The 57671-nt window shown below is 36.1% G+C and carries 56 protein-coding genes and 1 riboswitch (1 of these 57 running past the window's edge); of the genes, 13 read left to right on the forward strand and 43 right to left on the reverse strand.

The window, feature by feature from the left end:
* Window positions 1-31: 31 nt before the first annotated feature.
* Both FGK96_RS10450 and FGK96_RS04660 read right to left on the reverse strand, forming a co-directional pair.
* A complete protein-coding gene (locus FGK96_RS10450; protein ID WP_172601594.1) occupies window positions 32-190 on the reverse strand; it encodes a hypothetical protein in 159 nt (52 codons plus the stop codon).
* A gap of 44 nt (window positions 191-234) precedes the next feature.
* Window positions 235-501, reverse strand: coding sequence for a hypothetical protein (locus FGK96_RS04660; protein WP_138081819.1), 267 nt, complete (start codon window positions 499-501; stop codon window positions 235-237).
* Between the two features lie 376 nt (window positions 502-877).
* On the opposite strand from FGK96_RS04660, the gene FGK96_RS04665 reads away from it, so the two are divergent.
* Entirely contained in the window at window positions 878-1600 is a 723-nt protein-coding gene (locus FGK96_RS04665) for a DUF554 domain-containing protein (RefSeq protein ID WP_138081821.1), read from the forward strand.
* A gap of 275 nt (window positions 1601-1875) precedes the next feature.
* Here FGK96_RS04665 and FGK96_RS04670 read toward each other — a convergent pair whose 3' ends face one another.
* The 4 genes from FGK96_RS04670 to gyrA form a co-directional block, all read right to left on the reverse strand.
* Window positions 1876-2832, reverse strand: a complete 957-nt coding sequence (locus FGK96_RS04670) for a DUF1002 domain-containing protein (RefSeq protein WP_138083498.1) — start codon at window positions 2830-2832, stop codon at window positions 1876-1878.
* 225 nt (window positions 2833-3057) lie between these two features.
* Window positions 3058-3471 (reverse strand): VOC family protein, encoded by a 414-nt coding sequence (locus FGK96_RS04675; protein ID WP_138083499.1) that lies wholly within the window; start codon window positions 3469-3471, stop codon window positions 3058-3060.
* Window positions 3472-3526: 55 nt separating this feature from the next.
* Window positions 3527-4285, reverse strand: a complete 759-nt coding sequence (locus FGK96_RS04680; RefSeq protein WP_138081823.1) for a class A sortase — start codon at window positions 4283-4285, stop codon at window positions 3527-3529.
* A gap of 2 nt (window positions 4286-4287) precedes the next feature.
* Window positions 4288-6798: a DNA gyrase subunit A gene (gyrA, locus tag FGK96_RS04685; RefSeq protein WP_138081825.1), complete on the reverse strand. Its 2511-nt coding sequence runs from the start codon at window positions 6796-6798 to the stop codon at window positions 4288-4290.
* Between the two features lie 195 nt (window positions 6799-6993).
* Between gyrA and FGK96_RS04690 the strand changes: the two genes are divergently transcribed.
* Window positions 6994-7977, forward strand: coding sequence for an L-lactate dehydrogenase (locus FGK96_RS04690; protein ID WP_003084658.1), 984 nt, complete (start codon window positions 6994-6996; stop codon window positions 7975-7977).
* A 38-nt stretch (window positions 7978-8015) separates the two neighbouring features.
* Here the strand turns inward: FGK96_RS04690 and FGK96_RS04695 are convergent, their stop codons facing one another.
* The 9 genes from FGK96_RS04695 to FGK96_RS04735 all read right to left on the reverse strand — a co-directional run bounded on the left by FGK96_RS04695 (window position 8016) and on the right by FGK96_RS04735 (window position 16245).
* Window positions 8016-8549: a dihydrofolate reductase family protein gene (locus FGK96_RS04695; protein ID WP_138081827.1), complete on the reverse strand. Its 534-nt coding sequence runs from the start codon at window positions 8547-8549 to the stop codon at window positions 8016-8018.
* 62 nt (window positions 8550-8611) lie between these two features.
* On the reverse strand, window positions 8612-9979 hold the full coding sequence (gene nox, locus FGK96_RS04700) for a H2O-forming NADH oxidase (RefSeq protein WP_138081829.1): 1368 nt from the start codon (window positions 9977-9979) through the stop codon (window positions 8612-8614).
* Between the two features lie 305 nt (window positions 9980-10284).
* Complete coding sequence (locus FGK96_RS04705; RefSeq protein ID WP_172601595.1) at window positions 10285-10887, reverse strand: lysozyme family protein; 603 nt, start codon at window positions 10885-10887, stop codon at window positions 10285-10287.
* Window positions 10888-11865, reverse strand: a complete 978-nt coding sequence (locus tag FGK96_RS04710; protein ID WP_138081833.1) for a nucleoid-associated protein — start codon at window positions 11863-11865, stop codon at window positions 10888-10890.
* Window positions 11866-11869: 4 nt separating this feature from the next.
* Window positions 11870-13126, reverse strand: a complete 1257-nt coding sequence (gene glyA / locus FGK96_RS04715) for a serine hydroxymethyltransferase (protein WP_138081835.1) — start codon at window positions 13124-13126, stop codon at window positions 11870-11872.
* A 29-nt stretch (window positions 13127-13155) separates the two neighbouring features.
* The gene (locus FGK96_RS04720) at window positions 13156-13749 is read right to left on the reverse strand and encodes an L-threonylcarbamoyladenylate synthase (RefSeq protein WP_138081837.1); all 594 of its coding nucleotides are present in this window, start codon (window positions 13747-13749) and stop codon (window positions 13156-13158) included.
* Entirely contained in the window at window positions 13742-14572 is an 831-nt protein-coding gene (prmC, locus tag FGK96_RS04725; protein ID WP_138081839.1) for a peptide chain release factor N(5)-glutamine methyltransferase, read from the reverse strand. The genes FGK96_RS04720 and prmC overlap by 8 nt, the downstream gene beginning before the upstream one ends.
* A complete protein-coding gene (prfA, locus tag FGK96_RS04730) occupies window positions 14572-15651 on the reverse strand; it encodes a peptide chain release factor 1 (protein WP_138081841.1) in 1080 nt (359 codons plus the stop codon). Before prfA ends, prmC begins: the two co-directional genes overlap by 1 nt.
* A gap of 15 nt (window positions 15652-15666) precedes the next feature.
* Window positions 15667-16245, reverse strand: a complete 579-nt coding sequence (locus tag FGK96_RS04735) for a thymidine kinase (protein WP_003084689.1) — start codon at window positions 16243-16245, stop codon at window positions 15667-15669.
* Window positions 16246-16440: 195 nt separating this feature from the next.
* On the opposite strand from FGK96_RS04735, the gene FGK96_RS04740 reads away from it, so the two are divergent.
* Window positions 16441-16626 carry a 4-oxalocrotonate tautomerase gene (locus FGK96_RS04740; protein ID WP_003083140.1) on the forward strand — a complete coding sequence of 62 codons (186 nt, stop codon included), beginning with the start codon at window positions 16441-16443 and terminating at the stop codon, window positions 16624-16626.
* Between the two features lie 60 nt (window positions 16627-16686).
* Window positions 16687-17622, forward strand: coding sequence for an FAD:protein FMN transferase (locus FGK96_RS04745; RefSeq protein WP_138081843.1), 936 nt, complete (start codon window positions 16687-16689; stop codon window positions 17620-17622).
* A 215-nt stretch (window positions 17623-17837) separates the two neighbouring features.
* Here FGK96_RS04745 and FGK96_RS04750 read toward each other — a convergent pair whose 3' ends face one another.
* The 6 genes from FGK96_RS04750 to FGK96_RS04775 form a co-directional block, all read right to left on the reverse strand.
* Window positions 17838-19112 (reverse strand): nucleobase:cation symporter-2 family protein, encoded by a 1275-nt coding sequence (locus FGK96_RS04750; protein WP_138081845.1) that lies wholly within the window; start codon window positions 19110-19112, stop codon window positions 17838-17840.
* The gene (locus FGK96_RS04755; protein WP_138081847.1) at window positions 19112-19693 is read right to left on the reverse strand and encodes a xanthine phosphoribosyltransferase; all 582 of its coding nucleotides are present in this window, start codon (window positions 19691-19693) and stop codon (window positions 19112-19114) included. Before FGK96_RS04755 ends, FGK96_RS04750 begins: the two co-directional genes overlap by 1 nt.
* A gap of 83 nt (window positions 19694-19776) precedes the next feature.
* Window positions 19777-19872, reverse strand: a riboswitch (purine riboswitch).
* 43 nt (window positions 19873-19915) lie between these two features.
* A complete protein-coding gene (gene guaC / locus FGK96_RS04760; protein ID WP_138081849.1) occupies window positions 19916-20899 on the reverse strand; it encodes a GMP reductase in 984 nt (327 codons plus the stop codon).
* Window positions 20900-21228: 329 nt separating this feature from the next.
* Complete coding sequence (locus FGK96_RS04765; protein WP_138081851.1) at window positions 21229-22755, reverse strand: ABC transporter permease/substrate-binding protein; 1527 nt, start codon at window positions 22753-22755, stop codon at window positions 21229-21231.
* A complete protein-coding gene (locus FGK96_RS04770) occupies window positions 22748-23476 on the reverse strand; it encodes an ABC transporter ATP-binding protein (RefSeq protein WP_138081853.1) in 729 nt (242 codons plus the stop codon). The genes FGK96_RS04765 and FGK96_RS04770 overlap by 8 nt, the downstream gene beginning before the upstream one ends.
* A gap of 368 nt (window positions 23477-23844) precedes the next feature.
* Window positions 23845-24687 carry an HAD family hydrolase gene (locus FGK96_RS04775; protein WP_138081855.1) on the reverse strand — a complete coding sequence of 281 codons (843 nt, stop codon included), beginning with the start codon at window positions 24685-24687 and terminating at the stop codon, window positions 23845-23847.
* A 150-nt stretch (window positions 24688-24837) separates the two neighbouring features.
* Here FGK96_RS04775 and FGK96_RS04780 point away from each other — a divergent pair, with 150 nt between their 5' ends.
* A complete protein-coding gene (locus FGK96_RS04780; protein ID WP_138081857.1) occupies window positions 24838-25524 on the forward strand; it encodes a hypothetical protein in 687 nt (228 codons plus the stop codon).
* A 64-nt stretch (window positions 25525-25588) separates the two neighbouring features.
* Here FGK96_RS04780 and FGK96_RS04785 read toward each other — a convergent pair whose 3' ends face one another.
* From FGK96_RS04785 to FGK96_RS04805, 5 genes are all read right to left on the reverse strand, one after another.
* A complete protein-coding gene (locus tag FGK96_RS04785) occupies window positions 25589-26347 on the reverse strand; it encodes an SDR family NAD(P)-dependent oxidoreductase (protein ID WP_138081859.1) in 759 nt (252 codons plus the stop codon).
* A 73-nt stretch (window positions 26348-26420) separates the two neighbouring features.
* Window positions 26421-27422 carry a phosphate acetyltransferase gene (gene pta, locus FGK96_RS04790; protein WP_138081861.1) on the reverse strand — a complete coding sequence of 334 codons (1002 nt, stop codon included), beginning with the start codon at window positions 27420-27422 and terminating at the stop codon, window positions 26421-26423.
* Between the two features lie 19 nt (window positions 27423-27441).
* On the reverse strand, window positions 27442-28332 hold the full coding sequence (locus tag FGK96_RS04795; RefSeq protein ID WP_138081863.1) for an RluA family pseudouridine synthase: 891 nt from the start codon (window positions 28330-28332) through the stop codon (window positions 27442-27444).
* Window positions 28329-29165: an NAD kinase gene (locus tag FGK96_RS04800; RefSeq protein WP_138081865.1), complete on the reverse strand. Its 837-nt coding sequence runs from the start codon at window positions 29163-29165 to the stop codon at window positions 28329-28331. Before FGK96_RS04800 ends, FGK96_RS04795 begins: the two co-directional genes overlap by 4 nt.
* Complete coding sequence (locus tag FGK96_RS04805; protein ID WP_138081867.1) at window positions 29140-29811, reverse strand: GTP pyrophosphokinase; 672 nt, start codon at window positions 29809-29811, stop codon at window positions 29140-29142. Before FGK96_RS04805 ends, FGK96_RS04800 begins: the two co-directional genes overlap by 26 nt.
* Window positions 29812-29902: 91 nt before the next feature.
* Between FGK96_RS04805 and FGK96_RS04810 the strand changes: the two genes are divergently transcribed.
* From FGK96_RS04810 to FGK96_RS04830, 5 genes are all read left to right on the forward strand, one after another.
* Window positions 29903-30469 carry a CYTH domain-containing protein gene (locus FGK96_RS04810; RefSeq protein ID WP_138081869.1) on the forward strand — a complete coding sequence of 189 codons (567 nt, stop codon included), beginning with the start codon at window positions 29903-29905 and terminating at the stop codon, window positions 30467-30469.
* 126 nt (window positions 30470-30595) lie between these two features.
* The gene (locus FGK96_RS04815; RefSeq protein WP_138081871.1) at window positions 30596-31570 is read left to right on the forward strand and encodes a ribose-phosphate diphosphokinase; all 975 of its coding nucleotides are present in this window, start codon (window positions 30596-30598) and stop codon (window positions 31568-31570) included.
* Window positions 31557-32699 (forward strand): cysteine desulfurase family protein, encoded by a 1143-nt coding sequence (locus tag FGK96_RS04820; RefSeq protein WP_138083500.1) that lies wholly within the window; start codon window positions 31557-31559, stop codon window positions 32697-32699. The genes FGK96_RS04815 and FGK96_RS04820 overlap by 14 nt, the downstream gene beginning before the upstream one ends.
* Window positions 32689-33036 (forward strand): DUF1831 domain-containing protein, encoded by a 348-nt coding sequence (locus tag FGK96_RS04825; protein WP_138081873.1) that lies wholly within the window; start codon window positions 32689-32691, stop codon window positions 33034-33036. The genes FGK96_RS04820 and FGK96_RS04825 overlap by 11 nt, the downstream gene beginning before the upstream one ends.
* 209 nt (window positions 33037-33245) lie before the next feature.
* The gene (locus tag FGK96_RS04830; protein WP_003082838.1) at window positions 33246-33887 is read left to right on the forward strand and encodes a redox-sensing transcriptional repressor Rex; all 642 of its coding nucleotides are present in this window, start codon (window positions 33246-33248) and stop codon (window positions 33885-33887) included.
* 80 nt (window positions 33888-33967) lie between these two features.
* On the opposite strand, the gene radC is transcribed toward FGK96_RS04830, so the two are convergent.
* The 7 genes from radC to FGK96_RS04860 form a co-directional block, all read right to left on the reverse strand.
* Entirely contained in the window at window positions 33968-34654 is a 687-nt protein-coding gene (gene radC, locus FGK96_RS04835) for a RadC family protein (RefSeq protein ID WP_138081875.1), read from the reverse strand.
* An 89-nt stretch (window positions 34655-34743) separates the two neighbouring features.
* The gene (locus FGK96_RS04840) at window positions 34744-35868 is read right to left on the reverse strand and encodes an AI-2E family transporter (protein WP_138081877.1); all 1125 of its coding nucleotides are present in this window, start codon (window positions 35866-35868) and stop codon (window positions 34744-34746) included.
* 213 nt (window positions 35869-36081) lie between these two features.
* A complete protein-coding gene (locus tag FGK96_RS04845; RefSeq protein ID WP_138083501.1) occupies window positions 36082-37512 on the reverse strand; it encodes a 6-phospho-beta-glucosidase in 1431 nt (476 codons plus the stop codon).
* Between the two features lie 25 nt (window positions 37513-37537).
* The gene (locus FGK96_RS04850; RefSeq protein ID WP_232045794.1) at window positions 37538-38245 is read right to left on the reverse strand and encodes a transporter; all 708 of its coding nucleotides are present in this window, start codon (window positions 38243-38245) and stop codon (window positions 37538-37540) included.
* 5 nt (window positions 38246-38250) lie between these two features.
* A complete protein-coding gene (locus tag FGK96_RS10565; protein WP_232045795.1) occupies window positions 38251-38460 on the reverse strand; it encodes an AEC family transporter in 210 nt (69 codons plus the stop codon).
* Window positions 38461-38471: 11 nt separating this feature from the next.
* Window positions 38472-39095, reverse strand: a complete 624-nt coding sequence (locus FGK96_RS04855; protein WP_138081879.1) for a histidine phosphatase family protein — start codon at window positions 39093-39095, stop codon at window positions 38472-38474.
* 228 nt (window positions 39096-39323) lie between these two features.
* Window positions 39324-39938: an SGNH/GDSL hydrolase family protein gene (locus FGK96_RS04860; RefSeq protein WP_138081882.1), complete on the reverse strand. Its 615-nt coding sequence runs from the start codon at window positions 39936-39938 to the stop codon at window positions 39324-39326.
* Between the two features lie 315 nt (window positions 39939-40253).
* On the opposite strand from FGK96_RS04860, the gene FGK96_RS04865 reads away from it, so the two are divergent.
* Window positions 40254-41168, forward strand: a complete 915-nt coding sequence (locus FGK96_RS04865) for an AraC family transcriptional regulator (RefSeq protein WP_138081884.1) — start codon at window positions 40254-40256, stop codon at window positions 41166-41168.
* Window positions 41169-41308: 140 nt separating this feature from the next.
* Here the strand turns inward: FGK96_RS04865 and FGK96_RS04870 are convergent, their stop codons facing one another.
* From FGK96_RS04870 to FGK96_RS04885, 4 genes are all read right to left on the reverse strand, one after another.
* Complete coding sequence (locus FGK96_RS04870) at window positions 41309-42847, reverse strand: ClC family H(+)/Cl(-) exchange transporter (protein ID WP_138081886.1); 1539 nt, start codon at window positions 42845-42847, stop codon at window positions 41309-41311.
* A gap of 139 nt (window positions 42848-42986) precedes the next feature.
* Entirely contained in the window at window positions 42987-47498 is a 4512-nt protein-coding gene (locus tag FGK96_RS04875; RefSeq protein ID WP_172601596.1) for a S8 family serine peptidase, read from the reverse strand.
* 266 nt (window positions 47499-47764) lie between these two features.
* Entirely contained in the window at window positions 47765-48925 is a 1161-nt protein-coding gene (locus FGK96_RS04880) for an NAD(P)-dependent malic enzyme (protein WP_138081888.1), read from the reverse strand.
* A 13-nt stretch (window positions 48926-48938) separates the two neighbouring features.
* The gene (locus tag FGK96_RS04885; RefSeq protein WP_138081890.1) at window positions 48939-50273 is read right to left on the reverse strand and encodes a 2-hydroxycarboxylate transporter family protein; all 1335 of its coding nucleotides are present in this window, start codon (window positions 50271-50273) and stop codon (window positions 48939-48941) included.
* Window positions 50274-50435: 162 nt separating this feature from the next.
* Here FGK96_RS04885 and FGK96_RS04890 point away from each other — a divergent pair, with 162 nt between their 5' ends.
* Together FGK96_RS04890 and FGK96_RS04895 are read left to right on the forward strand one after the other, a co-directional pair.
* Window positions 50436-51959, forward strand: coding sequence for a sensor histidine kinase (locus FGK96_RS04890; RefSeq protein WP_138081892.1), 1524 nt, complete (start codon window positions 50436-50438; stop codon window positions 51957-51959).
* Between the two features lies 1 nt (window position 51960).
* Complete coding sequence (locus FGK96_RS04895; RefSeq protein ID WP_138081894.1) at window positions 51961-52668, forward strand: response regulator; 708 nt, start codon at window positions 51961-51963, stop codon at window positions 52666-52668.
* 85 nt (window positions 52669-52753) lie between these two features.
* On the opposite strand, the gene FGK96_RS04900 is transcribed toward FGK96_RS04895, so the two are convergent.
* The 6 genes from FGK96_RS04900 to folK form a co-directional block, all read right to left on the reverse strand.
* Window positions 52754-53827 (reverse strand): ABC transporter substrate-binding protein, encoded by a 1074-nt coding sequence (locus FGK96_RS04900; RefSeq protein ID WP_138081896.1) that lies wholly within the window; start codon window positions 53825-53827, stop codon window positions 52754-52756.
* Window positions 53820-54596, reverse strand: coding sequence for an ABC transporter permease (locus FGK96_RS04905; protein ID WP_138081898.1), 777 nt, complete (start codon window positions 54594-54596; stop codon window positions 53820-53822). The genes FGK96_RS04900 and FGK96_RS04905 overlap by 8 nt, the downstream gene beginning before the upstream one ends.
* Entirely contained in the window at window positions 54593-55387 is a 795-nt protein-coding gene (locus FGK96_RS04910) for an ABC transporter permease (RefSeq protein ID WP_138081900.1), read from the reverse strand. The genes FGK96_RS04905 and FGK96_RS04910 overlap by 4 nt, the downstream gene beginning before the upstream one ends.
* Complete coding sequence (locus FGK96_RS04915; protein WP_138081902.1) at window positions 55371-56525, reverse strand: ABC transporter ATP-binding protein; 1155 nt, start codon at window positions 56523-56525, stop codon at window positions 55371-55373. Before FGK96_RS04915 ends, FGK96_RS04910 begins: the two co-directional genes overlap by 17 nt.
* A 33-nt stretch (window positions 56526-56558) precedes the next feature.
* On the reverse strand, window positions 56559-57449 hold the full coding sequence (gene murB, locus FGK96_RS04920) for a UDP-N-acetylmuramate dehydrogenase (protein ID WP_138081904.1): 891 nt from the start codon (window positions 57447-57449) through the stop codon (window positions 56559-56561).
* A gap of 105 nt (window positions 57450-57554) precedes the next feature.
* Window positions 57555-57671 carry the 3' end of a 2-amino-4-hydroxy-6-hydroxymethyldihydropteridine diphosphokinase gene (gene folK, locus FGK96_RS04925; RefSeq protein ID WP_138081906.1) on the reverse strand. 375 nt of this gene lie beyond the right edge of the window, so only the last 117 of its 492 coding nucleotides appear in the window; its start codon lies off the right edge, out of view — the gene reads right to left on this strand; the stop codon is at window positions 57555-57557.

A 57671-nucleotide genomic window follows, 5' to 3' on the forward strand; every position in this document is an offset into this window, starting at 1 on the left:
AGGTCACTCGCTTATGAGAGTGGCCTTTGTTTTATTTTACTAAAAGTTTTTCTTTTATTTTCTCAAGAAGAAACATTGCTGGATTAGTCTTGAAGTCTTGATACTTATGTAGCAGCGGCTGAAAGGCAAGTTGTTGTAATAATAGCACTTCTTTAGCCTCTTGAGGTTTAGCAGGAAGTAATTCAATCATATATAAATATCCTTCTTTTAATATGCTTCAGGATCTAACTTTTTTTAAATCGTTATTCCCATATCACTAGCAATCTCAGGTGGGGTTAGGGACTGGTTTTCGGGTTTGTTAGCATTGTCAATCAGTGCTTCGTCATGATCTTTATATGTTCTTTCTGTTTTTACTTCAGTAGTCTTTATCCGTTCTTCTCTGGCAAGTGCATCATGAATCAACTCTTCTGTGATCTCTTCGATAGATTTTTGACTAAGTTCTGCTCTTACTTTAAGCATATCGTAGTCATGGTCGTTTAGTTGTGTCCTAATTGTTTTCATAATTATTCCTCCGTTTGTTCTTTTCTTTAGTATACCCTAAAATGGTTAAAAAGACTCAAAAAAGTATTTCTTATAATATGAACTACTACTTACATTATGGGGTTCAAAACAGTCTATTCCAATACAGCAAAGTTTCCTCTTATAAGTTTCTCAATTTTAATACTAACCATTTCTGATTTTATCAAATTACTTAAAATGAGAATATTATTAATATGTGTCTATTGTTTGAAAGATGGCAATATATGGATTTTTCTCTCTTTTACTATTATTGGCAAAAATCTTTATTTTTAATATTATTATAATTATTAGATTTTATGTTGACAAGTATTCCTTCTATTGTATAATAGCCATAGATGCTTTAGGAGGATTACAGCAAATGACCTATTTCACTGGTTTTGGAACCATAATCGATACCATTTCTATTCTTTTAGCAGGGATTTTTGGAGTACTTTTTGGTAAATATTTGAATGAAAGACATCAAAGCGGTTTAACGATGGCTTCAGGTGTTAGTGTATTATTTATTGGTATTTCTGGAGCTATGCCTGGCATGCTAAAGTTTGCTAATAATAGTATGACTAATGAACATGCAATGCTTGTTGTTAGTTGCTTATGTTTAGGAAGTCTACTTGGTGAATTTCTAAATATTGAAGCCTTTTTTGATAAGTTTGGCAACTGGTTGAAAACTAAGACAGGTAGTAATAAAGATCCTGACTTTGTTAATGGTTTCGTGACTGCTACGTTAACAGTGAGTATTGGTGCTATGGCTATTATTGGTCCTATTCAAGATGGCATTTCCAATAATCCAAGTATCTTATTGACTAAAAGTGTTTTAGATTTCGTTATTATCATCGTCTTAACGACAACTTTAGGAAAGGGTGCAGTTTTTTCAGCTATTCCGGTATTTTTCTTACAAGGTTTAATCACCATTTTAGCAAAGATAGTACAACCTTTCATGACTTCTGCAGCCTTAACAAATATTTCTTTAGTTGGTTCTATCCTTATCTTTTGCGTCGGACTGAATATTATTTGGGGTAAAACAATGCGTGTAGCTAACATGTTGCCTGCACTGCTTTTGGCAGCTATAATAGCCTATCTTTAAATGATTAATTAGTAAAAAGTGATAAAAATCGATCTCTTTTCAAAGAGGTCGATTTTTATCACTTATGTAGTAGTATAGTTTAGCTTAGCAAAGCCACAATAAAGGAATATCTTCAAAATCAACAAAAAGATGAAACTAAAATACAGCAACTTTAGGCATTAGGGGAAGTCAAATTCTTTCTCTTCAATTGGGTCGGGTCTTTTTTATAGTCCAAATGAAAAGCTAAATAGGAGAGAAAAAGAGAAAAAAGAGCGACGTAGTCACTCTTTTTAAGCCTATCCGATTAAGGATTTAAAGAATTCAATGATTTGCTGCCAGATTCCCTTACCAGTTTCAACTGCTTTTGCAGAGTCAAAATTAAGGTTTATATTTTTAAAAGTTGATCCAGATTTAGAAACAATGGAATCCTTCAATGAATTTAAAGTAGCAGTAAAGTGAGAGTTACTAATGATGCCACTGTTAGAAAGATTAACTGCAAAGTTAACAATCAAGTTAATTTGTTCAGAGGTCATGGCATTTTTAAGACCATAATTCTTTAATGTTTCATCAACAATTTTTTGAATCTCTTCCTTAGATAAACTACTTCCACCTTTAGCTACTGCTGCTTTAATATCCGTTAAAGCAACATTTAACTTATCAGAATCATAGCCATTTTTACCAGAATTTTCAGCATTGATACCAGATAAAGTCGAAAGTTCTTGCTGGGCTAAATTTTTATTTTCTTGCGGGACCTTTGCTCCATTTTCCTCAAGAGAATAATAGATGCCTGCTAATGCAGACTCGCCCGTTACTCTGATTGGTGAGGCGATAGTGATATTTGCATGTTCAATTCCTAAGGTAACAGCTGCATTACGATACATATCTTGAGTTACCTTGGTAATGTTTTCAGGGGTAACAATGGCTACCTTTAGAATATCGTTGGAACCTAACTTTTCAATTTTAACTGATGAATACAGTTGAATACTCGAATCATCTGCAGTATTCATAATTTTAGCATATGAAGTTGTCGTCAGTGTTTTCAGTTTCGTGTCTTTACCACTATTATAGTTTAACAATGATAAGGTTTGATCTTTTTGTGCTTGATCTAGTGAGTAACCAAGGACGTAATCAGGCTGAACATAGGCTTCATCAATAACGCCTTGAACATCATTACTAGCAGCAAAGGCCGTCGAAACCATAAAGCTACTCGCCAATGCGAAGCCAGCCAATAAAATTTTTTTCTTAATAGTCATTATAGTCATTTTTTCCTCTTATCCTATAGATTTAACCTTCTTCAATATGAGAACAGATTTGAAAAAATCTGTCCTCATATTATAACATCTTCTTTTTAAAAGTTGTATTAAAAACATACTACAGACTGAAGTCAATTAAAACAATTTGGTAACCATTTGTCAGGATACTATCTAGAAATTCTCTTAAAAAATCACTTATTTCTAGGAAGTAGAAATTAGCTTAACTTACTCATGAAGCTCTAAGGGGAGGCCGTCTGGATCAAAGAAAAAAGTCATTTTCTCACCAGTATAATCATCATACCTTAGTGGCTCAACTCTAATATTTTTTGCTTTTAATTCCTTAATATAATTTTCAATGTTTTTAACTCGAAAAGCTAAATGGCGTAAGCCACAGGCTTCGCGATTATATTCTGGTTGACCAATCCGCTTTGGAGGAGCTTGATAAGCGGGATCGGAGATTGAGTTACCAAAGATTTCTAATTCAATATCTCCACACTTAAGATCAAGTTTATAATCATGCCGCTCTGATCGATGATTTTCACGAATGATTTCAAAGCCTAATTGATTAACATAAAAATCTTTTGATTTGTCATAATCAGAGACAATAATCGCGACATGATGAATTGCAGAAAGTTTCATCTTCATTCTCCCTTCTTAATAAGAGAACAGGGATTTTATGCCCTGTTCTTTCACTCTATTCAATTGCAACTTGGTTATAGGAATGATTAAAGGCCTTCATAACAGAGTCGGGAGCTCCTTTATAAGACATTTCTTTTTTTAATATCCCCTTAACACAGATTCTTTGTGTAGCCTCTGCATCGGTACAAGTAATAAGAGTAATTTCCTTTGTACCAGGAGTATTATTTAAAACATCAATACGATTTGGGGCAACGGTTTGTACAGATACGATATCATACTGATAAATATTTTCCTTATCTGTTACGTAAATGGGCATCCCCACCTTCGCTCGTTCTAGAGGTGAGAATAACATGTGAGAGGAACCAGCCATACCAAAAATATGGTGACTAGCTAATGAGTAGTTGTTTTCTCCCCCCATAACTTGTTCTTCTTTCATGGTTCCTGCACCATAAATTAGTTCTGTATTGCCTAATCCTTTGAATATAGGTAAATTGATATTCACATCAGGTATTGCAATACCTCCAATTACAGGAAGCTTTTGTGCTGCCATTTGAGCCTGTAAAACAGTATCTGTTGAAACTGCTTTGACAGAGTCGAAGTCAAATGTGCTCTCAGCCTGCTGATTTTTTTTAATGGTCTGTTTAGAGACATGTTGAACTTGGTATTTATTTGAATTCCAAGCAATAATAGTATTGCGGATAGTCTTGTTAAAAAGTAACCCCAAACCAAGGATTAAAAGAAAAGTGGCAACTAAAGTACGGAACTTTGACGATACACTTTTCTTCCTCTCTCTTCTTGTTCTTCTTCTTGTCATTCTTAATCCTCACTTTTATCTATTGAAGTAGGGGTTATCTCTTGACTAGGTGCTACGTCTGAGGTTGATAATTCAGATAAATCTTTTTCGACTTCAGGATCTACCAAGGCAAAGGTAACAATTTTTGAGTCTTGATCTAATCGCATGACCTTAACCCCCATTGTAGATCTACCAGTTTGAGAAACATCAGCTATGCTAGTTCTTATAATGACACCTTTGTTCGTTATAATCATAATATCCTCATGACCTGTAACAGTCACTAAACCTGCTAATTGACCATTCTTGGCGGTAATATTAGCAGTTTTGATGCCCTTACCTCCGCGGCCTTTTGTTGGGTATTCTGTGGCTAGCGTACGCTTACCATAGCCTTTTTCAGTAATGATAAGCACTTCTTGGTTGTCGCTAATCCTTGAAGCACCAACAACTAAATCATCCTCACGAAGCTTAACGCCACGAACACCCGTCGCTGAGCGCCCCATATTGCGAATACTTCCTTCTTCAAATCTAACTGAATAGCCTGATTTTGTTCCGATAATGATATCTTCTGTACCATCAGTTAGCAAGACGTTAATTAACTCGTCACCGTCCTTAAGATTTAAAGCACGCAAACCATTTTGTCTAATATTGCCAAATTCTGAAGCATTTGTTCTTTTAACCAATCCCTGACGAGTAGTAAAGAAGAAAAATTTATTATCAATGTCTTCTTTACGCGCGTTAATGATAGTTTGTATCGTTTCTTCTTCATCTAATTTTAAAAGATTAACAATTGGTAGACCTTTAGCTGTCCTTCCGTATTCTGGAATCTCATAAGCTTTTAGTCTATAGACACGCCCTTTATTGGTAAAAAAGAGGAGTGTATCATGTGTACTTGTTGAAACTAACTCTTTAACGAAATCATCATCATTGACACCAGTGCCTTGAACTCCCCGGCCTCCACGTTTTTGAGAACGAAACTCATCTTGAGCCAAACGTTTGATATATCCTTTATTTGATAAGGTAATCAAAACATCTTCTACTTCAATAAGGTCTTCATCTTCAAGTGACAATACTTCACCAACCATTAACTCTGTACGACGAGGGTCAGCGTATTTGCGTTTAATCTCATCCATTTCTTGAATGATGATAGCACTAATTCGGTCTGGTTTAGCCAAAATATCAGCTAAATCAGCTATTAAAGCAATTAAATCATCATATTCTGATTGAATTTTATCTCTTTCCAATCCTGTCAAGCGACGCAAACGCATATCCAAAATCGCCTGGCTTTGCCGTTCAGATAGTTGGAAGCGGCTCATCAACTCAGCTTGTGCAATAACATCTGTTTGGCTATTTCGAATAATTGCAATAACTTCATCAAGATGATCCAAGGCGATCAATAAACCTTCTAAAATATGCGCCCGTGCTTCTGCTTTTTCTTTATCAAAACGAGTTCGGCGAGTAATAACTTCTTTTTGGTGACTAATATAATTATCAATAATTTGTCTAAGAGTTAAGATTTTTGGTACACCGTTCTCAATAGCTAGCATATTAAAACTAAAATTAGTTTGTAGGCTTGTTAGTTTAAACAAATTGTTTAGGATAACATTAGCTGATGCATCGCGTTTAACTTCAATAACGAAGCGAACCCCTTCACGGCTGGATTCGTCACGGACTGCAGTAATTCCCTCAATCCGTTTTTCTTGAGCTAGGCGGACAATATGCTCATGAACTTTAGTTTTGTTAACACCATAAGGAAATTCAGTGACAACGATTCGCTCACGACCTGTCTTGGTTATCTCAATTTCTGTCCGTGAGCGTAAGACAATGGAGCCTTTACCGGTATCATAAGCACGATGAATACCTGAACGTCCCATAACCATGGCCCCGGTTGGAAAATCTGGTCCCGGAATCACTTCCATTAAGTCTCTAGTTGTACATTCAGGATGCTCCATTACCATTTTGACAGCATCAATTGATTCTCCTAAATTATGAGGGGGAATATTAGTAGCCATCCCGACTGCAATACCAGTAGCACCATTTACCAACAAATTGGGAAATCGGGCTGGTAAAACGAGTGGTTCACGTTCACTTCCATCGTAGTTGTCTTGAAAATCAACAGTATTTTTATTAATATCCTTTAGAAGTTCTAGTGCTATTTTGCTCATTCGAGCTTCGGTATAACGCTGGGCTGCAGCACCATCTCCATCCATAGAACCAAAGTTTCCGTGACCATCTACTAGCATGTGACGATATGACCACCACTGTGCCATCCGAACCATAGCCTCGTAAATTGAAGAATCTCCGTGGGGATGATATTTACCCATAACGTCACCTGTGATACGGGCAGATTTTTTATGCGGTTTATCTGGGGTAACTCCTAGTTCATTCATGCCATAAAGAATGCGACGATGGACAGGTTTTAAACCATCACGAACATCTGGCAAGGCTCTAGCCACGATAACACTCATAGCATAGTCAATGAAACTTGTTTTCATTTCACTTGTCAGGTTGACGTCAATTAGATTTTTATCTTGCATTTAAGGAATGCTCCTTTTCTAGTCAAACTCTATAACATTATATCATAAAATCCTTATTTTTTCACTTTGGAACCGCTATCAGAAAACTATTTTCATTTTTTTCTCTGATTTGAGTGACAAAGTATTCACAAAGTGCTAAAATGAGATTGTATGGGTATTACCCTACCCTCAAAAAAATTAAGGAGAAGTTTAGACATGACTGTAACTAAACAACACAAAAAAGTTATCTTAGTCGGTGATGGAGCCGTCGGGTCATCATATGCTTTTGCATTAGTAACACAAAATATTGCACAAGAGCTCGGTATTATCGATATTTTTAAAGAAAAAACTCAAGGAGATGCGGAAGATTTAAGTCACGCCCTTGCCTTCACTTCCCCTAAAAAAATATATGCAGCTGACTATTCAGACTGTCATGATGCCGATTTAGTTGTCCTTACAGCTGGTGCTCCTCAAAAACCTGGTGAAACTCGCCTTGATTTAGTGGAAAAAAACCTTCGTATCAATAAAGAAGTTGTTTCACAAATCGTTGCTTCTGGATTTAATGGTATTTTCCTTGTTGCTGCAAACCCAGTTGATGTCCTTACTTATTCAACTTGGAAATTTTCTGGTTTCCCTAAAGAACGTGTTATCGGATCAGGTACTTCTTTAGATTCTGCACGATTCCGTCAAGCTCTTGCAGATAAAATTGGAGTTGATGCTCGCTCAGTTCATGCTTATATTATGGGTGAACATGGTGATTCTGAATTTGCTGTTTGGTCACATGCTAACGTGGCAGGGGTAAAATTAGAGCAATGGCTCCAAGATAATCGTGATATTGATGAAACTGGACTGTTAGATATTTTTGTTTCTGTCCGTGATGCAGCATACTCAATTATTAACAAAAAAGGAGCTACCTTCTATGGTATTGCCGTAGCACTTGCTCGTATCACTAAAGCGATTCTTGACGATGAAAATGCAGTTCTTCCTCTATCTGTCTTCCAAGAAGGTCAATATGAGGGTGTTAAAGATTGTTACATTGGTCAACCTGCCATTGTAGGTGCTTACGGGGTTGTTCGTCCGGTTAATATTCCATTAAATGATGCAGAATTGCAAAAAATGCAAGCTTCTGCTAAGCAATTAAAAGAAATTATAGATGAAGCATTTGCAAAAGAAGAATTTGCTTCTGTAGCTAAAAACTAGATTCTAAAAGCCAAAAGAGACCTTGATAGGTCTCTTTTTTAGGGTCTTTTCTGATAGCGAAGCATGGCAATCCCATCTGTAACAGTTGATTCAATCAGTTGCAATTTATGCTCTATACTATACCCTTTAAACAAAGGTCTCCCTTGACCTAAAATGGTTGGGATAATTCCAATGATATACTGATCAATCAGCTCAGTAGCAAGCACAGAATGCACCAAATCTGCTCCTCCAAATAACCAAATCGGCCCACCCTCTTCTTGCTTGAGTTCTTTAAGGGTAGCTACTATATCCTTAGAAAAGTAAAGGTTGGGGTAATCTGAGTGTAAGTCCTGATGGCTAGCAACATAAAACCTTTTCTTATGATAGCCTTGTATCTGCTCGATAGGACAATCATCTAATGATTTTCGCCCCATAACGACAATATCGCACGAAGCGAAAAAGGCATCATTATCAAATTGTAAAGCAGAATCATAAGCTGTTGTTCCATGTCCTTCGATCCAATCATAAGAACCATCTGTTCGGGCAATAAAGCCATCTAAACTCATAGCGATATTTAGAATTAAGGGTCTCATCTTTCCTCCTAAAAAAGTGTCCCTTCAGTGGGGACACTTTATCATGTCATATTTGACCTATTTTATTCTGCTCCTAAAGCAGACATTGTGATGTAATTATATGGTTTATTGAAGTGAGGTAAGAAGAAAATATCCATTAGAGATAATTTTTCAATAGTTACCTTTTCTTGGATAGCTAATGAGAACATGTGAATTCCCATTGAGATGTCTTCTTTTGAAACCATTTGACAGCCTAAGACAACACGACTGTCTCTATCGTAAACGATTTTGATTGCCACTTCATGATTTCCATGTTTGATAAATTCTGGTTTTTGTAAATCATTGTAGCTAGCTTCCAAGGCATTATAACCAGCTTCTTTTGCCTTTTCTAGGGTTAAACCAGTTGAAACCATGTTTAGGCCGTAAATTGAAATACCGTTTGATCCTTGAACACCTGCTCCTTCCAGTTCATGTCCACAAGCATTATGAGCAGCAACTATTCCTGTCCGTACAGCATTTGATGCTAAGGCAATGTAGTTAATATCATCTCGTGCGTTATCATAAATAGTTGCACAATCTCCAATAGCATAGACATCTTTCATGCTTGTTTCTTGTTTTTTATCAACAATCCACGCTCCATTACGGAAGGTATCTAATTGACCACGTCCTAGATCAGTATTTGGACGGAAACCAACTGCCATGATAACCATGTCAACGTCAAAGCTGTCTTTATCAGTGACAAGTCGTTCTACTTTTCCATCTCCTTCAACTGCCTGAACAGCTTGTCCGAAAGCTAATTGAATGCCATGCTCTTCAAGGTTTTTACTCATTAAATCAGTGAAATCACGATCGTAGTAACCACCCATACATGTTTCAGCAATATCAACAAGAATTACTTCTTTTCCTTTTCGTTGGAAAGCCTCTGCCAGTTCAACACCAATGTAACCTGCCCCAACAACTGCTACTCGATTAATTCCTGGTTTCTCTAACTTTTCAATAACATCAGATGAATTTTGGTAAAGTTTAACAAATTGTAAGTTTTCTAAAGTTGCTTTAAACTCTCTTGACCCTTCAACGATTTCGACACCTTTAATAGGCGGTATAATTGGTTGTGATCCGGTTGCAAGAATTAATTTGTCATAGCTTTCAACATGTTCTTGACCTTCCACTAGTGCTGTTACTTCTTTTTTGTCATAGTCAATGTTTAAAACAGGCGATTCCATATAAACTTTAGCACCCATGGATTCTAACTGTTCTTTATTAGAATAAAAGAGACCTTCTGGGCCATCAATTTGCTCACCAATCCATAAAGCCATTCCACATCCAAGGAATGAAATGTTTGAATTCTGATCAAAAGTGACAATCTCATTTTCTAATCCATAGTTGGAGAGCATGGTTTTAATTGCAGCTGTGCCCGCATGATTTGTTCCAACAACAACGATTTTACTCATATATATTTGTTCCTCATTTCACAATATTTTCTGTTAGGTCTACATTATAGCACAGCAAAAAATTGCTTACAAAGAATTTGCTTACAGATTGTTAGCTTATTCACAAAAATAAAATTATCTAAAAATACTAATATACGGCCTTTTCTAGAGGTATAAAAATTTTATCTGTAAAAAAACTGGCTATGTTTGTGAAATAACAAACATTTGCATCGATTATTGTATTTTTTTGTGAAAAACCGAACAGATTACATTTATATAAAAAACACTTCTGATCTTTTTCAGAAGTGTTACGTCTTTTAACCTAATTAAAACTTTGAAAAGAATTTAATGAGGTATAAATTAAAGTGTACCTCACGGGAATAGTAGAAATTTCCCCCATTTTTATATAACTGACCACCTGAAATAATAGCTAAGGGATGATAATAGATGTATGTTTCCCCGGTGGTGTTACCAAGGCTAGGTGCAACGACCTCTCTTGAATATTTTTTAGCCAAAGCCAAAGAGTTTTCACCACCATTTTGAGCAACATAATGGATATAATTTGACCCAAAGTTATATGCTTGAATAGCAGTCCATGAGTCTACTCCTGCTTCTTCAGCTAGTTGCAAATTCTCTGATAAGAGTTTAATACCATGTTTAATTGACACTTGACTATCTGTTATAGAATTAGTCATTCCACTACTACTTTCACTTGATTGCATAACATCGGCTGATCCACCTTTAGTTTCAGTATAAATCATGGCAAGAATTAAATTAAGATTCGTGTCGGTATCATGTTCAGCTAACGTTTTTTCGACCATGGGTTTATAGCGCATGACATTTTTTACATTCTGATGAGTAACATAAAGCTGAAAAATACAAAAAATCAGAAAGACTAAGAAAATGACGCGCTTTAAAAATTTCAACATTTATTTATTTTTGATATCCTCTATATTTTTAATAAGTATTGAATAGGTTCCATCATCATTCATGATAAATTCAACCGAATCAGCATCTTGATAAATTGCATTCGGAACTGTTAATTCAATACCATTAGACAATGATAATTTTTGACTCTCCAACTTTTTAAGTTGTCGTGTATGGTCAATATCGCTGATTTTAATTGGTTCTGGTATAGTCTCTTTCACCTGGTCCACAAATGTTAAACGTGCTGTCAGATTATTATCAAATAATTGGTCAGCTAACTTTTCAGGGGACAGGTGATCACCATTTTCAAGATTTTTTGAAATAGCCGACTTCATCTTTGATTGAAAAGCAAAGTCATCTTGATTGAAGTTTTCAGCTATTTTTTGTGCGGTTTGTTCAATAGTCTTAATTGATTTTTTAACAGACTGCTCTGGTTGAACTTTTAATAAGGTTTCCGAAAAATAATTTGAAAAACTACCATTGTGCTTGATTCTTTTCTCAATTAGATAATAATCATTGCTTTCAAGGTTGATAACTAGGGCTTCATCGGGTGTTTGTGTTGCGCTGGGTAAATTATTTTGGGTAATACTTAAGGGATTTTCTTCCGAAATATTAGTATGAGCAAAAGATTCTCTAAGAGTAATTCTTAGAAAGGCAAAATAGACCTGTCCGTCTTTCTCAAACCTGATAAAAACTAAATCATTGGTTTTTTGGTTTTCCGAGATAACAAATGCTTCTTTCCAAGCTTGAGCAACGGCTTTACTGCTACTTACAAAATCATCACTTATTAATTGACGAAAAGTGTTCTCATGATTCATACGACCTCTTTTAGCTTCATCGGAGAAAACTTTTTCCAACTTTTTGCGGAAATAATCATCAATACGTGGCGTAATACTCAACTCGTTATCATTAAAGAATAAGTTTGTATCATTTGGTGAAAATTGATGAATAACTAATTTACGTATATAAATATCTAACATCTTATCAATTACTATATAATGGGAAGCGATTAGTGATAGAACGAACTTCTTGTCGAACCTCGTCTAAAACGGTTTGATCCTGATGATTAACAAGTGCTTTTATGATTAAGTGAGCAATAGCTTTGCTTTCTTCAACCCCCATTCCTCGACTTGTAATGGCAGCGCAGCCAATACGGATACCAGAGGTTTTAAAGGGTGACAAAGTTTCAAAAGGAATGGAATTTTTATTTAGAGTGATATGGACATCATCTAAAAGATTTTGCGCCACTTTACCACTTTCGATGACTTTTGTTACATCTACTAAGAAAACATGATTATCTGTACCGCCTGAAATAAGGCGGAAGCGTTCATCTTCAGCAAAAACTTGTGCCATTGCCGACGTGTTTGCAATAACATTTTTAGCATAGTCCGTAAAAGCTGGATCTAAAGCTTCTTTAAAAGATACAGCTTTTGCAGCTATAACATGCTCAAGCGGACCGCCTTGTAAGCCAGGAAAGACAGCAGAATTAATTTTCTTAGCAAGGTTTTCATTATTAGTTAAAATCAAACCACCACGTGGCCCCCGCAAGGTTTTATGAGTAGTGGATGTTGTCACATCAGCAAAAGGTACTGGATTTGGATGAAGACCGGTTGCCACTAAGCCTGCAATATGAGCCATGTCGACCATCAAATAGGCACCAACTTCGTCAGCGATTTGACGGAATTTTTCAAAATCAATGATTCTAGAATATGCTGATGCTCCTGCTACAATTAGCTTGGGTTGCACTTCTTTGGCTTGTTCTAAAATAGCGTCATAATCAAGCATTTCTGTTTTAGGATCAACGGAATAACCGACAAAGTGATACGTTTTCCCCGAAAAGTTGACTGGTGAGCCATGCGTTAAATGACCACCGGCAGCCAAATCCATACCTAGCACCGTATCTCCTGCCTCAATTAAAGCCATGTAAGCTGCTGCGTTAGCTTGACTACCTGAATGGGCTTGAACGTTTGCAAATTTAGCACCAAAGAGTTTTTTTGCACGTTCAATGGCTAAATTTTCAACGATATCAACGCATTCTGTACCTCCATAATAACGTTTATCAGGATAGCCTTCAGCATATTTATTTGTTAAGAGGGAACCTTGTGCTTTCATTACGGCCTTAGAGACAATATTCTCCGAAGCAATTAATTCAATATTGTGCTCTTGCCTTTCTTCCTCAGCATGAATGGCTTCCCATAATTCTGGATCAAACGCTTCATAATTATCCTTATCAAAAATCATTTTTTCTCCTTATTTTAAATCTGAATTTATTATTCAAAAACAATCCCACTAATTTTAGTTTGAATATCGACAGCACTTATACTTCCTTGCCTTAAAATTTTGGCCTTAGAACCAGATAAGTCAATAATCGTTGAATCTTGTCCTGTTAGAGACTGATCATCTTCATAGCCTTCTACTTGATTATGAAAGGCTTTTATAATCTCAGCATATTGACAGCCACTTTGGCTACCTGATAAATTGGCGGAAGGACCAATTAAGGGCCCTGCTATTCTTATTAACTGCGCTGTTACAGGATGCTTAGGTAGGCGAAAGCCGACAGTGTCTTTACCAGAATTAATCCAAAAAGGAACTCGATCATTGGCTTTCAAAATAATGGTTAATGGACCAGGTAAAAAAGCGTCATATAGTTCTTTTAAATAAGTTGGCTGGTCCTTCGAATAATCTAAAATGGTTTGATAATCCGCCACATTCAAGTTCATAGCTTTTTCTCTCGGCCGTTGCTTGAGAGCATAAACCATATTTACAGCTTGCTCATCCATAGCTTTGGCAAATAGACCGTAAACTGTTTCAGTTGGTAAAACTAAGGCTCCTCCATTTTCAATAATTGATTTTAGTTTATCCATTATCAATAATTACCATACGATCCTTTCCATAATAATCTTGTTTTAGGCGAAACCTTTTTTCTGGGAAAGTGGATTTGACTAATTCACGAAGCGCTTGCCCCTGCTTATAACCAATTTCAAAGTAGATTTTCCCTTGCGGTGATAAGTAATGTTCTGCTTGTTCTAAAATAGAGCGATAAATAGCAAGTCCTTCCTCCTCTGCAAAAAGGGCTAAGTGGGGCTCGGAAACTAAAACATTACGTCCTACTTCTTTCTTGTCAGAAAAAGCAATGTAAGGGGGATTAGATACGATGATATCAAACTTTCCTGAAAGGGAATTAAAAAGATCCGACTGTCTAAAAGTAATTTCTGTTTCCAGATCCCAAGCATTCGATTGAGCAACCTGAATGGCTTCTTGAGAGATATCAGAAGCTACAACTTCCCAGGTTGGTCTCTCTTTTTTGAGGCTGATAGCAATAGCGCCACTACCAGTCCCTATATCTAAGAGTTGAAGGTTTTCTCCCTCATTCTCCGCGAGAATCAATGAGATAAGCTCCTCTGTCTCAGGACGTGGAATTAAAACTGACTCATTAACAGTCAGAATTAAATCTCGAAAGTAGGCTTTGCCAGTAATATATTGAGGAGAACGGCCTCTATATAATTGCTCAAAAATAGATTTTAGAAGAACATGGTCTTCTGCGCTTACTTGCTGATTTTGATGTAGTAAAAAGTCCAAAAGAGACCATTCTTTCACTTCTCTGAAAACATAAGATAAGTTTTCAGGATCATCGCCAATTTGGATTAGTGCTTGCTCATATTCTGCTATTTGACTGGCATAATTCATTATTTGTTTAAAGATTCCAATTTCTGAGTTTGATCATACATAATCAAAGCATCAATAACTTCATCCATTTTACCAGAAAGAATAGTATCTAATTTTTGGAGTGTTAATCCGATGCGATGGTCTGTCACTCGATTTTGTGGGAAGTTATAAGTTCTGATACGTTCAGATCGATCTCCTGTCCCGATTGTCGATTTGCGTTCGGCATCTTGTTCATCTTGGGCGATTTGCGCAAAATGGTCGGCTACTCGAGCTCGGATAATCTTCATAGCTTTATCCCGATTTTTTTGTTGGGTTCGCTCTTCTTGCATCTCAACTTTAATATTAGTCGGAAGATGAACAATGCGGACAGCTGTAGCTACTTTGTTGACATTCTGTCCACCGGCACCTGATGCATGGTAGATGTCAACCCGTAAATCCTTAGGATCAATTTCGTATTCTACGTCTTCAATCTCAGGCATAACAAGGACAGTGGCTGTTGATGTATGAACACGCCCCTGACTCTCTGTAACTGGGACACGTTGGACACGGTGAGCCCCTGATTCATATTTTAATTTAGAATAAACCGATTGACCTGAAACCATGGCCACAACCTCTTTGATACCCCCTACACCATTGTAGGAAGCTTCCATAACTTCAAATCGCCAACCTTGGCTCTCAGCAAACTTTTGGTACATAACCAATAAGTCTCCTGCAAAAAGGGCCGCTTCGTCACCACCTGCTGCTCCTCGGATTTCTAAGATAATATTTTTATCATCATTTGGATCTTTGGGCAAGAGGAGAATCTTCAACTTTTCCTCGTAGTCCTCTTTAGCCGATTTTGATTCTTTTAGCTCTTCTTTAGCCATTTCTTCAATCTCAGCATCCCCGCCAGACTCTTTAATCATCTCTTCTGCGTCAGCAATTGACTGAATAATTTCCTTATATTGGCGATAAGTAGTTACGGTATCTCGAGTGCTGGCCTCTTCTTTAGATAATTGCATAAAGCGTTTAGTGTCTGAGACAACTTCTGGGTCACTTAGGAGTTCACCTAATTCCTCGTAACGATCTTCTAGAGATTGCAACTGATCATAAATATTCATTTTAGTTTTTCTCCTTTAGTTGTTATCTAGTGGCGGGTGAAAGTAATGCTTGCGACAAACGGGAATATAACTTTCATTGCCTCCAATTTGAATCTGTTCACCTTCATAGACAGGTTTTCCATCTTTCATTCGTAATTGCATGATAGCCTTTTTACTACAATATTGACAAATTGTCTTAATTTCATCAATTTTATCGGCTAGGAGTAAAAGATGTTTTGACCCTTCAAAGAGTTGATTCTGAAAATCATTTTTTAATCCAAATGCCATAACAGGAACATGGAGCTCATCGACAACCCTGGCTAAATCATAAACGTTAGCCTTGCTTAAAAACTGACATTCATCAATCAAGACACAATAAGGTTTTGTATCCAAATTATCTATATAAGCAAAAATATCCATATCATCAGAAATGGGTACTGCTTCTCTTTTCATGCCAATGCGACTTGAAACTAAACCAAAACCATCACGAGTATCCAAAGCACTCGTCATGATGACAACGGGCTTATTCTGTTCTTCATAGTTGTGTGCTACTTTTAAAATTTCAATGGATTTTCCAGAATTCATCGTCCCATATTTATAGTATAATTGAGCCAAACTGGGGGTCCCTACCTTCTTTATTTATCTAAACCATTCTACCACAAATGAAGCTATTTGGCGATTGCAATTAACCCTAAATGTCATTTCACTTAGTACTCTTCTTTAGGTTAAAGACTACTGTACTTGTCTAACTTTCCTATGCAATTTTGATAGAAAATGTTAAAATAAAGGAAAATGTTAGGAGAACAGATAATGCCATTTGTTAAAATCGATTTATTTGAAGGTCGTAGTCAAGAACAAAAAAATGAGCTAGCTCGTGAAGTCACTGAAGTCGTCGCACGCATCGCTCAAGCACCTAAAGAAAATATCCACGTTTTTATAAATGACTTACCAGAAGGAACTTATTTTCCCCAAGGTGAAATGAAACGAAAATCATAAGTTATTTAGGATCAAATCTGATTTGATCCTCTTTTTATAGTACTACAAAAGGAGATGAATATGCTAGTTACTAAGCGAGTTCACATGATGGGAACTGTTATTGATATCCAAATTGAATCGCAAAAAGGGCCAGAACAGCTGAAAACAGTGTGTAATTTACTTGAAATCTATAAAAATCGCTTTAGTGCAAACGATAGTGACTCTGAACTAATGGCTATTAATCAGGCTTCAGGCCAACGAGCTGTGAAGGTCCATCCAGATTTATTAGAATTGATTAGCATCGGCAAGTCACAAAGTCTAGCTACTCCTAGCAATTTGAATATTGCCATCGGCCCTCTTGTTCAAAGTTGGCGAATTGGTTTCTCAGATGCAAAAGTACCTTCTGAAAGTGTTATTAAAAAAGAATTGGCTCTAACTAATCCACATAACATTTGTATTGATTCGGATAATAAGACAGTTTACTTAGCTGATAAGGGCATGAAAATTGACTTAGGAGCCCTAGCCAAAGGCTATATTGCTGATAAAATAATGACCTATCTCATCAATGATGGTATAAAGTCGGCTCTTCTTAATTTAGGAGGAAATGTCCTTGTACACGGCGCTAATCCTAAAAGAGCTGACGGCCTATTTTATATTGGTATCCAGCACCCTCAAAAGTCACGAGGAGATAATCTTGGAATTGTAAAAATCCATAATCAGTCAGTTGTTACCTCGGGCATTTATGAAAGAAGACTACATGTGGATGGAAAAGACTATCACCACATTTTTGATAAGCATACCGGTTTCCCTATTGCAACTGATATGGCAAGTTTAACAATTATTGCTGACTCTTCATTAGATTGCGAGATTTGGACGACACGCTTATTTGGCCTTAATAGTTTAAAAGTTCTCAATATCATTAATAATCAACCAAATATTGAAGGGATTATTGTCACAAAAGATCAAAGACTGGCTATCTCAACCGGGCTAAAAAAATCATTCACTATTTCATATTAGTAAAAAATTAAGCTATAGCTTAGTTTTAGATTGAAGAAAAAGTCTATTTTGGACAATTTTCTTCAATCTTTTTTTCTTTATCACGAAAAACAAAAACTCTCATAAACATTGGAATGCCAACATTTCTAAGAGTTTAATATTTTGTCATTTTACGCAAGTCTATTCAAACTTTTTATTTTTAGGAGTTTGTCTACGTTCTCAAACCAAGCTATAGCTTAGTTTTTCTTTGCATGTCCGTTAAAAATCAAGTTTAACGTAACTGACGTTACAGTTGCAACGACAATTCCATTGGTCAAAAACATGTTAGCTGTTGTTGGTAGACTTGCAAATAAGTTAGCCCCGTTAAAGCCTACTCCTGCCGATATAGAGAGGGCAGCAATCATAAAATTAGCTTCATTATTTGTAAAATCAACACGGTTTAACATCTGCATTCCTTGTAAGGCTACCATTCCAAAAAGGACTAACATCGCACCACCCAGAACAGGGTTTGGTATCATTTGTGCCATTGCTCCAAGTTTAGGTAATAAACCAATGAAAATAAGGAAAGCTGCAGTGTAATAAATTGGCCGACGTGTTTTGATACCGGATAATCTAACGAGACCGACATTTTGAGAAAAACCAGTATATGGGAAAGTATTAAATAAACCACCTAAAAGAACAGCTAGACCTTCTGAACGGTAACCATTACGAAGACGTTTGCTATCTAATTTCTCGTTAGTAATATCAGATAAGGCCAAGTAAACACCTGTTGATTCCACCATTGATACAATAGCTATAATACACATCATCACTATTGAGGTCAGTTCAAAAGTTGGTGCTCCAAAATAAAATGGTGTGGGTATATGAACCCATGGCGCATTGGCAACTGCTTCTGTATCAACAACTCCCATCATAGCAGCAATAACTGTTCCTGAAATAAGGCCAATTAATATGGCAATAGACTTAATAAAACCACTTGCAAATTTTTGAGTAAGGAGAATAATAACGATTGTGAGAGTTGCTAAAATTAAGCTTTGGAGACTTGGTTTGTCAGCATTATTTCCCATATTGCCTATAGCGACAGGGATTAGTGACAATCCAATAGTCGTAATAACAGAACCTGTTACAATAGCAGGGAAAAAACGGGCTATCCTTGAGAAGGCTCCGGCAATAACAATGACAAAAATTCCAGAAACAATCAAGGCTCCAAACATCGCTCCGGATCCTTGTTTAGCACCAATAATAGATAAAGGGGCGACGGATTGAAAGGCGCATCCCAAAACAACTGGTAAGCCAACGCCAAAGTATTTATTAAGTTGTAATTGTAAGAAAGTGGCCACGCCACACATAAAAATATCAGTTGAAATTAAGTATGTTAACTCTTTTGAGGAATAGCCGATAGCTCCGGCAATCATTATCGGTACTAAAATGGAACCTGCATACATGGACAAAAGGTGTTGTAGTCCAAGAAGAGCTGATTGTGAGTGGGAATGTTGTTTACTTGTCGTCATTAAGCATCAGCCTCCATAAAAATCGGTTGACCATTTTCAAACTTTTGGATTCTTGCCAATGAAGTAACCTCAAGACCGAATTCTTCCAATAATTGCCGTCCAGGTTGAAATGATTTTTCAATGACAATACCGACACCGACTACATCAGCGCCAGCTTGCTTAATGATTTCAATTAGACCTTTAGCAGCCTGTCCATTTGCCAAAAAATCATCAATAATCAAAACCTTGTCCTTTGAGGATAGAAACTTACTTGCAATTGAAACAGTACTAGATACTTGTTTGGTGAAAGAATAAACTTCTGCTGTCAAGATCCCCTCAGTCATGGTAATATTTTTATGTTTCTTAGCAAAAATCATTGGTACTTTTAAAACCTGTGCTGTGTAAAGAGCAGGAGCTATACCAGATGCTTCAATAGTCACCACTTTTGTTATACCAAGTTTTTGATAAGCTTTTGCAAACACTTGCCCTATTTCTTGCATCAGCTCAAAATCAACTTGATGCGTGAGAAACTTATCTACCTTTAAGATGTTTTCTCCTAAAATATTACCATCCTTAAGAATGCGCTCTTCCAATAATTTCATGATTACCCCTTTCAAAAATAAAAAAACTTGCCGCAAAATAAAAGGACACTACCCCTCTTATTTTGCACGGTAAAGATACCAAGCAAGCTTTTTCGCTTACTTATTGTTAGACATTACGGTGTCTTGTAGAAACGCTGTGCCAATTCACAACATAAATAAGTAGATTATTCAATTTTTTATTACATCTAGTTTAACACGATTTTCTAAGATTTCAAGTTCTAATTAAATAGAATCGCCATTCCAGATTGAATTTTTAACAATAACGTAATCCACACGACGAAGACCATCCAAGTCTTTACCTCCGGCATATGAAATTGATGATTGCAAATCCTGTTTCATTTCTCGTAAAGTATCTGCTAAGTGACCTTTAGTTGGTAAAAGAATTTTTTTACCCTCAACGTTTTTATGCTCACCTTTTTGGTATTCAGAAGCAGAGCCATAATATTCTTTAAAACTCTCACCATCAACTTCAACAAGTTTACCAGGACTCTCCAAATGACCTGCAAATAGTGACCCAATCATCACCATACTTGCACCAAAACGAATTGACTTAGCAATGTCCCCGTGAGTTCTAATTCCCCCATCAGCAATAATAGGCTTACGGGCTGCTTTTGCACACCAGCGTAGGGCAGCTAATTGCCAACCACCAGTTCCAAAGCCAGTCTTTACTTTTGTGATGCATACTTTTCCTGGTCCAATACCAACTTTAGTTGCATCTGCACCGGCATTTTCAAGTTCACGAACAGCCTCTGGTGTCCCAACATTACCTGCAATTACAAAAGTTTCTGGTAGTTGAGCTTTGATATGTTTAATCATATTGATAACATTGTCAGCATGTCCGTGTGCAATATCAATGGTAATAAATTCTGGCGCATCTTCTTTTAAGGAAGTAACAAAATCATATTCATAGGCTTTAACCCCAACCGAGATTGAAGCTAGTAGCCCTTGATTATGCATTCGTTTGATAAAGGGTTTACGAGCTTCTTCGTCAAAACGGTGCATAATGTAGAAATAACCAGCTTTAGCTAATTGCTCGGCAATATTTTCATCGATAATGGTTTGCATATTTGCAGGGATAACTGGTAATTTAAAATTATATTTACCGAGTGTGATACTGGTATCTGCTTCCGAGCGACTATTGATAATACATTTATTAGGAATCAGTTGAATATCTTCGTAATCAAAAACAGGCATGTCATTAAACATAAGGCTTCTCCTTTTAAAAGACGGTAATGGGGTTACCCCATATTCTTTATTAAAAATGACCTTCCTATAATCTCTAAATAGAGACATCGCTAGGTAAAAACTTACCTTTCCTTCTAACATTCTAAATCAACGTCTTCTTTTTGTCAAATATTTTAAAAATATAAAAAATAACGTTCGGTTTTTGTCTTGTTTTCTATATCCTCTGACCACTTAATCAATTTTAATACCTTCACAAGTTGAAATGACAGCAATTTAACCTTCATTTGGAAAGTCTAAAAAAATTGATGGCAAAATACTTTTACCATCAATGTCAAAATAAGGTATAACTTTTACTTTTTAATCAATCCTTCTTTAACTAGAAAATCATGAGCGACACGACTTGCTTCTTTTCCTTTAACAGAGACTTGATAGTTCATGTCTTGCATTTGATCTTCACTAATTTTACCTGCCAATTGATTGAGAATCTTTTTCAACTCAGGATGTTTTTGAATTAGGGTCTTTTTCATTAGTGGGGCACCTTGATATGGAGGGAAAAAGTGTTTATCATCTTCTAAAACTTTAAGATGATATTTTTTCAACTCAGCATCTGTTGAATAAGCATCTGTTATTTGGATATCGTTAGCCTTGATTGCTTGATAACGAAGAGCTGGTTCCATTGTGGAAACTGGTAAGGATAGGCCATATTTACTTTGCAGTCCTTTATATCCATCTGCTCTGTCTTTAAATTCCAAGGTAAATCCAGCTTTTAATTGACCCTGATAAGCTTGTAAGTCTGAAATTTTTGTAAGGCCCTTTTCCTTAGCTAATTCTTCTGGCACAGCTACGGCATAAGTGTTCTGATAAGCAAAAGGCTTCAATAAAACCAAATTATCCTGCTTAGCAATGCCATTCTTAGCGTCAAGGTAAACCTTTTTGGGATCGTTAGATAATTCTGTTTTACTTCTTAAAAGACTTGAGGTTATCGTTCCTGTGAATTCGGGATAGATGTCAATATCTCCCGACTTGAGAGCTTGATAAAGAAAGCTTGTCTTACCAAAATTTGACTTAACTTCTACTTTTAAATCTGACTGATCTTCAATTATCTCTTTATAAATATTGATTAGAACTTCCGGCTCTGCTCCTAGTTTTCCAGCAATGACCAGTGTTTCAGATTTTTTTGTAAATTGAGAGACTAACTTGGGACTATAAGATACTAGTAGTCCGAAGACAATTACTGCAAAGGCCAGTAGAATTTTCTTGAGTGAAGCTTTTTCTAAATATTGCAAAATACTATTAAATAAAATAGCTAAGAGAGCAGATGAGATCGCCCCAATTAGAATCAAATCTGTATTATTTCGGTCAATTCCTAAAAGAATAAATGATCCTAAACCACCGGCTCCAATCAAAGAGGCCAAAGTCGCTGTACCAATAATCATTACAGCTGAAGTTCTAACTCCTGACATGATAACTGGCATAGCAATAGGAATTTCGAACTTTTTCAATCTTTCCCATTTGGTCATTCCAAAAGCTGTGCCAGCTTCAACTAAACTAGGTTCGATTCCGTTCAAACCAGTAATCGTATTTTGGATAATGGGAAAAATAGCATATATGACTAAAGCAGAGACTGCTGGAACGGTACCTATCCCCATCAAAGGAATAAAGAGGCCTAAAAGAGCTAATGATGGAATCGTCTGAAAAATACCTGTAATTTGTAAAACAATATCTGACCAACGCTTACTCTTACTTAAAAGACTAGCAAGCGGAATGCCAATTAAAATAGCAATTAAAAGAGCGATTAAAGAAATTTGTAGGTGTTCTGCTAGCGCCTTAGTCCAATCAGGAAAACGTTCTAGGAAGGTTCTTACAATACTAGTCATCTATATCACCTCCAAAAAGACTGGCTACAAAGTCATTAGCTGGATTCTCCACGATAGCTTCAGGCGTGTCAACTTGGATAATCTGCCCTTTATCAAGTATAGCAACACGATCTCCTAATTTAATAGCTTCTTTAATATCGTGTGTTACAAAAACGATAGTCATATCGAATTCACGATGTAAAGCAAGCATCAAATCTTGTAATTGTTTTTTTGAAATAGGATCCAATGCTGAAAAAGGCTCATCCATAAGTAAAATCTTAGGATGTGAAATAAGGGCACGGACAATTCCTACCCGTTGCTGTTCTCCACCAGATAAATCCTTTGGATAACGATACATGTACTCTTCAGCGGGTAAGTTTACTTTATTCAAAAAGTCTTTTGTTCTTTGAATGGTTTCTTCTTTTGTCCATTTTTTCATTTCTGGAATAATGGCAATATTTTCGGCAACTGTTAAGTTAGGGAAAAGAGCAATTTGCTGCAAGACATAACCGATTGAGAGGCGCATTTCACGCAGATCCAATTCAGCTTGCGGTGTCTTATTGAGTAAAATTTCGCCCGAACTCGGTTCTATTAAACAGTTGATCATTTTTAAAAGTGTTGTTTTGCCTGAGCCACTTGATCCCACTAAAACAAAAAATTCACGATCATTAACTTGAAAGCTTTGTTCTTCTAAGACCAAAGTATCCCCAAATTGTTTTGAGACTTTATTAAAACGTATCATATCTTCTCCATTTTTTGTCTTCAAAAATATAGTTCCTTTTTTACAACATTAAAAGTAAACTATCACTATCTCCTAAATCAAAACGCCATTTATCTAGATGAACAATGACAAGAATAACATGGCTGAATAGTAGCATTTCTTCGCAAAAGATAGGCATTCCTTAAATTTTCTCATAACTCACACTAAACAGCTATGTGTTAAAAACTATTTTACCATTTCTCCTTGTCTTCTCCTAATAAAAGAACGTGGTTTTCTTCTTAGTATTTGACCAAGTTATCGAGGCAACAATCTAACATTTTAACTAATATAACTATAAAAACCGAGTTTTGGATCAACATGGTGGTCACTCAAAACTCGGTTATCATTTTTTAGATTAATTCTAATTTTTTAAAGGCTTTGTAGAGCCCATCTTCTTCAACGTCATCTGTCACCATATCTGCCATTGCTAAGATCTCAGGGCCCCCATTCCCCATCGCAACACCAAGATTACAATACTCCAACATAGGAATATCAATCTTAGCATCACCAAAAGCAATTGTATCTTTTTTATCAGCTTTTAGGTGTTCTAATAAAACATCAATCGCATGTGCCTTGGTAATATCCTTGACTCCTAAATCTCCAAATAAGGCTGTTTCACCACGTCCTCCCCAAGTATTAGCTTCTAGGTTAGGAAATTCTAATATTGACTCTAAGTGATCTTGATAGTCTCTTAAAATAAAAGAAACCTTATTTAAGTCATCACGATACAAGGGGGCTCCATATACCAATCCATGTAAGGCATCTTCAGCTTCTAAGTCAACAACTTCTTCAGCGGTTTTGCCTTTTCGCATGGAATAGACTCTCATAACAGGACGCGCCGCTTCACGGAAATTCTCGCTAGCAAAAAGTCCATTATTTGATTCTAAATAAAATTCTAAACCTCGCTCATGTAGCCAGTCAACGATATGTTTAGCTTCACTAGGGGGAATTAGCCTATGCATGATAACTTCATTACAGTGTTCTACATAAGATCCATTACCACCAATCATGCCATCAATTCCCATCTCCCAAATATCTTTTTGTATTTCAGCACGACTGCGACCGGTACAAACATAGATTAAATGTCCGTTTCTTCTAGCTTTTTTAATAGCATTAATGGCAGATTGAGGAAGGTGATTATCGTAATCAACAAGTGTACCATCTACATCTAGAAAAATGATTTTTCGAGTCATTATCTCACCTCTTAGCTATTTATGATACGATTATACTATAGTTATAGTTGGACAAACTAGTTATTTAATCAGTAATTCTAATACTATCCCTTGATATTTTTCATAAGCGCATTAATTGCATTTTAAAGCTATTCTCGTTACTATGGATTTATGAAAAAAACACAAGCTATCCTCGCAGTTTTCTCTGATAAAAACATCTTTCAACAAAAATTCTTTAAAACAATTTCAAACTATTACTCTGAACTTTTCGAAGTTACAGTTGCTCCGTCATCATCTAATTTTGACCTTAAAGAATATGATGGCATCTTCTCTTTTGTGGAGCTTGAAACACACTGCCCCGTTTTCTATTTTTCAGAACAATTAGCATCTAAAGCTTTCTTCATTACAGAAGAGCGTTTAAAAGATGGTCACATAATTCTAGAGCTCAGCTCTGCCTTAAACCAATTCTATCAAAGCATCAGCCACTCATTATGGGATTTATTTCCTTACCAAATTCGGCTATCTGATAATAGTGGCAATTTCACATACCATAACCATCAATTTAATAGTAGCTTTTTTGAAGATGAAGATGAGGGATTGGAGACATGGCTCTATCGCCAATTTAAAAGCAGCCATGTAAATCAAACTAAGCATTTCTTACTACCGACTGCTTCCCTAGATCATATCTATTTTCAATCATATTATAGTCTCACTGACAAAGAAGGTCACTATCTTGGAACAATAGATATCGTACAGGACTTAAAACCTATCTTGGCCCAGTACCTCGAAGAAACTGCACAAGCCATCGTTGGCTGGTCAGATGTGACATCGGGACCTTCAATCTCAGATAACTTTTAACAGTTACAAATTAAGAATAAGACTAATACAGCCATACTGGTAAAAACAGTATGGCTGTAAGTTTTTAATCTCTATAAACAGGTTGTGGCCCATAGGTTTGCGAAACGGGCATGATTTCAATCCGATTAATGTTGATATGGTCTGGTTGAGAAAGAATCCAAGAAACTGTTTTAGCAATATCAACTGGTTGAATAGCATGTGCTCCTTGATATAATGCGTTTACACGTTCTCGGTCACCATTAAACCGGACAGTCGAAAATTCTGTGCCTTCACATAAGCCAGGTTCAATATTAGAAACCCTAATTTTCGTCCCCGCTAAATCAGCACGTAAATTAAGTGAAAATTGTTTAACAAAGGCTTTACTTGCCCCATAAATATTAGCGCCAGGATAAGGGATTGTTCCTGCTGTTGATCCCAGATTAATGATTGTTCCAATATTTCTAGCAACCATTTTGGGCAAAAGCTGATTAGTTAGGTAGGTTAATCCCACAATATTGGTATTAATCATTGTCAGCCAATTGGCAAAGTCAGCTTCTTGCGCCTTGTCCAATCCTAAAGCAAGTCCAGCATTATTAATTAAGACATCAATCACCTGCCAGTCAACTGGTAGGCTTTTTAAGCTAGTATCAATCGAGTTAGTATCTGACACATCCATCTTTAAAGCAAGAAATTTTTCTGCACCCAAATAGGATTCCATCTCACGTAATTTGTCAATACGTCTTGCTGCACCAATTACACGGTAACCATCTGCAATTAATTGATAAACTATCTCCTTACCAAAACCTGCTGAAGCTCCTGTTACTAAAGCTATTTGTTTTGTCATTAGTTAAACCTCCTAAAAACAAAGCAAAACCTTGTTGCCATTAACAAAGTTTTGCGCGCTATAGTTGAGATATTTATTCAGCTTCAAACTTTCCTAAAGCTTGCGCTGCTGTAATAATCCCCAATTTATAAATGTCTTCTGCACTAGATCCACGAGACAAATCGTTTACCGGTTTATTCAAACCTTGAAGGATTGGACCAATGGCATCAAACATACCTAAACGTTGTGCAATTTTATAGCCAATATTACCAGATTGCAAGTCAGGGAAAACAAAAGTATTTGCTTGACCAGCAACATCAGAATCAGGTGCTTTAATTGCTGCCGTTTCAGGAACAAAGGCTGCATCAAATTGTAACTCTCCATCCAAAGCTAGAGAAGGGTTTAAGGATTTTGCAATTCTTGTCGCTTCTGCTACTTTATCAACTTGGGGTGCTTTACCTGAACCCTTCGTTGAGAAACTTAGCATAGCTACTTTGGGTTCAATATCAAAAATTTCAGCTGTTTCAGCAGTATTAACCGCTATTTCAGCTAACTCTTGTGCATTTGGATCAATGTTAATAGCGCAGTCTGCAAAAATATAACGTTCATTTGTATTTTCACGGTTCATTAAGAAAACACCTGATGTCCGTGAAATACCTGGTTTTGTTTTAATGATTTGAAGAGCAGGACGTACGGTATCAGCTGTAGAATGAATAGCACCTGAAACCATACCATCTGCAAGTCCCATTTTCACCAACATTACCCCAAAATAGTTAACATCTTTGAGCATTTTATCAGCATCTTCCATCGTTGCTTTACCCTTGCGGATTTCGACAAATTCTTTTTTCATATCTTCGAAATCAGGGTATTCAACGGGATTAATAATAGCATAATCTTGATCAGCAAAACCTAGTTTTGTGAGTAAGGCCCTAATCTCATCAGCCTCACCAAGAATAATTGGTTCTACCAAGCCCTCAAATTTAAGACGAGCCGCTGCACGCACAACACGTTCATCATTTCCTTCAGGGAAAACAATTTTAACGTGTTTTCCAACAACTTTTTCTCTTAAACTACCAAATAAGCTTCTGATACTCATTTTTTAACTACCTCATCTTTTATTTCTGTAAATCTATGATAACGTTCTCAAAGTCATCTGTCAAATTAATTGTATGTTGGCTTGAATTTTCAGTAAACGGATTATGAAAATTCAAAAAATGGCAATGCAGGGCTTGCCTTGTAATCCCTAAATCAAGTCGGCCACCATATAGGTCATCACCAAGTAAAGGAAAGCCAATATGTGAAAAATGAACCCTAATCTGATGAGTTCTCCCCGTATGGAGCTTAATGTCAACCAAATGAACATTTTCCGCATAGCGACCCACAACTTGGTAAGTCGTTCTAGCATATTTACCCATTGGGTCAACGGTTCGGGTAATAATACTGTCTTTTGAACGGCCAATTGGTGCGATAATCTCCCCTTCATCTGGCAATTGTCCCTCTCCACAAACTAAAGCAAAATAGCGTTTTTCAATCGCTCGAGCTTGAAGTTGTTTATCAAGTCTCGCATGTGCATACCCATGTTTGGCAAAGAGCATGAGCCCGCTTGTATCGCGATCTAAACGAGTTACAATGTGAACTTGCTTATTAGGATAATTCTGATCTACATAATAGCCCTTGATGAAATTAGCAATAGTATTAGAATGAATAGCACTAGGGATGCTAGCATAACCAACTGGTTTATTAATGACTAAAAAATGATCATCTTCATAAACAATATCCAAAGGATGAGAAATTGCCTCTAGCTTCTCAAAAGGCAGCTCATCTGGTATTGTAATACTAACTATGTCACCAATATCCAAGAGATAAATGGCATTACGCTCAATACCATTAACCGCAATACGACCACCCTTATATTTAACTTTTGCCAATAAACCTTTTGAAACATCATGACTTTTGAGTAACGTCTTCACTTTCGTTCTACGATCTGCTATAAAGTTGAATTTCATGATTCTAAATCACCAATAAAGGCATCTTGTACTCGTTCCCAGAAACTGGTATGACTCGGTGTTGACACAAAATGAATTTTTTCACTATCAATATAATATTGAGCCTTAACTACATTTTTCAAATTATAAGTTTTATTATCTACGGATACAGTGTAGATACCTGTTCGTTGTGGAATAATTTCTATTATTTCTTTTTTAGGAATTATTAAAGAGGAGCCAACCGTGCGAAATACAAGATTATTAAGGCTTGATATTTCTGTTAGTTGTAGAGCTTCTATAGTTGGATGAAGAATCGCTCCGCCAAGGGATTTATTATAGGCTGTACTGCCTGTCGGTGTTGAAATAGACATGCCATCACCGCGAAAACTTTCAAACCGAACGTTATTAATATAGACATCTGCAACCATAGTTTTTTCAATACGCTTAATGGTAGCTTCATTCAAAGCTCGTGCCTTTATAACTCGACCGTTTTCCAAAGTCAAAACAATCTTAAGGATAGGGTAAGAAACTTTATCCCCCTTGTCCTCTCTTAAATTTTCAATAAGTTTATCGATTTCGAAATCACGATAATCAGTGTAAAATCCTAAATGACCTGTATGGATACCAACAAAGCGAACAGTATCAAGTTCATTTTCGTACATGTGAAAAGCTGACAACAGCATACCATCACCGCCGATTGAAATGACCACATCAGGTTGTTTCTTGGTCAAGTAAAAGTTAGGGTCATCTTTAAAGATAGCAAAAAGTTTTGAAGCGACACGTTTACTCTGGTATTTTCCATTAGCTATTATAGCAACTCGTATCACATTATCTGTATAATTCATCTGTGTCATCACTGTTTCCTACACCATCACTTAAATTGCGACTTCCCGGATCAAAGAGCAACTGGGCTTCTCTAATATCGTCTCGAATCTTCCGCATCTCTTCATCTAATTCAAGAGCAATCTTAGCAGTTCGTGAAAGTCGTTTCTTAATTTTTTCTGGGAATTCTCCCTTATACTTGTAATTGAGAGAATGCTCAATGGTTGCCCAAAAATTCATTCCCAATGTTCTAATTTGGATTTCGGCTAAAACTTTCTTTTGTCCATCAATGGTGTCAACTGGATATTCAACAACAACATGGTAAGAACGATATCCACTTCTTTTCATATTACGGATGTAATCACGTTCATAAACGATAGTCATATCTTGTCTTTGCCTTAAAAGGTTCAAAACTTCATCGATATCATCGACAAATTGAACCATTATCCGCAATCCGGCGATATCTTGAATATCTTGAGCGATATTTTCTTCAAGTACACCTCTGAGAGCCATTTTTTGTTTAATGCTTTCAACGGATTTAACGCGACCAGTTACAAATTCAATCGGAGAATAGCGGTTTTGCTTTCGAAACTGCTTACGAATACCTCGTAATTTGATTTTAAGTTCCCCTACTGCCTGAATATAGGGATCAAGGAAATCTTCCCAGTCAACTGCCACAGCCTACTCCTTTCTTGTCAAAGTAGATACTTTGATATAAAATTGAAATAACAACTTATTATAGCATAAAATAGCACAAAAGGAAGGTAACATGTCTAACTTAGAAATCGAATATAAGACCCTGCTAACAAAAAAAGAGTATCAACGTTTACTCGAACAAATGTCTCATGTCTCACCTGTCGTGCAAACTAATTATTATATTGACACTCCTAACTTCGATCTTAAAGCCCATCGCATGTCCCTAAGAGTTCGCACATTTGCTGAGCAGGCTGAATTGACGCTGAAAGTGCCAGAAACTATTGGTAATAGGGAATATAATGTTGACTTAACAATGATTAGTGCAAAAGAAATAATAAAAACAGGTCATTTGCCCCAAAGCAGCATTAGAAACCTTATTGAGACCGAAGGAATTGATGTCTCTAAATTAGAAAACTTTGGTTACTTAACAACTACTCGTCGCGAAACCACTACCGCCATTGGTAAAATGGCTTTGGACTGTAACCATTATGCTTCAATTATTGACTATGAGTTGGAACTTGAAGTCCAGAATGCTGAAAAAGGTCAAACTGATTTTGACCGATTTTTAGAGGAAAATCAGATTTCATTTAAGTATGCTAAAAGTAAAGTTGCGCGTTTTAGCAAAACCCTCAACACTTAAAAATATTCTCGACAGAAAAATGCAATTTTTCTGTTTTTTTGATAGAATAGTACTGTCAATTTAGGAATTGAATGGAATTTTATGCAAATTCACATTCTAAAGAAGATATAAGGAGCTACCATTCTCATGACTGAACGATATGCTGATAAGCAAATCAAACTATTTTCACTCACCTCAAACTTACCAATCGCTGAGAAAATTTCCAAAGCATCAGGTATTCCATTAGGAAAAATTTCCTCACGCCAATTTTCAGATGGTGAAATCATGATTAACATCGAGGAAACTGTCCGAGGAGATGATATTTATATTGTTCAATCAACAAGTTTTCCTGTTAATGACAATTTATGGGAACTACTCATTATGATTGATGCTTGTAAACGAGCTAGTGCTAATTCAGTCAACGTTGTTTTGCCATATTTTGGTTATTCTCGTCAAGACAGAGTTTCAAAATCGCGCGAACCTATTACTGCTAAACTGGTTGCTAATATGCTAACCAAAGCTGGTATTGATCGTGTCCTTACTTTAGACCTACATGCTGTCCAAGTACAGGGCTTCTTTGATATTCCCGTCGATAACTTATTTACAACTCCACTTTTTGCTGAACATTATGAAGAAAAAGGTTTATGTGGTGAAAACGTCGTTATCGTCAGTCCTAAAAATTCTGGGATCAAACGTGCTAGAAGTTTAGCTGAACTCCTCGATTCACCTATTGCAATTATTGATTACTCAGAAGACGAAACTGAACGTGAAGAAGGTTACATCATAGGTGATGTTTCCGGTAAAAAAGCCATCATTATTGATGACATTTTGAATACTGGCATTACTTTTGCTGAAGCAGCTAAAATTCTTGAGCGTGAAGGAGCCACTAATATCTATGCCGTTGCTAGTCATGGTTTATTTGCTGGCGGTGCAGCTGATATTTTAGAAGCAAGCCCAATCAAAGAAATTCTAGTTACAGACTCTGTCCTAACTAAAAATCGTAAACCTGCAAATATCAACTACATCACAGCCAGTGAACTAATTGCGAAAGCTATTATCAATATCCACGAAAGAAAGCCATTGAGCCCGCTTTTTGCCTACCATCCAAATGAAAAAAAATAATCCTATCTATTTCGATAATGCAGCGACAACACCTTTAAGTAATGCTGCTATCAAAAGTATGACTAAAGTCATGGCTACTACTTTCGGAAATCCCTCTAGTATCCATTCTTTCGGACGATCAGCCAATAAAGTTTTACGAACGTGTCGTCAAGAGATTGCTGATCTTCTTGGAGTTGATAACCATTCCATTATCTTTACCTCTGGAGGAACTGAAGGAAATAATACAGCAATCAAAGGCTATGCGCTTGCTAATCAGCACAAAGGAAAGCATTTAATAACGACTACCATAGAGCATCACTCTGTACTTCACACCATGGCTTATTTAGAAAAACGTTTCGGTTTTGAGGTTACTTACTTAAAACCTAGCAATGGCCAGATTACTTGTCAACAAGTCCGCGAAGCCTTGCGTGATGATACTATTATGGTCAGCATGATGGCTGCCAACAATGAGACTGGTGACTTCTTGCCTTACCAAGAAGTCGCATCAAGTTTGAAAGAGCATCAAGCAGTCTTTCACCTTGATGCCGTTCAAATAATTGGTAAAATATCAATTAATCCTAAAGAGCTAGGTATTGACTTTTTATCTGCTTCTGCTCATAAATTTCACGGCCCAAAAGGTGTAGGTTTTCTCTACTCTAACAACCTCCATTTTGACCAACTTCTACATGGAGGAGACCAAGAAGAAAAGAGGCGTGCTAGCACCGAAAATCTTATTGGGATTGTTGGAATGACTACTGCCTTACAAGAAGCATATCAAAAGATGACAGCAAACTTTCAACACGTTGAAAAACTCAGAGAGACGCTGATTGCTAATCTTTCTGATTGTAACTTCTATTTGTCAAAATCAAAAAAATCACTTCCGCATGTTATCAATATTGGCTTTCCCGGTCAACAAAATGGTCTCTTACTCACCCGTTTAGATATGGCAAATATTGCTATTTCCACAGGATCTGCTTGTACTGCTGGTACAGTCGAACCAAGTCATGTTTTAGAAGCCTACTATGGCAAAGAATCTGTTCGACTAAAAGAAGCCATCAGAATTTCATTTTCTGAACAAAATACAATTGAGGAAATTCAATCCTTTATAAAAGAATTAAAAACTATTTTAGGAGTATCAAATGGCATTTGAAAAAGAAATTGCTTTACCAGACTGTCGGTACACATATGAAATAAGTCCCAAAATAAAAAAATATACTCTCAGAGATACGACTTTTTCAGTTACAAAAGTAGGACACTATGAGCTGACACGCCTTTTAGAGGAGGTCCCAAACTCTGGTGATGGCTTCCCATTGAAAATTACAATTAACAAGGAGCTTGATGCGTTTAAATTGGCTATTACAGACCAGTCTGGCTTACGTATGGTAAATATTTTTAAATCAGAAAAACATAAAATATTACAAGATAAGTTTTACTTTTTAATGGATAGCTTGGTAGAACGTGATATCTTTACAAAGAAAGCAAACTAATCCCTTTACTATTAATTTAAATGGCTTAAGAAAGCTCTCTTTTTATCACTCATCTTAGAATTTAGCCTTCTGTAAAAGAAGGCTTTTCTTATGACGGAACTAAATAGTAATATTTACTCCTATCTAGTGGATAAAAGTTGCATTTTTCACAAAGTATTTGTTACAATAGTAGCATGAAAGATACTGAATAATAAAAAAGGAGCAAGATAATGGTAATTGATAAATCCATTCCAAAGGCAACAGCTAAGCGCTTGTCTTTGTATTATCGCATTTTCAAACGTTTTTATGCCGATCAGATTGAAAAAGCGAGTTCTAAACAAATTGCAGACGCAATGGGGATTGACTCTGCAACAGTCCGTCGTGACTTTTCCTACTTTGGTGAATTGGGACGTCGAGGATTCGGATATGATGTTTCAAAATTAATGAACTTTTTCGCTGATCTCTTAAACGATCACTCGACAACCAATGTTCTTATTGTAGGATGTGGTAATATTGGCCGTGCACTGCTGCACTATCGCTTCCACGATCGTAATAAGATGCAAATTTCCATGGGTTTTGATGTTGATAGTCATCCCATGGTTGGAACAAATACTGCTGATGGGATTCCCATTTATGGTATGTCAACATTAAAAGAGCACGTTGAAAAAACAGATATTGAGACAGCTATTTTAACGGTACCAAGCGTGCAGGCACAAGAGGTTGCTGATCAACTTATTGCTGCAGGGATTAAAGGGATTCTAAGTTTTTCACCGGTGCATCTTCAAGTGCCAGCTGATGTTATTGTACAATATGTTGATTTAACAAGTGAACTTCAAACCTTACTCTATTTTATGAATCAAGCAAATAAGTAAGATAAAGCGTGTTAACAAGTGAAAGTCTCAATAAGTAACCTAATGTCACATTCATCATTGTATTCGTTTTATTCAAAAATTTACTCACAAAACAGATTGGTTTTTTCACGAAAACTATAATAGTTATTTTTTCCAACAATTATGTGATCAAGACAAGCGATTCCGATTTGATCACATAATTGTTTTATGTTTTTCGTGAAATGATAGTCATTTTCACTTGGAGCTACGAAACCTGAAGGGTGATTGTGAACAATAATCATGCTTGTTGCCATATTCCGACAAGCATAATGCATGATTTCCATAGGCTCAGCTATTGAGCGTCGAACACTTCCAATAAAAATAGTTTTCTCTTCAATAACTTTATTTTGAGTGTCTAGATATAATGCTACTAAATGTTCTTGTTCCTTATCTCCCAATTGTTTTATCATTTTTTTAGCAATTTGAAAACTTGACAAAATTTGATATTGGCTAGTTTGCTCAGATTCTTGGATCCTTCTTGAAAATTCAAGCATTGCTTTTAACTCAATTGATTTTACATTGCCAATCCCTACTAATTGTCGTAACTCTTGTAGAGACATTTTTTTAAAATCGGATAATGATGAAACAGTGTTTAAGAGATTGGCGGCTAGCTCCATGACATGTTTATCCTTATTACCAGTTCTCAGGATAATAGCTAACAGTTCTTGATCACTGAGTTGCTCAGCACCATTTCGAACTAACTTCTCCCTAGGTAACAGACTTTCTTTCTCAAGCTTAATGGAATACATTCTAACACCTCCACTTGATATATTCGAAAAAGTTAAACACTTTGCTAAGCTACAAAAAACCATCATGCCAATAAAAAAAGAACTAAGTTTTAGGAAACTTGGTTCTTTTTGATAGCTTGTTTTTTATCAATATTATCTTTAACCATCTGATAAAATGTTGCAGCTAATGGGACAGCAACAATCATGCCGACAATACCTTTTAGGGAAGCCCCAATCGTAATTGCCATCAAAACCCACATACCAGGTAATTTGATAGAACTTCCTACTACACGTGGATAGATAAGGTTACCTTCAAATTGTTGAAGAATGATAATGAAAATGAGAAAGAAAATAGCTTGTGATAAGGATTGCGTCATGATTAGTATAAAACCAACTGTAACACCTATATAAGCTCCTACAACCGGAATTAGAGCTGTAAAGGCAACAAGTACCCCTATAGTAGCTGCAAAGGGAAGTTTAAAGAGAAACATTCCGAGTGCAGTTAAGCTTCCCAAAATCATTGCCTCAATAGTCTGTCCAACAAAGAAACCTCGAAAACGATTATGCATCAAGCCAACGATATAATGAATGCGTTGGGCATGAATCCCAGTATAGGTATCAACCAAAATATTGCCCTGACGGCAAAGTTGTTCCTTATTACCTAATACATAAAAAGAAAAAACAAAAGCCACAAAGACATTAATAATAGCTGAGGCAATCACTGTCATCGAGGTTAAAATACTCGTTAGAAATGACAAGAACTGCTTCAACAACTGTTGACTATAATTGCTAATTGTTTGTGTAATCTTAGCATCGCCACCAAAATAATGAATCACTTTAGCAATTATTTTATTATGACTTAAATCATTAATATACTGTTTAACTGAACTTGTATCAAAAGACAGCATCATATTAATACTAGCAATTAAATCTGGAATAACTATGGAAACAATCCAAAAAAACAAAGCAATGAAGGTTGCGTAAGCTAGAATCATCGCGACACCACGCCTTAAGTGAAAAAAACGGTTGGTTTTCATGAAACGATTCAAAAGATTTTCATAGGCAGTCATGACAATATTAATGATATAGGCCAAGGCTGCTCCATAAAGAAATGGTAAGCTTGTCTTAATAACGGTTTGGACGATATCGGTTCCCATATCCCAATTGGCTTGAATCATAAAACAGATGAGAAAGGCCATAACAATGTACAAAACATGTTTCTTTTCAAAATACATAAAAACTCCTTTCACTCATTATACACTAAAATAATAAAATGAACATCTAAGGCAGATTAAAAAGAATGACAGTTGGTTTAGTCTCTATCAAGAAACATTCAACTGCCACTCCTTTTTCTCTTTTCTTCTAATAGCAAAGCCAGTTTAGGTTGTTAGAGTGAGTAAATATTTAGTGAGGGCTTTTAATCTTACTGTGCAAAGCTGATTCTAAAATTAGTCTAGATCTGAACCATTCGAAGCAATAACTTTTTGGTACCAACTAAAAGATTTTTTCTTAGAGCGTTTAAGTGTGCCATTCCCATAGTTGTCACGGTCAACATAGATAAAGCCATATCGTTTTTTCATCTCCCCTGTTCCTGCTGAAACAAGATCAATTGGTCCCCAAGTGGTATATCCTAAGACTCTTACACCATCTTCTGTGATAGCATCGCGCATGGCTTCAATGTGTTGTCGTAAGTAGTCGATGCGATAATCATCTGCAACATAGCCGCCTTCATCTGGGACATCTACTGCGCCAAGTCCATTTTCAACAACAAATAGAGGTTTTTGATATCTATCATAGAGATCATTTAGCGTAATACGAAATCCTAGTGGATCAATGGCCCAACCCCAATCAGTTGTTTCCAAGTAAGGATTCTCTGAAGAAGCTAAAAGACTAGCTTCAGATTGATCAGTTTTTTGAGCTTGTGCTGCACGACTAGCATAGTAGGAGAACGACACAAAGTCAACTGTATTTTCTTTTAGAAGTTGCTCATCACCTTCTTCAAAGGTTAGTTTGATACCTTCTCGTTCAAAGAATTTTAAGGCATATTCCGGATATTCTCCTCGTGCTTGAACATCAATAAAGAAGTAATTTTCACGGTCTTTTTCCATAGCTGCCCAAACATCTTCAGGTTTGGGTGTCATTGGATAAAATTTCCCAGCCGCTAACATGCAGCCAATTTGATTTTCTGGATCTATTTCGTGTCCAATTTTTGTTGCCAAAGCTGAGGCCAATAATTCATGATGGGCTGCTTTGTAGAGAACTTGATTGCGGTCTTCGCCTTTTTCAAAAACAATCCCAGCTCCCATAAATGGAGCATGCAGAAGAATGTTGATTTCGTTAAATGTTAACCAATAGTTAACAAGTCCCTTATAACGTTTAAATAAAACAGTAACTAAATTACCATAAAAGTCAACCAATTTCCGATTACGCCAACCACCATATTCTGTTACTAAATGCATGGGAATATCAAAATGGGTAATGGTCACTAAGGGTTCGATTCCATATTTATGACATTCTTTAAAAACTTCTTCGTAAAAGGCCAAGCCAGCTTCATTGGGGTGACTTTCATCTCCTTTCGGGAAAATTCGGGACCAGGCAATGGACATGCGAAAGGTTTTAAAACCCATTTCAGCAAATAAAGCAATATCTTCTTTATAACGATGATAAAAATCAATAGACTCTTTAGCTGGGTAGAAATACCCCTCTTCAAAATTAAACATTTTACGTTTACCAGTGATAACATCAAGGCGAGCATCACCAACGGGTGATAAATCAACATTAGCCAATCCACGACCATCAAGATCAAAAGCACCTTCTAATTGGTTGGCCGCAGTTGCGCCACCCCATAAAAAGTTATCTGGAAATTGTTTTGTAGACATCATTTTCTCCTTTTTTTATAGTAAGTTAGTAAGCCACGAAAATAACAATAAGTGTGTAAACAATCAAAGTCACAACAAGAGATAGTGAAATAAAAGTTGCCGAAAATAACTCATCCTCTTCAGACTTAAAGACTGGAGAAATAATTGCTGGCAAAGCAAACCCCGTGGGACACATAAAATAAATGAGAACAGCCAACTTAAAATCATAGTTAGCCATAATTTTCGGAAATAAAATAAAGAACCCGAGAATAACAAAAATATAAAAAGTAAAACGAACGAATATTAATTTTACTAACGGCCTAATTGTAGTCAAACTCATATTAAGATCATAGCCGAGTATAAAAAGAATCATTCCTGCAATAGGAGACGTTGCCCGCCCGATAATTCCATCATAAGCTGGTGCAATGAAGCTATGTGCAATTATCTCTGGCCAATGACAAACGTTACCTACTAAACCTAGAAAAATTGCAATCACAAAGGGATGCTTCATAATAGAAACCACTAATTCTTTATTGCTGGTTTGATTGGCCGCAGCCTTTGACACTAAAATGGGAATAATCAAAAATGCGGTTATAGCACCAGCAATATCAAAAATGACTGTATTACTGGAAACACCGACAATGGATAAGTATAATGGCAGAGCAACACTTCCTCCCTCAACTGTGGGGAGTAAGAAGAGAGCAAAATGTGACCGCGTTTCCCCAATAAAACGTCGTAACCACTTCCCAACCAAGATTGCTAATATAGGGTGTATGCGATAATTGGAACAGTACCTATCGTTAATGCCGCTTGCATCATTAGATGAAAAATTAAAATTGGAAATAAAACTGTAAACATAATAGTGTTTACACCATCTTTATCTTGAGATGTAATCCACTTGAAGTGTCGTGCCATATATCCCAATATCAGCATGAAAAAAACTGGTACTAAAGTGTTAAATGCAGTCATTTGTTGAAACTCTAACTTTCTTTCAATCTATCAAATATATATTCTTGCTCCATTGGATTATAAACTGATAACACTTGCATTCCTTTACCATCATAAGCTAATTTTAAAATGGCACAGTTCGACATCGGTTTTTCCAAAATAGGAGCATCTACTGTCATATGGCGGTAAAATTGAGTGATGGAAGCTCCATGGCTGACAAAAAGTGATATTGTTTCTTCATTTTCGTCAGCCAAAGCATTTTTAATGGTTGCTGCCATACGTTTATATACTTCACTATTAGATTCACCACCATAGGCCACAAAATAATCACGGTAACCTGAACCATCTTCCTTAAAAAGATGTGGATTCAAATATTCTGGGTGACCTTCAAAAGCACCAAAATTCCACTCTTTTAAACCTTTCAAACGGATTAAATCAGTTCGACCACTTGCAATTTCGGCGGTGTCACAAGCCCTTTCTTGGGTAGAAGAATAAACCTTATCAAAGACTATGTCTTGTTCTTGAAAATATGCACGTGCTGCTTGTGCTTGTTTAATCCCTAATGCAGTTAAAGGTGAATCACAAGCTCCCTGAATACGTCCCTGAACATTAAATAAAGTCTGACCATGTCGCATAAGATAAAATATTTTCTTCATTTTCCCTCCTATAAAAACAATTTTTGACCAGCCTTCAAGACTCAAAACAAAACCTTCGAAAACTGTTTATCCTTTTGAAATCTCTTTGGTATATCTTAGATAAGATTAACATTTTTTTAAAACGTTTTCTTGGCTCATACTTTGATTTTCTGATACTATCCTTTTGTTTTAGAGGATAAAAAAAAGACTGAGAGTAAAACTCAATCTTATTTATTTAAAAGCTATTTATTATAAGTAAGGTAACAGAACTTTAGCAACTTTCTCATAACCTTCTAAGTTCAAATGCAAACCATCCTTAGTTAATTGAAGGTCTAGTGCATTATTAGCATTTTTTAGAGAGGAACTAAGATCAATAAATTCAATTCCTGATAATGTCTGTAAGGCACTATTAAGCTGATCTATGGTTTCGTTATTTCTAACTTTAACCGTTTTTTGATATTGAGTGGCATCTGAAACAGGTAAAACGGATAAGAGATAAATCTGTGTCTCATTACTTTTTCTTTTTATCTCTGCTACTATCTCTGCTATCATCTCCTGAATTTCTGAATTGGTGGCACCGAGACCGATATCATTTGTACCAATAAGAATAAAAACCTTAGAAGGCTCTAAATCACAGATCTGTTGATCCAAATGAGTAAGCAACCACTTACTATCGATCCCTGCAATGCCTCTATTATGAATGGGTAAATCACGACCTAAGAATTTCTTAATCGGAAAAAATTCGATTAAAGAATCACCTGCAAAGATAATGCCACCAGATTTCACTGCTTGGTTAAGTTCTCTATAAGATTCTAAACGATCCATTTGATAAGCTAATAGTTCTTGCGAAACAGTTTCTAACATATGATCCCCCTTTATATAGAACTAGTATATCAAAAAAGCAATGCTTAGCTATAACTTTAGGATAAGTTTTCTAGATGAAACCGTTTTAATGTCTCTAAATCTGGTGGCTCTTCCTTAAGGATTGGAAAGGCTGTAAAAGGAAGCATCATCAGAAGATTACTTTACTACTGTTACTAGTATAATCTACATGTTCTTACTCTCTTATTGCTTCGTCCATCAAAGTCTTTATTAAAATCTTTTCGCTTTGATACAGACTTCAAAATATCATTTTGTTATAATACTATTACACGATTAGGTTATCTAGGAGAATCTTAAATGTTACTAACTGACCAACGACATACTAATGACCCTCAACGTCATTTACTTTCCTATCATTATTTTCATAGTGAAGTCAAACATGGGAGACCCGACATTTTATTTCACTGGCACCCAGAAATGGAAATCACCTATGTCAGTGAAGGCAGTGCGCGTTACCATATTGATTACGACTTTTTTAATAGCCAATCTGGTGATATCATCTTAATCAGGCCAAATGGTATGCATTCTATTCACCCTATTGTCCAACAGCCACATGTTACTGATACCTTTCAATTTCATTTAGATATGATTGGTTCTTCTGTTATTGATCAGGTTAGTCTTCATTACCTTCAACCTCTACAAAATAGTAGTCACAAATTTGTCCACTGTATTAAACCCCATATGGCGGGATATGACCAAATTAAAAGATGCCTCCTATCTATTTTTACTATTGCAAAAGAAGAAAATCGGCATTTTGAGCTTCTACTAAAATCACGCTTGCATGAATTTATCTATCTTCTTTACCACTACCGCTACGTTATCCGTAAACACACAGATGATACCTATCGGAAAAATGAAAAAATTCGTCAATTAATTGACTATATTAACACTCATTATCAGCAAGAACTAACCATTGACTTTTTAGCAAATTATATGGGATATAGTAAAACTCATTTTATGACAGTTTTTAAGCAACACACTGGAACATCTTGTACGGAATTTATCATTCAAGTCCGTTTGAGCAAAGCTTGCGAGCTACTCATCAATTCTACTCGACCTATTCTTGATATTGCTAATGAGGTGGGGTTCAATAATCTCTCTAATTTTAATCGGCAATTTAAAGGTTCCTACCTGCTGACACCTAGCCAGTACCGGAAAAAATATACCAAACCTAAAGAGAGCAGAACACTTATTAACCCGCCTAAATCATAGTAGAAAACACCCCTTGTCTTAAAGGGGTGTTTTCTTACTATCGTAACAAGCTAGCTATTGACTATTTATAATTGAACGCTCGTATCAGAGGTTATTTTCAAACTTGTCTAGATTAGACTGACCATACTCCATTCAGACTTTTATACGGACATAACTAGTTGCCGAACATGTCCAACTTCCGATTCATTAACTACCATAAAAATGGTCGCACCACTTATTAATACAGTGTCTCCTGAAACTACTTGAGATCGGCCATGATAAACTTGAGTTGTAATAAGAACATTGTCGGGCAATTTTAAATCTCTAACATAACGCCCTGCTATATGATCACTCACGGTAAGTTCAACCAAGGTAGGTTCAACCAAGTCATGTGGGGGCATGATTGGCATTTTTTCTAACATTGCTTCATAGATAGGAGCTCCTTTTAGGAGATCCATTAAGAAATATGCAACAAAGGTCACTACTGCAATAGCCATTAAAGGCTTTAAATCACCAACCATTTCTGTGACTAAAAGCATACCAGTCAGCGGAGCTTTTGAGATAGCTGCAAAATAACCAGCCATACCAAGGACTATAAATAAAGGCAAAAATCCAGGTTCTAATAATCCGATTTTTTGGAAAAGGAGACCAAAAATTAAGCCTAAAAGAGCCCCTAAGGTCAAAATGGGAAGGAAGATGCCTCCTGGTAAACCACTTCCATAGGAAATCATGCTTCCAATAAAGCGCAATATAAAAAATAAACAAACCATAAGTAATGTTGGTTGATTGATGGAAAGCCCTATGATCAATCCATTGCCACCACCAAGCAACTGGGGAAAATAATAGCCGATGGGGACAATAAATATAAGAGGAATTAACCCTTGATATTTTGGAGAAAGATGGAGAGCACTACATATTTGGTTGATATATTTTGGGAAAGCTAGGATAACAAACTCATAGACATATCCTAAAACTCCCAGGAAAGTTCCTAAGAGGATTAATAGCCAGTAATGATTCAAATCCAAAAAAGGCATCGCTTTTGGCATAGCAAGAATGGGTTCTAAACCAAAAATATGCAGTGAAATAAAATTGGCAACCAAGCTAGCAACTAAAGCAGTAATCCAAATTAAACGTGAAAAATGATGGTAAATTTCTTCTACCACAAAAAGCAAACCTGCAATAGGTGCATTGAAAGCTGCAGACAAACCCGCAGCTGCTCCGCTTGCAATGAGAACTCTTTTTTCTAAGCGACTGGATTTTAAAAATTTTGCCAATCCCTTTGCTGACATTGCTCCTAATTGAATTGAGGGACCCTCTCGTCCGAGCATAAATCCCATTGAAATAGCCAAAACTCCTGCTATGAACTTTTTCCAAAGGACAGGCCACCAAGCGGGTGCTAATAAACCTTTAAGTTCTCCTTCCACATGAGGTATCCCTGAGCCCTTGATATCTGGTTCAGAAGCAATAAATTGACTAATAACTACAAGTACTAGAACACTTATAGCAATGATTACTAGCACTAGACTTGGTTTATCATGCGACATCTGGTAAGTAGCTACCACTAAATGCGATAACTTCTCAATCAGAAGTCTAAATAAACTAACTATAACACCAGCAATACTACCAACTAAAATACCTCGCCAAACAAACGAAATAATTGATTCATTTGAAAAAGCGTATTCATTTTTATGATTTTCCATAAGTCCTCACTTTCTATAAACACTAAACATTTAACATTGTATCAAAGTAAGCTAAAAGAATCTAGTTACTACTAAGACAAAAAAACTCCAAAAAAGAGAAATGATATTAACATTTCCCTTTTTATTTTATTGAGATTTACTAGTTTTCTTTATTAAATTCTTTTCTTTTTCGACTTGACTTAAAGTAAAAGAGACTAAAGAAAATTGCAAGAATATACCACACTTTTGAATCCTTTTCACCTGTTACAGGAAGAGTCTTCTCTCTTGTTCCTAACGTACCTGTTCCAGTAATACTTTCCATATTCCGACTTACGTTTTCTGTCTTATAGCTATTAAATAAAGCCCTTGCATAGGTCTTTACATTTTTATTATTTCTTTCAAATGAAAACTGCACATTTACAGGCAAAGTGTTAGTAGCTTTTTGTTCTGACTGGACTGGGGTTTCCCAATTTAATGTAAATTGTCCTATTGCCTGTCCTTTTTGTAATTGAATAAGTGCCTGTCCTTTTGTTGGTAGCTGTGGTTCAATTGACACATTTAGAACTTGAATGCTGTAGTCTGGTAATACTACCGACAAGGCATATATTAACTCTTCAGCATTTGTAATTCCCTTACCATTAAAGTTAGCTAATTGGGAAGGCTTCATCAAATCCTCTTTTTTAATAGGTTTTTTTTGATTTTCTCGTAGTAGGCCTTCCTTTTTTTCTTTTCTCTTTAATAGATGCTCAGCTAAGCCATCGTTTAAAGCATTAGAATCAACCTTAACCTTAAACAAATAAGAAGTGTTGTTGTTAACATAGTCAGAAATAACTACTTTGACATAATCTCCATCTTCGATAGCTTTCTCATAGTACCATTCAGATTCATTCTGGTGGAAATAGTCATCATATTCTCCATCTTTTATACGACTGTCAACCATATCACCATTCACAAATAGTTTCCATCCGTCTTGAGCATCCTTAATTTTACCGGCTAAACGCAAGACATTGTTTGGGATAGTAATTTCTCCCAATAGCTGATCTTCTCTATCTTCTGAACTTAATCCCTCTTTATGGAAATAATGGATATTTGTATTGTGGAAAGTCAGTTCTGGAGTCCGCGTATCAAGCTTGATGGCATAGCCTTTATTAGAAATCAGTTCATTGTTATAGTAGGCTTTGACATTCAAGGTATTTGAACCTTGAAAAATTGGAACCTTTATTTCCTTAAAATGACTATCTTTATAATCCGACTCTTGGTAGTCGTATCTTTTTTGCCAACTTGGAGCAAAAAGACTCTGTTTTTGCTTAGCATTATATAAAGCGTTTGTATTAGTTAGAAAAAGATGTTGTCCTTTTTGCAAATGAATATAATATGTCCTAAAGGCGTTTCCGTTTTCATCAAATTCAATATCAACATCATTAGAGGCTGTTGCTTCTGTGTAAGCTGATGTTAATTTCCCATCATGGAAATCTGTTCCATGGGTGAACTCTTTAGGGTTACTATCACTTGTTTCCCACTCCTGATTATCATCTTCCCATTCAGTATCATTATCTGGTTCAATGTCATGTCCTGGTTGAGGAATAAGTTTTTTCTTGGGTTTAAGAACACTCGAATCAGTAAGTAAGGATTTTTTAGAAAGTCTTTTTGACTCTTTCTCTTTGAGATTACCTTTTAACAAAAGTTCTTGCAGGTCATATTCAACTCTATTTTCACCAAAATCTTCAATAATTAGGCTATAGCCTGAGTAAGTGTCACCACTGTTTTTAGGCACACGATAATAACCATCAGCACCTGCTTTAAGTTCTTTCGTTACTTTATCTTCCATAACAATAGTAACATCTTTTAGGTGCTTATCTGTGATAGCAAGAAGAACTTCTTTATCGGTATTATGGACAAGTCTAACCTTTGGTTTAGTGTTATCAACGGTGAAGGGAATATAAGTTTCTTGCCAAGGCCTATTTTCATCTAATCGTGCCTTAATTTTGATAAAGTATGATCCTTCAGCGATAGGCTGGTCATCATTTGTTTTTGGATTATAAAGGCTACCGTCCCATTCAAGATCGGGATCGTAATCTCCAAACATTGGTTGGTAACGGTCTGGATATTCTTGATAAGCACTTTCCATAAATTTAGGATAATAGTGGCCCACTTTCAGAACTTTCAACGTTTTTGCTAGTTGAGGATCAGCTGAATCTGTTATTTCGACCTGAAAATCCTTAGCATGTCGCATAAAGATTAGTCGAAGTTTCATCAGCGCATGACTATCAATACCACCAAGTGATTGCATAACATAATGACGCGGATCTGCCTCTAGGTTATTGTGATCTTCTTTCCATTTATTATAGTCAACACCCCAAGGAACATAATCGAAAATTTCAAGCCCTATAGGATAAGCTTTAACGATACCTGTCATTTTTGTTTTGCTACCGTCTTGCCATGCAACTGGATCAACTATCTTTTCACGATTCCAATCTCCATAGAAGCCAAAATAAGGTATACTCAAGTCAGCCTGCTCTTTGTTAAGCGACTTAAAGCGAACAAACCCTTCTATAAATTCGTCCATTTTTACTTTTCCAACTTTCAGAGTCATAGGAATAGTCATCTGGCTATTTGGTGCAATTCTCACATATCTCGGAGCAATAAGACTAGCTTCTTCAATTTGGCGAGAATGAACTGTTTTGATAGGCAGTTTTTTTTCAAGATTTTGCCTCTTATTGTCATAAGTTACTTTTCCTAAGATGGGACTTGCTTCAAGTTTGAAGAATTGTTCTTTATCAGATAGATTGTGTAAAACAAGGGAAAACGTTTTTTCCTTTTCAGTGAAATCCTTAAGACTGATAGCACCTTTTAAGTTTTCATCTGAAAGAAATACCTTAGTCTTCAATGCTTTTAAGAGATTGACTGCTCCTGCTCCTTGACGCCTTGGAGAGTATGGTAAGAGTGGTTTACCATTTGGTACTGTATGATCAATCAAAATATCAGCAGTGTTTTGTAGCAATAGTTTATTAAGTTGAATGAGCGAAATTTTAGCAAAGTTCTGGTTCCATTTGGTTTGGAATTGTTTTGTGATAGGCAATAACATGGCACTAGCACCTGCAACGTGTGGTGCAGCCATTGATGTCCCGCTGTCGTTATAATAACTATTCTCATTACCTGATGAAAAGACATTTTCACCGGGAGCGACTAAATCCGGTTTTAATTCAAGATCAGGTCTTGGTCCCCAGGTACTAAAACCTGAAATTCCTTTATGTTCAAAAACCTTGGTTAGCTTTGGATCTCTCTCGATGGTAAGACGATGAAGCTTCTGAGATTGATTTTTAAGGTAATGACGGAGCTTCTCCCCGTCATTTGCTGAAACACTAATTGCCCAAGTTGCTTGAAATAAACCTTTTGAATCACCAAGTAAGGTACTTCGTATTTCAGGGATGTTTTTGTAATTACCATATGTGGTGGCAGTCGCAGCGTTAACTAAGATGATACCTTTGGGTTTTTCTCCCATGATTGTTACTAGTTGTTGGTAGACTTGTTCACTTTTTCGATTAACTAGGACAATTTTTCCACTAATATTCGAAATACTTTTTTCCTGCTCCAAGTCAATAATATTATTATCAAAACTAATCTGATTTTTATCTTTTTGCTCAAATAAGAAATAATTGTGCCAATTAATATTCTCATAAGCTAAGTCTAAGTCTTCAATTTTGAGATGTGGTAAACGCATGTGGGTGTCATAATAGGAACCTACACCTAAAACTGAGTCATTTGATGATACTGATAAAAGTGTTGAATTATCTTGAAGTGAGAATTTTTCGTCTACTAAGGTATCATAGGAATTTGTCATTGAAGAGGTTCCATAGTTTCCCATGGCCGCCGCAATAATAACGTCTTCTTTCTTTGCTCGCTCCAAAACTTTAGCCCAGATATCGTCATTTCGACCTGTCCCTATCTCACCTATGCTCAAACTTATAATATCTGCTTTTCGGTTCATCGCATCTTCCATCGCAAAAAATTGACTGGACCCCTGATAACCTTCACTATTATCTTTACTCCAAGTACGGTAGGCCAAAAGTTGTGCATTCTTAGCCATTCCTTTGAAACCGTTTTTAGTGTTACCGACCAAAACACCTGCAATGTGCATCCCATGTTCTGTCTGATCATCTTTAATACTAGTATCCCCACTCATAGTATCAAAGACATAAGGAACTTTTCTGCTAGCCCCAGAAGCAACTGTTTTTTCTTTTAAGTCACGATCGCTAATATCATTATCTAAACTCAGCGTTTCATGAGTAAGATCAATTCCGGAGTCAATAGAAGCAATCAGAACACCCCTACCATCTAATTTAGTATCTCCCTCAGCCTTTACTTCTTGGTTGTGAATAGTATCAGCTTGATCAAGTAATGGCATACTCGGAGTGGTATCAAAAGAACTGTTTTTTGTTTCTATGCTAGTTCCACTGTCTTCTTTGTAGTTCAGTTCAACTTCCTTAGTATTAATCGCTTCTGCTCTACTCGCGCTACCAGCTTGTATATTATTAGCAGAAGCATTATTGTCAGTCTCATGACTATCTGCAGATACGTTTGAAGAATTAGTTGCCAAGCCAGCAAACAGTAAAAGTATACTAGAATTTAGGAGAATCCTAGTTTGTGTTGCATAAATAGATTTTTTTGTCACCGTAACCCCCTTGTTTTCTAAAAATCGCTTTGGTAAAATACAATTAAATTTAGTTGACTTTAATATTAAATTAAGCATGCTTAATTTAATTATACATTTTATCATTTTATTTTCAAGATAATTTTAAGTAAAACACATAAAAAAGTAGTAAGTGACATCAATAGGTTTGGTTTTTCAAAAAGTGAGAGAAAAAAACTAGTGCTTAAAGAAGTTTCTTTAAACACTAGTATGTTTAGGAGGAAATATTAAGTGAGCTAAATGGAGACTTAATCTGCTGCTTGGCGAACACTTTTTGCGACAATTTCTGCCACACCTTCTTGAAAGGCATCAGGGATAATATGGGTTGGTGATAATTCTTTATCTGGTATTAAGCTTGCTATCCCTTTTGCTGCTGCTATTTGCATCTCAACAGTGATTGTCTTAGCACGCGCATCTAAAGCTCCGCGGAAGATTCCTGGAAAGGCTAAAACATTATTAATTTGGTTTGGAAAATCACTTCTTCCAGTTCCAACAATATAGGCTCCAGCTTCAATAGCTTGATCGGGATAAATTTCAGGAATAGGATTAGCCATGGCAAAAATAACAGGTTTTTCAGCCATTTTAGCAATCCACTCTGCTTTTAAAACACCAGGAGCTGAGACACCGACAAATATATCAGCCCCTTCTAGAGCATCTTCTAAGGTACCAGATTGAAATGCTCGGTTAGTAAGCTTGGCAATTTCCAAATGGTGTGGTGCCAGTTTATGACCATCCTTTTCATTAATGATTCCGAATTTATCAACAATTGTGACCTGCTTGGCCCCAGCAGCTAATAATTTTCGCGTAATAGATAGACCCGCAGAGCCTCCACCATTAACAACAACTTTGACGTCTTCAAGAGCTTTACCAATTAATTTAAGGGAATTGAAAATCGCTGCTAATACCACAATTGCAGTACCGTGTTGATCATCATGGAATACAGGAATATCACATTCTTCAATAAGGCGTTGTTCAATTTCAAAGCACCTAGGAGCTGAAATATCCTCCAGATTGATGCCTCCAAAGGTTGGAGAAAGTGCTTTTACTATGCTAATAATTTCTTCAGTGTCATTTGTATCAAGCACGATCGGAACAGCATCAACACCAGCAAATGCTTTAAAGAGCGCTGCCTTACCTTCCATAACGGGCATAGCAGCTAATGCCCCTATATCTCCTAAGCCAAGTACCGCTGAACCGTCACTAACTACCGCAACCGTATTCTTTTTACTTGTTAATTCGTAACCTAGCTCTTTATCTTTAGCAATTGCTGTCGAAACACTTGCAACCCCTGGTGTATAAGCAATACTCAAATCATGTTTATTTTCAATAGCTACTTTAGGGATGACTTCTAACTTACCACCAAAGTTTTTCGCTTGCTCTAATGCTAATTGTCCAAAATCTTTTGTCATTTTTTACCTCTTTCTATTTGAAAATTATTCTTAAAATTGCTGTCATTGTAATAACCGTAATGGCACCACCCAAGCGTGTTGCAACTTGTGCGAATGGCATTAAGTTCATTCTATCAGCAGTGCTTAAGATAGCAACATCTCCTGTTCCTCCCATACCACTTTGACAAGCTGAAATAATACCTGCCTCTACAGGATTCATATTTAAAAAACGAGAAACAAAGAAACCTACAGAAATGACAGTGAAAACAACACTAATAACAATGACAAAATATTGCCAACTTAGGGTTGCTACTACATCTTTAAGAGGAATATAAAGCAGCCCAAGCCCCGCCATTAAGGGAAAAGTAAAGTTACTAGAAATAAATTTATAAAGTTGCTTAGCTCCATTCTGCGTTTCTTGTGGGATAACATTTAAATATTTCAAGAAGGCCGCTAGTAGAATCATCAATACTGGTCCTGGGAAACCTGTTAAATACTGTAATAAACCACCCGCTATGAAAAGAGAACATGCTGTAAGGACGCCCCCACCCATGAGTTTAACATCTAAAGCCCCGGAATTGTCTTTTAGGGCATCAGCCATATCTTCACCATGACCAACCTTCACCAATTGCCCTTTTCCGGAATATTGCGGATATTTTTCGCCAAAACGAGATAGTAAGGCTGTACACATAATAGCAAAAAAGTTACCGATAATTGTTGCTGGGATAAGTTGAGCTACTAATTGTTCACTTCCTACGCCCGTAATCGCACTGTAGCCTAATGACAAAGGTAAAATACCTTCACCAATACCACCTGCTAAGACAGGTGTAACAATATAAAATAATGCATGCTGCCACTCTAATCCTAAAATAACACCAACTAAGGTCCCCACTGCCATCGCACATACCATTCCAAGAAGCATCGGAATAATCATACGAAATAGTCCTTGAATTAATATTTTTCGATTCATCCCTAAAATACTACCACAGACAAGGCAGGCAATATAGAAATATAGGAAATTGGCATCTTTCATTAGAACTTTGGTAGCTCCTAAAATATTCGGGTTTAAAAGGTTGAAAAATACCAATATCGAAGGAATGAGCAACGATAATATCGCCGGACCGCCAAAATTTTTTAATCCAGGAATATTAGCCCCAATGGTGCCTAACAACCACCCCATTGTCAAAATGACTGCAAAACCTCCCAACATATTAACTGGCAACTGTTGAAGACATGCTGTAAAAAGAATTAAAGTTGCAAAAACTAGGTAAACTGGTAATGGAACTGAGCCTACTTTAAAGGCTAACCATTTCTTCTGATTGTGTTCTGATGCTTTATCTACGGCATCATTTTCATGATTTATCCCCATGAAACTACCTCCCTTTATTAGTTAATTTTAGTATAAGAGATATCAAACTTAAGCGGAAGTTTATTTAAGTTCTTTAACTATCTAAAATAATTCAATTTATTTAATTAATTTAAACTAGGTCTAAAACTTCTCCTATGATATACTCAATTAATAGGAGGATTTATGAGAAGACATCTATCATTATGGGCCAGCTTATCTCTTATATTAGTAAGTATGATAATCGTAACAGGCTCAATCTTTTATGGGATAACAATTCATGAAACCTACCGTTCTATTAAACAGCAAGAAAGTCATCTTCTAACAGCAACGGGGAAAATGTTATCTGAAAATGATCAAATTATTCAAAGTCTTGAAAATAAGCAAACCAATCAATCACTTATTTCCTATACCAAAGGTATTACGAGGGCTTATGACCTAGACTATGTTGTTGTTATGGACATGCAAGGAATTAGATACACACATCCTAATCTTCATAAAATTGGCAAGCCTTTTCAAGGTGGAGATGAGAAAACTGTTTTGAAAGGTAAGGAAGTTATTTCAATAGCTAAGGGGAGTTTAGGGAAATCTCTTAGGTATTTAATTCCTGTTAAAAATAGCAGTGGCAAACAAATAGGTGCCCTTGCCGTTGGGATAAAATTAACAACTTTAAATGAAGTTGTTACCTTATCCAAGCAAAAATACACCTCAGCAGTTATTTTATCCCTTGTCTTTAGTTTATTAGTAACATCAATTATTTCAATGAGGTTAAAAAAACAACTCCATAATTTAGAACCTAGCGAAATTTATCAGCTCTTAGAAGAACGTAATGCTATGCTGGATCAAATCGAAAATGCTGTCTTTATTATTAATCGCCAACATCATATTGAATTGGTTAACCCTTCAGCTAATCAATTAGTTCAGCAGAAACTTAATTTAGAACATCTTAAAGGACGAAAAATTGAAAGTATTTTCCAAAACTTTTCCAGTCTAGATTTACATCAAGGTCATGAGCAACTTTTAAAATGGCAGGATGAGGATTTTCTTATTACAATTTCTCATATTTCTGTGAAAAAAGACCTTCGAGGCTATTTGCTCTTGATTCGGAATGCCTCAGATGCTATATATACCATGGATCAGCTGGTTTATACGACAACATATGCTTCAGCCCTGCAAGCACAGACCCATAAATTTATGAATCAGCTGCATGTGATTTATGGTTTAGTTGATATTTCTTATTTTGATCAGCTTAAAATCTACTTAGATAGTTTACTTGAACCTGAATCAGAATTTTTTACGCGTTTGTCCGTTTTAATTAAAGAACCTCTACTGGCAAGCTTCCTAATTGGAGAACAAGAAAAATTTCAAGAGCTCAATGTTAGTTTGACCTTTGAAGTAACTAGTGATATTCCTCGAAATCAAACCCAAAATCAATTAAACAATGTCTTAATGATTTTTAGATATCTTCACACTCATGTACTAAAAGGATTGAATCCTAAATTTGTAACAATCACTTTAAGTTATCAAGATGACACACTCTTTAGCTCTTATCAAATTAACGATAAGTTAATAGAGGCTCAAAATATCGAAGATATATTAGAAAACCACTATTTCAAACAACTACTTGTTAAAACTCACTCTAACTCAACGAAACAGCTTTTCACTTCCCCGCTAGAATTTACAGTCGCCATTCCCTATAAAGGAGAGTAATATGAATGTTTTAATTATCGAAGATGATCCTATGGTAGATTTCATTCATCGAAATTATTTGGAAAAAATAAACCAATTCGATATCATTTTATCCAGTAGCACTATCAAGGATGCTAAAGAAAAATGTAATAACTTCAAGATTGATCTCGTCCTACTGGATATTCATATTAAAGATGGCAACGGCTTGCAATTTTTAGAGTATCTAAGACAAGAACACCTTAATTGTGAAGTCATTATTATTTCAGCTGCTAATGATGGTAAAAATATTAAATTGGGCTTTCACCTTGGAATTGTAGACTACTTAATCAAACCATTTACCTACGAACGGTTCAAAGAAAGTATTGACTTATTTTTAGCACAATTCAAACGCTTAAACCAAACAACCTTACAACAAGAACACATTGACTCTCTTAAAATAAACAATAAAGAAGTGTCCTCTCAAAATAGACAATCCTTGCTATTAGAAAAAGGACTATCACAAACGACTATGCAGCTTGTTCTTAATACAATTGATACTTTAGCTGATTCCTTTACCATACAAGATATTACCCAAAAATCCCAACTTTCTCATGTTTCTGTTCGCAAATATATTACTTTTTTAGAAGAAAATAATTACTTGCTGAGTGAGCAGATTTATACAAAGGTGGGACGTCCATACCGTGTTTATCATAAAAAACCTTCCCCTACTACCCACTCCTTTTACTCTTAATTATGCCAATCTCAAAAGTAAGTGAGCATTTCGGAAACGGGATAATAAAATAAGACTATCCCCTTGATTGGATAGTCTTATTTTATTATTTGCGGTACATTTTAAATTGCAGATAGAGATCATTATAGACTCCCAACCAATAATTTCCTAGGTTGTCGTAAACCTCTAATTTCTTGATGGTTTCATTTGTTGGGTAAAAAGCAGGATCTTCTTTTATCTCTTTTGGTAAGATAGCTTTTGCCTTGGTATTTGGAGTAGCATAGCCGATATATTCTGCATTTTGAGCAGCGTTCTTAGGCTCATTGATAAAATTTAAAAAGGCATAGGCTTCTTTTTCATGTTTCATCGTTTTTGGTAAGACCAAATTATCAAACCAGAGGTTTGAACCTTCTGTAGGAACAACATAGTGCAAATGCTTATTATTAGCAAGCATCTCACTTGCTTCGCCTGAGAAAGTGACTCCGATAGCAGCATCTCCTTGAATCATATAACCTTTCATTTCATCGGCAACAATGGCTTTGATATTTGGCGTTAATGATTGAAGTCGTTTTTCTGCTGCTTTTAATTGGTCCATATTTTTAGAGTTGACGCTATTGCCAAATGTGGTCAAACCTATTCCCAGCATCTCTCTTGCCCCATCAATCAACATGATTTTATCTTTGTATTCAGGACGCCATAAATCCTCCCAATGCTTGGGAGCATGTCTTACTTGTTGGTCATTGTACACAATACCAACCGTTCCCCAGAAATAGGGAATTGAGTAATCATTTTTAGGATCAAAACTTTTCCCTAAGAACTCCTTACCTATCGCATCCATCCCTTTTAATTTACTTTTATCCAATTTGACTAAAAGCTTTTCTTTAATCATTTTGTCTATGGTGTAATCACTTGGCACAGCAATATCATAGGTTGTTCCACCTTGTTTTATTTTGGTGTACATGGCTTCGTTGGAATCAAAGGTTTCGTACTGCACTTGAATACCAGTTTCCTTTGTAAATTTTTTCAGCAAAGCAGGATCAATATAATCACCCCAGTTGTAAATGACTAATTTATCTGCTTGATTAGCAGACCCTGTTTTTTTCTGAATAGCAAAAGAAAGACCAGCTAGGACAACAATAATGGCCAATATCCCAGCAATAAAAGAATACAATTTACGCATGCTTGTCCTCCTTATCGAGTGAGATATAATAATAGCCCATTACCAAAAGTATTGAGACAAAAAAGACAATCGTTGAGAGGGCATTAATGTCAAGTGAGATACCTCGCCGAGCGCGTGAATAAATCTCTACAGAAAGCGTAGTAAAACCATTACCTGTTAAAAAGAAAGTAACTGCAAAATCATCCAATGAATACGTAAAAGCCATAAAGTATCCAGCAATAATACCAGGTGTTAAGAAAGGCAACATAACTTCTTTCATCATCTGAAATTGACTAGCTCCCAAATCATAGGCTGCATTAATCATATCTTGATTCATTTCCTTAAGTCGTGGTAAGACCATCAAAACGACAATTGGAATTGAGAAGGCAATGTGACTTAAGAGGACTGAAAAAGCACCTAATTGGAACTTCAAAGTTGTAAAAAGTATCAAAAATGATGCACCAATCATAACATCTGGTGAAACCATGAGAACATTATTGGCAGATAGGAGCGAATTCTGGAATCTTTTTTTAGCATGATGAATGAATATAGCACCAAAAGTACCGATGAAGGTTGCAATCAAGGCACTTGAAAATGCTAAGACAAAAGTCTGCAAGAGAATTGACATCAGTCGACTATCAGCAAAAAGCGTCCGATAATGTTCCAATGTTACCCCAGTAAATCCATTCATATCCCCTCCTTTATTAAAAGAATAAAAAATGAGATATAAAATCGGAATATAGAGAAGTACAAAAGTGAATGTTAAATAAATTGGAACAAATTTTTTCATTGGCTTTTCTCCTTTGTTATCCACATAATGACAAGCATGGTAAAAATGAGAACCACACCAATAGTAGAACCCATTCCCCAATTTTGCGTGGTTAGGAAGTGCTGCTCAATGGCTGTTCCAAGAGTGATGACACGGTTTCCACCAATAAGGCGTGTTAGCATGAAAAGACTCAAACTTGGAATGAAAACAGACTGTACCCCTGCACGTACACCGCTCATTGATAAGGGAAAGATGACACGAGAAAAAGTTTGAACTTCATTTGCCCCTAGATCGCGACTAGCATTTATAACATTTCCATCTATATCATCTAAAGCATTAAAAATTGGTAATATCATAAAAGGAAGTTCAATATATGAAGCTACAAAAATAAAAGAAAAATCTGTAAATAGGATTTGCTTAGGGCCGATTCCAACAAAAGTTAAAAAGGCATTAATCCCACCTTGCTGACCAAAAATCCCCATAAAGGCATAAGCTTTTAACAAAAGATTAACCCAAGTCGGTAAAATAATTAACATTAACCATAATTGCCGATGCTTAAGCTTAGTTAAGCAGTAGGCTGCTGGATAAGATAACAAAAGAGTGACTATCGTAATAATTCCTGCATAAACAATGGAATTAAAAACCATACGTAGATAAGTCCAGGAACTGAAAAAAATCTGATAGTTAGCCAGAGTAAGATGACCTTGGATATCGAAAAAAGATTTGTAAAATAAGAGAGCAACTGGTGCTAGAACAAAAAGAAAAATCCAAAGAAAATAGGGAATCGAGTAAAACTTAGAGGTTTTCTTCATTACGTTCCTCCTCGATTGCGTTAATCAGTCCCTCCTCCTGCTCATCGGTATCAACATATTCTTCAATACGCGCATCAAATTCTTCTTCTGTCTCATTTAAACGCATGATATGAATATCTTCTGGAGTAAAGGACAATCCAATAATTTCGCCCTCAATGGCTTTGCGAGTAGAATGAATCATCCACTCATTACCAAGCTCATCATAAGCAATAATTTCGTAATGAACACCACGGAATAACTGAGTGTCAACCTTAACTTGGAGCTTACCTTCTTCAGGTAGAGTAATCTGCAGGTCTTCTGGACGAATCACTACTTCTACTGGTTCATTTGGACGCATACCACCATCAACCGATTCAAAGGTTTTCCCATTGAAGGACACTAAATAATCCTCAATCATAGTTCCGTTAATGATGTTAGATTCTCCAATAAAGTTTGCAACAAAATGATTAATCGGCTCGTCGTAAATATCAACAGGCGTCCCTGACTGAACAATTTCACCATCATTCATGACGAAAATCCAATCACTCATAGCTAATGCTTCTTCTTGATCATGGGTGACAAATACAAAGGTAATTCCAAGCCTTTGTTGAAGTTCACGTAGTTCGTATTGCATTTCTGTGCGTAATTTCAAATCTAAAGCTGACAATGGTTCATCAAGTAAAACCACGCGAGGTTGATTAATAATTGCGCGTGCTATCGCTACACGTTGCCTTTGACCACCTGACAATTTTTGAATAGGTCTTTTTTCAAAACCCTCTAATTGAACCATTTTTAAAGTTTCTTGAACCCTTTTTGCTATTTCAACTTTAGGGACATTTTTTAATTTTAAGGCGAAAGCCACGTTATCAAAAACATTCATATGGGGAAAGAGGGCATAATTTTGGAATACAGTATGAACATCTCGTTTACTGATGGGAACATCATTAATTCGTTTCCCGTCAAGAAAAACATCACCACTGCTTGCATCAATAAGCCCCGCAATAATATTCAAAATAGTAGATTTCCCTGAACCGGATGCACCTAAAAGAGTATAAAATTTACCCTCTTCAAGTTCAAAATTAATATTTTTTAGTACCTGTGTACCATTGTCTTCAAATGTTTTAGAAACATTTTTAAATGTGATAATTGGCTTAGTCAATTGTCATAAATCCTCCATAAAATATCTGAGCAATCAGGTCAACTCTTCCCCGATAATACGTACTTCCCTTTCTAAGGTAATACCAGAGTTGGTTTTGACGGTTGCAATAACGTGAGCAATTAATTGTTCATAATCATGCGCAGTTCCTTGATCAACATTAATCATGAAACCTGCGTGTTTTTCCGAAACTTCAACCCCACCAATACGGTAACCTTTCAAGCCGGCTTCCATAATCAACTGGCCAGCAAAATGACCAATAGGACGTTTAAAGACAGACCCACAAGAAGGATACTCTAATGGTTGTTTTAGACGTCTAAGATAATTGAGACGATCCATTTCTTGGGAAATCTGTTCAAAATTCCCTGGATTTAGAGCAAATTTAGCAGAAATAACAATATCGCCACTAGTTTGGACAGCAGATATCCGATAGCCAAAAGCCATCTCTCTCGCTGTTACTGTTTTAATTTCACCCTCTGGCGTTAAGACTTTAGCCGAAAGAAAGATGTTAGCTATTTCACCACCGTAGGCACCAGCATTCATAAAAATAGCACCGCCAATGCTTCCTGGTATACCACAAGCAAACTCAAAGCCAGTTAAGCTATGATATTTAGCGACCTTGGTTGTCTCTATCAGATTAGCCCCTGCTTCTGCTTCAATAGTATAGCCATCAACCGTTATTAAATTAAGTTTATCAAACATAATCACAAAGCCACGAATACCACCGTCTCGAACAATTAGATTACTTGCATTGCCAAGAACCAACCAAGGAATCTTATGCTGATTTGCATACTTAACAACCCGTGTTAATTCAATACGATTACGAGGGAAAACCAAGTAATCAGCAGGACCACCAACTTTGGTATAAGTATATTTTTTTAAAGGTTCATTAATCCGGATATCAATTCCGGCAAGTTCTTCAATCATTATTCTCTACTTTCCGAATCATTTCGTTTTACATTAAAAAATCGGCACAGAGCCGATTCCATTATATCAAAATTTGTTAAAAATAACGATAATTAATAAGAGATATTATGATACTTTTACCACGCTTTTAATATCATTCTTTGGTAATCTAGAAAGATAGCCTGATAAATAGCCAGTTTCTCCATTAAGTTTTAACTCAGGATTAATTTCCAAAAGCGGAAT

It is taken from the genome of Streptococcus porcinus, from assembly GCF_901542335.1.
Classification (GTDB): Bacteria; Bacillota; Bacilli; order Lactobacillales; family Streptococcaceae; genus Streptococcus; species Streptococcus porcinus_A.

Coding starts and splice junctions, on each gene's coding strand:
- FGK96_RS10450 (WP_172601594.1), bottom strand. CDS start 190: ATGATTGAATTACTTCCTGCTAAACCTCAAGAGGCTAAAGAAGTGCTA.
- FGK96_RS04660 (WP_138081819.1), bottom strand. CDS start 501: ATGAAAACAATTAGGACACAACTAAACGACCATGACTACGATATGCTT.
- FGK96_RS04665 (WP_138081821.1), top strand. CDS start 878: ATGACCTATTTCACTGGTTTTGGAACCATAATCGATACCATTTCTATT.
- FGK96_RS04670 (WP_138083498.1), bottom strand. CDS start 2,832: ATGACTATTAAGAAAAAAATTTTATTGGCTGGCTTCGCATTGGCGAGT.
- FGK96_RS04675 (WP_138083499.1), bottom strand. CDS start 3,471: ATGAAACTTTCTGCAATTCATCATGTCGCGATTATTGTCTCTGATTAT.
- FGK96_RS04680 (WP_138081823.1), bottom strand. CDS start 4,285: ATGACAAGAAGAAGAACAAGAAGAGAGAGGAAGAAAAGTGTATCGTCA.
- gyrA (WP_138081825.1), bottom strand. CDS start 6,798: ATGCAAGATAAAAATCTAATTGACGTCAACCTGACAAGTGAAATGAAA.
- FGK96_RS04690 (WP_003084658.1), top strand. CDS start 6,994: ATGACTGTAACTAAACAACACAAAAAAGTTATCTTAGTCGGTGATGGA.
- FGK96_RS04695 (WP_138081827.1), bottom strand. CDS start 8,549: ATGAGACCCTTAATTCTAAATATCGCTATGAGTTTAGATGGCTTTATT.
- nox (WP_138081829.1), bottom strand. CDS start 9,979: ATGAGTAAAATCGTTGTTGTTGGAACAAATCATGCGGGCACAGCTGCA.
- FGK96_RS04705 (WP_172601595.1), bottom strand. CDS start 10,887: ATGTTGAAATTTTTAAAGCGCGTCATTTTCTTAGTCTTTCTGATTTTT.
- FGK96_RS04710 (WP_138081833.1), bottom strand. CDS start 11,865: ATGTTAGATATTTATATACGTAAATTAGTTATTCATCAATTTTCACCA.
- glyA (WP_138081835.1), bottom strand. CDS start 13,126: ATGATTTTTGATAAGGATAATTATGAAGCGTTTGATCCAGAATTATGG.
- FGK96_RS04720 (WP_138081837.1), bottom strand. CDS start 13,749: ATGGATAAACTAAAATCAATTATTGAAAATGGAGGAGCCTTAGTTTTA.
- prmC (WP_138081839.1), bottom strand. CDS start 14,572: ATGAATTATGCCAGTCAAATAGCAGAATATGAGCAAGCACTAATCCAA.
- prfA (WP_138081841.1), bottom strand. CDS start 15,651: ATGAATATTTATGATCAGTTGCAATCTCTAGAAGATCGTTACGAGGAA.
- FGK96_RS04740 (WP_003083140.1), top strand. CDS start 16,441: ATGCCATTTGTTAAAATCGATTTATTTGAAGGTCGTAGTCAAGAACAA.
- FGK96_RS04745 (WP_138081843.1), top strand. CDS start 16,687: ATGCTAGTTACTAAGCGAGTTCACATGATGGGAACTGTTATTGATATC.
- FGK96_RS04750 (WP_138081845.1), bottom strand. CDS start 19,112: ATGACGACAAGTAAACAACATTCCCACTCACAATCAGCTCTTCTTGGA.
- FGK96_RS04755 (WP_138081847.1), bottom strand. CDS start 19,693: ATGAAATTATTGGAAGAGCGCATTCTTAAGGATGGTAATATTTTAGGA.
- guaC (WP_138081849.1), bottom strand. CDS start 20,899: ATGTTTAATGACATGCCTGTTTTTGATTACGAAGATATTCAACTGATT.
- FGK96_RS04765 (WP_138081851.1), bottom strand. CDS start 22,755: ATGACTAGTATTGTAAGAACCTTCCTAGAACGTTTTCCTGATTGGACT.
- FGK96_RS04770 (WP_138081853.1), bottom strand. CDS start 23,476: ATGATACGTTTTAATAAAGTCTCAAAACAATTTGGGGATACTTTGGTC.
- FGK96_RS04775 (WP_138081855.1), bottom strand. CDS start 24,687: ATGACTCGAAAAATCATTTTTCTAGATGTAGATGGTACACTTGTTGAT.
- FGK96_RS04780 (WP_138081857.1), top strand. CDS start 24,838: ATGAAAAAAACACAAGCTATCCTCGCAGTTTTCTCTGATAAAAACATC.
- FGK96_RS04785 (WP_138081859.1), bottom strand. CDS start 26,347: ATGACAAAACAAATAGCTTTAGTAACAGGAGCTTCAGCAGGTTTTGGT.
- pta (WP_138081861.1), bottom strand. CDS start 27,422: ATGAGTATCAGAAGCTTATTTGGTAGTTTAAGAGAAAAAGTTGTTGGA.
- FGK96_RS04795 (WP_138081863.1), bottom strand. CDS start 28,332: ATGAAATTCAACTTTATAGCAGATCGTAGAACGAAAGTGAAGACGTTA.
- FGK96_RS04800 (WP_138081865.1), bottom strand. CDS start 29,165: ATGACACAGATGAATTATACAGATAATGTGATACGAGTTGCTATAATA.
- FGK96_RS04810 (WP_138081869.1), top strand. CDS start 29,903: ATGTCTAACTTAGAAATCGAATATAAGACCCTGCTAACAAAAAAAGAG.
- FGK96_RS04815 (WP_138081871.1), top strand. CDS start 30,596: ATGACTGAACGATATGCTGATAAGCAAATCAAACTATTTTCACTCACC.
- FGK96_RS04820 (WP_138083500.1), top strand. CDS start 31,557: ATGAAAAAAAATAATCCTATCTATTTCGATAATGCAGCGACAACACCT.
- FGK96_RS04825 (WP_138081873.1), top strand. CDS start 32,689: ATGGCATTTGAAAAAGAAATTGCTTTACCAGACTGTCGGTACACATAT.
- FGK96_RS04830 (WP_003082838.1), top strand. CDS start 33,246: ATGGTAATTGATAAATCCATTCCAAAGGCAACAGCTAAGCGCTTGTCT.
- radC (WP_138081875.1), bottom strand. CDS start 34,654: ATGTATTCCATTAAGCTTGAGAAAGAAAGTCTGTTACCTAGGGAGAAG.
- FGK96_RS04840 (WP_138081877.1), bottom strand. CDS start 35,868: ATGTATTTTGAAAAGAAACATGTTTTGTACATTGTTATGGCCTTTCTC.
- FGK96_RS04845 (WP_138083501.1), bottom strand. CDS start 37,512: ATGTCTACAAAACAATTTCCAGATAACTTTTTATGGGGTGGCGCAACT.
- FGK96_RS10565 (WP_232045795.1), bottom strand. CDS start 38,460: ATGACTGCATTTAACACTTTAGTACCAGTTTTTTTCATGCTGATATTG.
- FGK96_RS04855 (WP_138081879.1), bottom strand. CDS start 39,095: ATGAAGAAAATATTTTATCTTATGCGACATGGTCAGACTTTATTTAAT.
- FGK96_RS04860 (WP_138081882.1), bottom strand. CDS start 39,938: ATGTTAGAAACTGTTTCGCAAGAACTATTAGCTTATCAAATGGATCGT.
- FGK96_RS04865 (WP_138081884.1), top strand. CDS start 40,254: ATGTTACTAACTGACCAACGACATACTAATGACCCTCAACGTCATTTA.
- FGK96_RS04870 (WP_138081886.1), bottom strand. CDS start 42,847: ATGGAAAATCATAAAAATGAATACGCTTTTTCAAATGAATCAATTATT.
- FGK96_RS04880 (WP_138081888.1), bottom strand. CDS start 48,925: ATGACAAAAGATTTTGGACAATTAGCATTAGAGCAAGCGAAAAACTTT.
- FGK96_RS04885 (WP_138081890.1), bottom strand. CDS start 50,273: ATGGGGATAAATCATGAAAATGATGCCGTAGATAAAGCATCAGAACAC.
- FGK96_RS04890 (WP_138081892.1), top strand. CDS start 50,436: ATGAGAAGACATCTATCATTATGGGCCAGCTTATCTCTTATATTAGTA.
- FGK96_RS04895 (WP_138081894.1), top strand. CDS start 51,961: ATGAATGTTTTAATTATCGAAGATGATCCTATGGTAGATTTCATTCAT.
- FGK96_RS04900 (WP_138081896.1), bottom strand. CDS start 53,827: ATGCGTAAATTGTATTCTTTTATTGCTGGGATATTGGCCATTATTGTT.
- FGK96_RS04905 (WP_138081898.1), bottom strand. CDS start 54,596: ATGAAAAAATTTGTTCCAATTTATTTAACATTCACTTTTGTACTTCTC.
- FGK96_RS04910 (WP_138081900.1), bottom strand. CDS start 55,387: ATGAAGAAAACCTCTAAGTTTTACTCGATTCCCTATTTTCTTTGGATT.
- murB (WP_138081904.1), bottom strand. CDS start 57,449: ATGATTGAAGAACTTGCCGGAATTGATATCCGGATTAATGAACCTTTA.